The 57671-nt window shown below is 36.4% G+C and carries 52 protein-coding genes, 1 tRNA gene and 1 pseudogene (2 of these 54 cut by a window edge); 33 read left to right on the top strand and 21 right to left on the bottom strand.

The annotated features are described in order from the left end of the window. The 6 genes and pseudogenes from hflX to tsaE all read right to left on the bottom strand — a co-directional run. A protein-coding gene (gene hflX, locus ACGH47_RS05510; protein ID WP_411622916.1) for a ribosome rescue GTPase HflX crosses the window boundary here: on the bottom strand, positions 1 to 889 show its 5' portion. 407 nt of this gene lie to the left of the window's left edge; the window shows 889 of its 1296 coding nt (coding positions 1-889); its start codon is at positions 887 to 889; its stop codon lies beyond the left edge, outside the window. 21 nt (positions 890 to 910) lie between these two features. Next, a complete protein-coding gene (hfq, locus tag ACGH47_RS05505) occupies positions 911 to 1156 on the bottom strand; it encodes an RNA chaperone Hfq (protein ID WP_220216206.1) in 246 nt (81 codons plus the stop codon). Positions 1157 to 1448: 292 nt separating this feature from the next. After that, positions 1449 to 2357, bottom strand: a complete 909-nt coding sequence (gene miaA, locus ACGH47_RS05500) for a tRNA (adenosine(37)-N6)-dimethylallyltransferase MiaA (protein ID WP_411622915.1) — start codon at positions 2355 to 2357, stop codon at positions 1449 to 1451. Beyond that, positions 2354 to 4225, bottom strand: a complete 1872-nt coding sequence (gene mutL / locus ACGH47_RS05495; protein WP_411622914.1) for a DNA mismatch repair endonuclease MutL — start codon at positions 4223 to 4225, stop codon at positions 2354 to 2356. Before mutL ends, miaA begins: the two co-directional genes overlap by 4 nt. A gap of 20 nt (positions 4226 to 4245) precedes the next feature. After that, positions 4246 to 4950 (bottom strand): annotated as a pseudogene (locus ACGH47_RS05490) (N-acetylmuramoyl-L-alanine amidase); the annotation flags it as partial. A 41-nt stretch (positions 4951 to 4991) separates the two neighbouring features. Continuing rightward, on the bottom strand, positions 4992 to 5477 hold the full coding sequence (gene tsaE, locus ACGH47_RS05485) for a tRNA (adenosine(37)-N6)-threonylcarbamoyltransferase complex ATPase subunit type 1 TsaE (RefSeq protein ID WP_267360535.1): 486 nt from the start codon (positions 5475 to 5477) through the stop codon (positions 4992 to 4994). A gap of 133 nt (positions 5478 to 5610) precedes the next feature. On the opposite strand from tsaE, the gene tusB reads away from it, so the two are divergent. The 3 genes from tusB to ACGH47_RS05470 all read left to right on the top strand — a co-directional run bounded on the left by tusB (position 5611) and on the right by ACGH47_RS05470 (position 7701). Further along, the gene (tusB, locus tag ACGH47_RS05480; RefSeq protein WP_065558459.1) at positions 5611 to 5892 is read left to right on the top strand and encodes a sulfurtransferase complex subunit TusB; all 282 of its coding nucleotides are present in this window, start codon (positions 5611 to 5613) and stop codon (positions 5890 to 5892) included. 134 nt (positions 5893 to 6026) lie between these two features. After that, complete coding sequence (locus ACGH47_RS05475) at positions 6027 to 6590, top strand: Sua5/YciO/YrdC/YwlC family protein (RefSeq protein WP_411622913.1); 564 nt, start codon at positions 6027 to 6029, stop codon at positions 6588 to 6590. Between the two features lie 4 nt (positions 6591 to 6594). Beyond that, positions 6595 to 7701, top strand: a complete 1107-nt coding sequence (locus ACGH47_RS05470) for an anhydro-N-acetylmuramic acid kinase (protein ID WP_267379472.1) — start codon at positions 6595 to 6597, stop codon at positions 7699 to 7701. A 6-nt stretch (positions 7702 to 7707) separates the two neighbouring features. Here the strand turns inward: ACGH47_RS05470 and ACGH47_RS05465 are convergent, their stop codons facing one another. Together ACGH47_RS05465 and hda are read right to left on the bottom strand one after the other, a co-directional pair. Next, positions 7708 to 8487: a Cof-type HAD-IIB family hydrolase gene (locus tag ACGH47_RS05465; RefSeq protein ID WP_411622912.1), complete on the bottom strand. Its 780-nt coding sequence runs from the start codon at positions 8485 to 8487 to the stop codon at positions 7708 to 7710. A 1-nt stretch (position 8488) separates the two neighbouring features. Next, positions 8489 to 9172 carry a DnaA inactivator Hda gene (hda, locus tag ACGH47_RS05460; RefSeq protein ID WP_081299048.1) on the bottom strand — a complete coding sequence of 228 codons (684 nt, stop codon included), beginning with the start codon at positions 9170 to 9172 and terminating at the stop codon, positions 8489 to 8491. A gap of 575 nt (positions 9173 to 9747) precedes the next feature. Here hda and mnmG point away from each other — a divergent pair. Further along, entirely contained in the window at positions 9748 to 11640 is a 1893-nt protein-coding gene (gene mnmG / locus ACGH47_RS05455) for a tRNA uridine-5-carboxymethylaminomethyl(34) synthesis enzyme MnmG (protein WP_411622911.1), read from the top strand. Further along, positions 11618 to 12226 carry a 16S rRNA (guanine(527)-N(7))-methyltransferase RsmG gene (rsmG, locus tag ACGH47_RS05450; protein ID WP_267360531.1) on the top strand — a complete coding sequence of 203 codons (609 nt, stop codon included), beginning with the start codon at positions 11618 to 11620 and terminating at the stop codon, positions 12224 to 12226. The genes mnmG and rsmG overlap by 23 nt, the downstream gene beginning before the upstream one ends. Positions 12227 to 12259: 33 nt before the next feature. Here rsmG and ACGH47_RS05445 read toward each other — a convergent pair whose 3' ends face one another. Continuing rightward, positions 12260 to 13495: an N-acetylmuramoyl-L-alanine amidase gene (locus ACGH47_RS05445; protein ID WP_411599256.1), complete on the bottom strand. Its 1236-nt coding sequence runs from the start codon at positions 13493 to 13495 to the stop codon at positions 12260 to 12262. Positions 13496 to 14560: 1065 nt separating this feature from the next. On the opposite strand from ACGH47_RS05445, the gene miaB reads away from it, so the two are divergent. The 20 genes from miaB (at position 14561) to ispC (ending at position 34521) form a co-directional block, all read left to right on the top strand. Then, positions 14561 to 15988 (top strand): tRNA (N6-isopentenyl adenosine(37)-C2)-methylthiotransferase MiaB, encoded by a 1428-nt coding sequence (gene miaB / locus ACGH47_RS05440; protein ID WP_411622910.1) that lies wholly within the window; start codon positions 14561 to 14563, stop codon positions 15986 to 15988. A 63-nt stretch (positions 15989 to 16051) separates the two neighbouring features. Further along, entirely contained in the window at positions 16052 to 16531 is a 480-nt protein-coding gene (locus tag ACGH47_RS05435; RefSeq protein WP_065558468.1) for a zinc-ribbon domain-containing protein, read from the top strand. A gap of 24 nt (positions 16532 to 16555) precedes the next feature. Beyond that, on the top strand, positions 16556 to 17572 hold the full coding sequence (locus ACGH47_RS05430; RefSeq protein ID WP_411622909.1) for a PhoH family protein: 1017 nt from the start codon (positions 16556 to 16558) through the stop codon (positions 17570 to 17572). Beyond that, on the top strand, positions 17533 to 19527 hold the full coding sequence (gene mrdA / locus ACGH47_RS05425; protein WP_411589513.1) for a penicillin-binding protein 2: 1995 nt from the start codon (positions 17533 to 17535) through the stop codon (positions 19525 to 19527). Before ACGH47_RS05430 ends, mrdA begins: the two co-directional genes overlap by 40 nt. A 2-nt stretch (positions 19528 to 19529) precedes the next feature. Next, positions 19530 to 20636: a peptidoglycan glycosyltransferase MrdB gene (mrdB, locus tag ACGH47_RS05420; RefSeq protein WP_267351159.1), complete on the top strand. Its 1107-nt coding sequence runs from the start codon at positions 19530 to 19532 to the stop codon at positions 20634 to 20636. A 14-nt stretch (positions 20637 to 20650) separates the two neighbouring features. Beyond that, positions 20651 to 21832 (top strand): serine hydrolase, encoded by a 1182-nt coding sequence (locus ACGH47_RS05415; protein ID WP_411622908.1) that lies wholly within the window; start codon positions 20651 to 20653, stop codon positions 21830 to 21832. A 345-nt stretch (positions 21833 to 22177) separates the two neighbouring features. Next, positions 22178 to 22405, top strand: coding sequence for a hypothetical protein (locus ACGH47_RS05410; protein WP_411622907.1), 228 nt, complete (start codon positions 22178 to 22180; stop codon positions 22403 to 22405). A gap of 3 nt (positions 22406 to 22408) precedes the next feature. After that, positions 22409 to 24913 (top strand): type VI secretion system Vgr family protein, encoded by a 2505-nt coding sequence (locus ACGH47_RS05405; protein ID WP_411622906.1) that lies wholly within the window; start codon positions 22409 to 22411, stop codon positions 24911 to 24913. A gap of 6 nt (positions 24914 to 24919) precedes the next feature. Continuing rightward, positions 24920 to 25429, top strand: coding sequence for a DUF4123 domain-containing protein (locus ACGH47_RS05400; RefSeq protein ID WP_411622905.1), 510 nt, complete (start codon positions 24920 to 24922; stop codon positions 25427 to 25429). Further along, positions 25426 to 25767 carry a hypothetical protein gene (locus ACGH47_RS05395; protein ID WP_411622904.1) on the top strand — a complete coding sequence of 114 codons (342 nt, stop codon included), beginning with the start codon at positions 25426 to 25428 and terminating at the stop codon, positions 25765 to 25767. Before ACGH47_RS05400 ends, ACGH47_RS05395 begins: the two co-directional genes overlap by 4 nt. A 9-nt stretch (positions 25768 to 25776) precedes the next feature. Then, positions 25777 to 26610 carry a Tox-REase-5 domain-containing protein gene (locus tag ACGH47_RS05390; protein ID WP_411622903.1) on the top strand — a complete coding sequence of 278 codons (834 nt, stop codon included), beginning with the start codon at positions 25777 to 25779 and terminating at the stop codon, positions 26608 to 26610. A 9-nt stretch (positions 26611 to 26619) separates the two neighbouring features. Further along, a complete protein-coding gene (locus ACGH47_RS05385; protein WP_267341164.1) occupies positions 26620 to 27339 on the top strand; it encodes an Imm52 family immunity protein in 720 nt (239 codons plus the stop codon). A 96-nt stretch (positions 27340 to 27435) separates the two neighbouring features. Beyond that, complete coding sequence (locus tag ACGH47_RS05380; protein WP_411622902.1) at positions 27436 to 27600, top strand: hypothetical protein; 165 nt, start codon at positions 27436 to 27438, stop codon at positions 27598 to 27600. Between the two features lie 476 nt (positions 27601 to 28076). Then, positions 28077 to 28814 (top strand): 30S ribosomal protein S2, encoded by a 738-nt coding sequence (rpsB, locus tag ACGH47_RS05375; RefSeq protein ID WP_065558472.1) that lies wholly within the window; start codon positions 28077 to 28079, stop codon positions 28812 to 28814. Positions 28815 to 28902: 88 nt separating this feature from the next. Next, a complete protein-coding gene (gene tsf / locus ACGH47_RS05370) occupies positions 28903 to 29763 on the top strand; it encodes a translation elongation factor Ts (protein WP_220216239.1) in 861 nt (286 codons plus the stop codon). A gap of 120 nt (positions 29764 to 29883) precedes the next feature. After that, positions 29884 to 30618: a UMP kinase gene (gene pyrH, locus ACGH47_RS05365; protein ID WP_065633747.1), complete on the top strand. Its 735-nt coding sequence runs from the start codon at positions 29884 to 29886 to the stop codon at positions 30616 to 30618. A 29-nt stretch (positions 30619 to 30647) separates the two neighbouring features. After that, positions 30648 to 31205, top strand: coding sequence for a ribosome recycling factor (frr, locus tag ACGH47_RS05360; protein WP_065558475.1), 558 nt, complete (start codon positions 30648 to 30650; stop codon positions 31203 to 31205). A 650-nt stretch (positions 31206 to 31855) separates the two neighbouring features. Beyond that, the gene (gene deoC, locus ACGH47_RS05355; protein WP_411622901.1) at positions 31856 to 32521 is read left to right on the top strand and encodes a deoxyribose-phosphate aldolase; all 666 of its coding nucleotides are present in this window, start codon (positions 31856 to 31858) and stop codon (positions 32519 to 32521) included. Between the two features lie 54 nt (positions 32522 to 32575). Beyond that, a complete protein-coding gene (gene deoR / locus ACGH47_RS05350) occupies positions 32576 to 33337 on the top strand; it encodes a DNA-binding transcriptional repressor DeoR (protein WP_267359017.1) in 762 nt (253 codons plus the stop codon). A 2-nt stretch (positions 33338 to 33339) separates the two neighbouring features. Continuing rightward, positions 33340 to 34521, top strand: coding sequence for a 1-deoxy-D-xylulose-5-phosphate reductoisomerase (ispC, locus tag ACGH47_RS05345; RefSeq protein ID WP_411622900.1), 1182 nt, complete (start codon positions 33340 to 33342; stop codon positions 34519 to 34521). Here ispC and ACGH47_RS05340 read toward each other — a convergent pair. Both ACGH47_RS05340 and ACGH47_RS05335 read right to left on the bottom strand, forming a co-directional pair. Then, positions 34518 to 35069, bottom strand: coding sequence for a sugar O-acetyltransferase (locus tag ACGH47_RS05340; protein ID WP_411622899.1), 552 nt, complete (start codon positions 35067 to 35069; stop codon positions 34518 to 34520). The genes ispC and ACGH47_RS05340 overlap by 4 nt on opposite strands. Positions 35070 to 35073: 4 nt before the next feature. Then, complete coding sequence (locus ACGH47_RS05335; protein WP_411622898.1) at positions 35074 to 36033, bottom strand: aminoimidazole riboside kinase; 960 nt, start codon at positions 36031 to 36033, stop codon at positions 35074 to 35076. Positions 36034 to 36317: 284 nt separating this feature from the next. On the opposite strand from ACGH47_RS05335, the gene ACGH47_RS05330 reads away from it, so the two are divergent. Further along, a complete protein-coding gene (locus tag ACGH47_RS05330) occupies positions 36318 to 37790 on the top strand; it encodes a glycoside hydrolase family 32 protein (RefSeq protein ID WP_411622897.1) in 1473 nt (490 codons plus the stop codon). A 42-nt stretch (positions 37791 to 37832) separates the two neighbouring features. Here ACGH47_RS05330 and ACGH47_RS05325 read toward each other — a convergent pair whose 3' ends face one another. Further along, entirely contained in the window at positions 37833 to 38837 is a 1005-nt protein-coding gene (locus ACGH47_RS05325; protein ID WP_411622896.1) for a LacI family DNA-binding transcriptional regulator, read from the bottom strand. 200 nt (positions 38838 to 39037) lie between these two features. Between ACGH47_RS05325 and ACGH47_RS05320 the strand changes: the two genes are divergently transcribed. Next, positions 39038 to 40306, top strand: coding sequence for an oligosaccharide MFS transporter (locus tag ACGH47_RS05320; RefSeq protein ID WP_411589529.1), 1269 nt, complete (start codon positions 39038 to 39040; stop codon positions 40304 to 40306). 168 nt (positions 40307 to 40474) lie between these two features. Continuing rightward, complete coding sequence (cysE, locus tag ACGH47_RS05315) at positions 40475 to 41287, top strand: serine O-acetyltransferase (RefSeq protein WP_363317352.1); 813 nt, start codon at positions 40475 to 40477, stop codon at positions 41285 to 41287. Positions 41288 to 41303: 16 nt separating this feature from the next. Here the strand turns inward: cysE and ACGH47_RS05310 are convergent, their stop codons facing one another. The 5 genes from ACGH47_RS05310 to recN are packed head-to-tail and all read right to left on the bottom strand — an operon-like array spanning position 41304 to position 46167. Continuing rightward, entirely contained in the window at positions 41304 to 42140 is an 837-nt protein-coding gene (locus ACGH47_RS05310; RefSeq protein ID WP_267379516.1) for a mechanosensitive ion channel domain-containing protein, read from the bottom strand. Positions 42141 to 42194: 54 nt separating this feature from the next. After that, the gene (gene slmA / locus ACGH47_RS05305; RefSeq protein WP_065558483.1) at positions 42195 to 42788 is read right to left on the bottom strand and encodes a nucleoid occlusion factor SlmA; all 594 of its coding nucleotides are present in this window, start codon (positions 42786 to 42788) and stop codon (positions 42195 to 42197) included. Further along, positions 42785 to 43243, bottom strand: a complete 459-nt coding sequence (dut, locus tag ACGH47_RS05300) for a dUTP diphosphatase (protein WP_065558484.1) — start codon at positions 43241 to 43243, stop codon at positions 42785 to 42787. The genes slmA and dut overlap by 4 nt, the downstream gene beginning before the upstream one ends. After that, positions 43227 to 44453: a bifunctional phosphopantothenoylcysteine decarboxylase/phosphopantothenate--cysteine ligase CoaBC gene (coaBC, locus tag ACGH47_RS05295; RefSeq protein ID WP_267379520.1), complete on the bottom strand. Its 1227-nt coding sequence runs from the start codon at positions 44451 to 44453 to the stop codon at positions 43227 to 43229. Before coaBC ends, dut begins: the two co-directional genes overlap by 17 nt. Positions 44454 to 44505: 52 nt before the next feature. After that, positions 44506 to 46167, bottom strand: coding sequence for a DNA repair protein RecN (gene recN / locus ACGH47_RS05290; protein WP_267379523.1), 1662 nt, complete (start codon positions 46165 to 46167; stop codon positions 44506 to 44508). Between the two features lie 345 nt (positions 46168 to 46512). Between recN and ACGH47_RS05285 the strand changes: the two genes are divergently transcribed. From ACGH47_RS05285 to metF, 3 genes are all read left to right on the top strand, one after another. Continuing rightward, entirely contained in the window at positions 46513 to 47064 is a 552-nt protein-coding gene (locus ACGH47_RS05285; RefSeq protein ID WP_065558486.1) for a YagU family protein, read from the top strand. A 180-nt stretch (positions 47065 to 47244) separates the two neighbouring features. Beyond that, on the top strand, positions 47245 to 49518 hold the full coding sequence (gene metE / locus ACGH47_RS05280) for a 5-methyltetrahydropteroyltriglutamate--homocysteine S-methyltransferase (protein ID WP_267379526.1): 2274 nt from the start codon (positions 47245 to 47247) through the stop codon (positions 49516 to 49518). A gap of 111 nt (positions 49519 to 49629) precedes the next feature. Beyond that, on the top strand, positions 49630 to 50505 hold the full coding sequence (gene metF / locus ACGH47_RS05275) for a methylenetetrahydrofolate reductase [NAD(P)H] (RefSeq protein ID WP_267350199.1): 876 nt from the start codon (positions 49630 to 49632) through the stop codon (positions 50503 to 50505). Between the two features lie 37 nt (positions 50506 to 50542). Here the strand turns inward: metF and ACGH47_RS05270 are convergent. From ACGH47_RS05270 to carA, 3 genes are all read right to left on the bottom strand, one after another. Continuing rightward, a tRNA-Met gene (locus tag ACGH47_RS05270) sits at positions 50543 to 50619 on the bottom strand. Between the two features lie 390 nt (positions 50620 to 51009). Continuing rightward, complete coding sequence (gene carB, locus ACGH47_RS05265; RefSeq protein WP_411622895.1) at positions 51010 to 54225, bottom strand: carbamoyl-phosphate synthase large subunit; 3216 nt, start codon at positions 54223 to 54225, stop codon at positions 51010 to 51012. Position 54226: 1 nt separating this feature from the next. Next, positions 54227 to 55387: a glutamine-hydrolyzing carbamoyl-phosphate synthase small subunit gene (gene carA, locus ACGH47_RS05260; protein WP_411622894.1), complete on the bottom strand. Its 1161-nt coding sequence runs from the start codon at positions 55385 to 55387 to the stop codon at positions 54227 to 54229. A gap of 268 nt (positions 55388 to 55655) precedes the next feature. Here carA and argF point away from each other — a divergent pair, with 268 nt between their 5' ends. Together argF and ACGH47_RS05250 are read left to right on the top strand one after the other, a co-directional pair. Next, a complete protein-coding gene (argF, locus tag ACGH47_RS05255; protein ID WP_411622893.1) occupies positions 55656 to 56666 on the top strand; it encodes an ornithine carbamoyltransferase in 1011 nt (336 codons plus the stop codon). Positions 56667 to 56763: 97 nt separating this feature from the next. Continuing rightward, entirely contained in the window at positions 56764 to 57267 is a 504-nt protein-coding gene (locus ACGH47_RS05250) for a phosphatidylglycerophosphatase A (RefSeq protein ID WP_220216257.1), read from the top strand. Between the two features lie 109 nt (positions 57268 to 57376). Here the strand turns inward: ACGH47_RS05250 and nadK are convergent, their stop codons facing one another. Next, positions 57377 to 57671: the final stretch of an NAD(+) kinase gene (nadK, locus tag ACGH47_RS05245; RefSeq protein WP_411622892.1), read on the bottom strand. 584 nt of this gene lie beyond the right edge of the window; only the last 295 of its 879 coding nucleotides appear in the window; its start codon lies off the right edge, out of view; it ends in the stop codon at positions 57377 to 57379.

The raw sequence follows: 57671 nt of genomic DNA, 5'->3' as shown, positions 1-57671 counted from the left end.
CTTGCATGTTATCTAAAAAGTTGGGATCAGCGGCATCAACAATGTGTAATAATAAGGCTGCTTCTTGAGTTTCAAGCAAGGTTGCTTTAAATGCAGCAATAAGATCATGCGGTAAATGGCGTATAAAACCAACCGTGTCAGCCAGCACGACTTCGCCTACATCATCAACAACTATTCGGCGTAAAGTTGGATCAAGTGTTGCAAATAACTGATCTGCGGCATAGACATCCGCTTGTGTTAATGCGTTAAACAGTGTTGATTTACCGGCATTAGTATAACCCACTAAAGATACAGTCGGAATATCTGCTTTATTTCGAGATTGTCTGTTTTGATTGCGCTGTTTTTCAACTTTGGCAAGTTTAGATAAGATTAATTGAATACGATGACGAATTAATCGCCTATCGGTTTCTAATTGAGTTTCGCCTGGGCCTCTTAACCCAATTCCCCCTTTTTGTCGCTCAAGATGAGTCCAACCACGAACTAAACGTGTTGATAAATACTGTAATTGAGCTAATTCAACTTGTAATTTTCCTTCATGGGTTCTTGCACGTTGTGCAAAAATATCAAGAATCAATCCAGTTCTATCGATAACACGACATTCACACAATTTTTCGAGGTTTCGTTCTTGGGTAGGCGTTAGGGTATGATTGACTAAAATAACAGAGGCATCTAATTCTTTCACTTTTTCAGCGATTTCAATAGCTTTACCTTCGCCAATAAAATATTTGGCTTGAGGCGCCTTTCTTGAAGTTGTCACGATATCGAGAATATCTATCTGAGCTGAAGAAACTAATATTTCAAACTCTTTAAGATCCTCAATATCGCTTTCTTGGGGAAAGAACACATGCACTAATAAGGCGGATTCACCACCTTTATATCGTTCAAACAATCGAACTCTCCACTGAAATTATCAGCTTTCAGTTTCCTCTTCAGGCTGAGATACCAATCCTGAAATAGGTCTTGATGGTACGACTGTTGAAATAGCATGTTTGTAAACCATTTGGCTTACCGTATTCTTTAATAAAATAACAAATTGATCGAATGATTCAATTTGACCTTGTAATTTGATCCCATTGACTAAATAAATTGAGACAGGAATATGCTCGCGACGAAGCAAATTTAAATAAGGATCTTGTAATGACTGCCCTTTTGACATGAGTTTATCCTTTATAGATGAAATAATAATGAAGATAAAATAATTGTAAACGCAAAAAATAATATTTAATGCGACATAAGATACTTCTGTATTATCAAAATAACATAAAAAGCATCGCTATAAAACTAACGAAAAGCGATTAATGCACAAATAACTAAAATTTTAATGTATTTAAACTAAAAAATACAAAAATTATACCGAATCTTGACAATTATCCAAAAAATTTTAAGAAAATGCAATTTTCTATTTTAACTTAAAAGGTTAAAAAAGAAAATTAAAACAATTGACATCATTATATATTTTGGAAAACAGAATCCATATTATCCCCATTTAACCATGTGATTGGTTGCTTCCAGCCCCTTAGCCAGGTAATCTGTCTTTTCGCTAATTGCCGTGTGGCACAAATCCCTTTAAAGACCATTTCATCATAACTTATTTCACCACTTAAATATTCCCACATTTGACGATAACCGACACAACGTATAGAAGGTAAATTTGAATGTAAATCTCCACGTTCCATTAATCGTTTAACTTCATCTTCAAAGCCAAGTTCTAACATTTGTAAAAAACGTTGTTCAATACGTTGATGCAACTCCGCTCTATCTGGTGGCATAATGGCAAATTGCATAATATCGTAAGGTAATAGTTCACCACTATGTTGTGTCAATTCAGTTAAACTTTTTCCGGAAATTAAATAAACTTCCAAAGCACGATTAAGACGCTGTGGATCATTAGGATGAATTCTACTTGCCGAAACAGGATCGACTTTTTTTAACTCTTCGTGAATTGACTGCCAACCATATTTATTGGCTTTTTCTTCAATTTGCTGACGTATTTCACTATTCGCTGCTGGCAGAGGTGAAAGTCCCTCAATTAAAGCTTTGAAATAGAGCATTGTTCCCCCCACTAATAGTGGAATTCGACCATTATTCAAGGTGTTTTCAATTGCTGAAATCGCATCAGACCGAAAATTTGCAGCAGAATAACTTTCAGACGGATCACAGATATCAATTAATTTATGAGGGTATATTTGTAATTCCGATTGTGTTGGTTTTGCTGTGCCAATATTCATCCCACGATAAATAAGCGCAGAATCCACACTAATTATATCAATAGGATAACGATCATAAAGTGCCATAGCAAAGGCAGTTTTACCTGATGCAGTTGGCCCCATTAACGAAATAATTTTTGGTTTACTCATAATAAAATTGATTGCGTAATAGTTTGAATATCAATAGGGTATAAAAACGTTTCTTGATTTAATAGTTTAATATCTATCTGTTCTAATTGAGCAAGCAATTGAATTACGTTAGCGACACTCCAACTGACCATACTGTTATCTTCGCATTCAATAGCTAACCAACTGGCAATTTGAGTAGGATCGATAGTTGTATTTTCAGCAGATAAAAAAGAAATTAAAGCAGGTAATAACTGTTGCCAATTTGTCGTACGTAACATTTTAGGAACGTTTTGCAAATGTAATTTTGCTTTTTCAAAATAAAAATCAAAGCCTAAAAAGGTTAATTGTGCTTTATAGTGCGTAAGAACTTGCTCTTCTTTGCGATTAATTAAAATTGTTAATGGAATCAGTAATTTTTCAGATTCTTGCGATAATAATTTAATCGCATTCACTTTTTGCTTTGCAACAGGTAGCTTCATTAACATTAGTTTTTGCTCACTGTCTTCATATTTTTCCAGTAATGCAATATCAGGTTGAATAACAGTTAAAACTCGACCAAATTGGACTAATGATGAACTATCAAATTGGTGTTGTAATGATGACTGTAAAGGAGTTGTTCGTTTCGGGAATAAAGTTTCAATCACCGCTTTTTGTGGTTCTGTAATGTGATGAGCCTGTGGTAAATCAATCTGTTGTTTTTGCTCTTGATTCTGACGGTTTTGCTGAGCATCAACATTAACAAGTTGTCCGTACAGCGCATTATTTTCTTTTACATTATTGGTTATCTTTTGAGGAAATGGCTTATTCGTAGAATAAGGTAACGGGTTGGTTTGTCGATTGAAAATATTATCACCCGCCGCTTGTCTATTCGGTGTAAAAGCGATTTTAGTTTGGTTATCTTCTAAAGGTAATGTGGATTCAACTGACGACTCCAGTGCCATAACAATAGCTTGATAAACAAAATCATGAACAAGTCTAGCCTCATGAAAACGAACTTCATGTTTAGCTGGATGAACATTGACATCAACTTGCTTTGGATCAAGCTGTAAAAAAACAACATAACTTTGTTGTTCGTTCGTTCGGTTTACATAAGCTTGTCGTAAAGCATGATTGAGTAATTTATCTTTAATTACGCGCCCATTAACATAAAAATATTGTAGATCGCTAACTTCATTACTAGCAACCCATCCTTGAATCAACAAATCATCATGTTGCCAATCTAACTTTACTGCTTTTTGAATGAAAGCACGACCACACACTGATTCAACGCGCTTATCTAACTCAGATGCACGATATTGTTTAACTAATTTACCATTATGTTGCAAGTTAAATGTCACATCAGGACGCGCCAACGCAATACGTCTGATAAACTCTTCAATATGCATAAATTCCGTTTTTTCGGTTTTCAAAAAGCGACGTCTAGCAGGTGTATTATAAAATAGATCCAACACTTCAACTGTTGAACCCACTGGATGTGCTGCAGGTTTAATGGTGGGGGACATATCACGACCTTCAGCATAAACTTGCCAGGCTTCAGATTGTTCCGCAGTACGAGAAGTTAACGTTAATCGAGAAACTGAACTGATACTAGCAAGCGCTTCTCCTCTAAATCCCAGACTTACAATCGCCTCCAAATCGTCTAAAGTATTAATTTTACTTGTTGCATGACGAGCTAACGCTAAGGCTAATTCACTCTTATTAATTCCACAACCATTATCTCGAACGCGGATTAATTTACATCCACCCTGTTCCAAATCAATATCAATTTGCGTACTACCAGCATCTAAACTATTTTCAATTAATTCTTTAATAACCGATGCTGGACGCTCTACCACTTCGCCAGCTGCAATTTGATTTGCTAACTGAGGTGATAGAATATGAATAGCCATTAATGTCTTTCTCCAAATTTAGGATTTTGCTTTACATAATTTTTTATACCTAGATAAATTGCTTTGGCAATTTTATCTTGATGCGCACTACTACCAATTAATTTTTCTTCCCCCACATTTGATATAAAACCAACTTCAATTAAAATTGATGGAATATCTGGGGATCGCAATACACCTAAACTTGCATGCTCAGGTTTATTTTTATGCAATTTGATTGTACCGTTCATCGCTTTTAACACTTGGGTCGCTAACTCATAGCCTACACGTTGTGAATAAGAAAATTGCAAATCGAGTACCGCTTGACTTAAATGAGCATCATGACCATCGCTCAGTGCATCGCCTGCGCCACCTAATAATTGTGACTGTTTTTCCTCTTGCTCAATCCAACGCCCAAGTTCAGTATCAGCTCGCTTAGTTGATAATACCCACACTGAAGCACCAGTAGCACTACGATTCGGTGCTGCATCAGCATGGATTGATATAAGCAAATTAGCTTTACTATTACGCGCAATCTCTGAACGTTTGGATACCGAAATAAAATTATCACTGGTTCGAGTTAATACACCTTTAAATTTTGGATCGTTATTGAGTAAAGTTGTCAGTTTTTTAGCAATAGAAAGGGTCACGGTCTTTTCATATAATTTATTTTTACCTATCGCACCTGAATCTTTGCCACCATGTCCTGCATCAACAGCAATCACCACTTTAGCAGCATAAGCAGAACTGCAAAGCAACAATAACATCACAAAAGTAAATAATTTTTTCATCATGTATTCGCTAAGTGTAGTTGATTAATAATAGCTTGACCTTTTTCCGTTTTTGCCAATAAAGTCGCTGTGCGTTCAAGTTTTAAATAGTTTAAATGAACTTCGATATCTGCAATTGGCAAAATACCTTGTGCTTGCTGTGGCCACTCTATTAAAGAAATAGATCGCGAAGCAAAATATTCACGAATCCCCATAAACTCAAGTTCTTCTGGATCATAAAGCCTATATAAGTCGAAATGATAAACTGAAAAATCATCAAATTGATATGATTCTACTAAGGTATAAGTTGGACTTTTTACATTACCAACATGCCCTAATTGTTGTAAAAAACCACGACTAAATGTTGTTTTTCCAGCACCAAGCTCACCAATTAAATAAATGACTATTGTACTATTATTATTCAATAAATAACTTAAACAATGCTTTGCTAACTGCTTTCCAAAGAAGATGGTTTGTTGTTCGTCGGCTAAAATAATAGGTTTCATAACAGATATTTTGCTTAATAAATAGTTGTTATTATATACTAATAACCTTTAAAGATGTACTAACCAAAATTAACTCAATTTTTGAGTAAATTTTAACTTTAATATCATGTCTTGACATAATAAGTGAAAAAACATGCTACATACTATTTCAACGGATAACCAATCAATAATCGATCCACAACTTATCTGTGCCCAAGATGCGGTCTTATTTTGGCAAAATGGCGTATTTGTTGCGTTACAAAATACTCCTGTTCTTAATGCTATTTTAGAAAAAACTCAACATTGTTATATTTTAGATAATGATATAACAGCGCGTGGACTTGATCCGTTTATTGATAAAAGATTGCATATCATTAATATGCAACAGATGGTTGAATTAACTGTTCAATATTTTCCTCAAATGAATTGGCAATAATCAAGTAACCTTGTTAACTTTGATTTTTACTTCCTGTATCAACAATATTTCACAATAGACAGAGCCAATTTGCAATTCAATACACCTCGGTTTAATATGATTTTCATATCCTATAATTCTATATCCAACTGTAAATGGTAAATTTATTATCAATAAAAGAAATTGATGACTTGCTAAAAAAAGGCGAAGTTGTTGCTTATCCAACCGAATCCGTTTTTGGATTAGGATGCGATCCTGATTGTCAAACCGCAGTAATGAAACTGCTTGATTTAAAACGCCGTCCCATTGAAAAAGGTTTAATTCTCATTGCCAGCCATTATGATCAACTTATTCCTTACATCGATGAGTCAGCCTTGACCTATCAACAAAAACAGTTAGCTCTTACCAATTGGCCAGGTGCGGTTACTTGGATTTTTCCTAAGAATAAAAATACCCCACAATTTTTAACCGGACAATTTGATTCGATTGCAGTACGTGTTACTGATCATCCATTGGTATGTACATTATGCAACCTATTTGGTAAACCTTTAGTTTCAACAAGTGCGAATCTTTCAAATTATCCGCCTTGTTTTACCGCAAACGAAGTTGCATTACAATTTGGTGAACAGTTTCCTATTTTACAAGGTGAAACCGGACACAGGGCTTCACCTTCTGAAATTAGGGATATAAAAAACGGCCAAATCATACGACAAGGTTAGTATTATGCACAATTTATATATTGGTATTATGTCAGGTACCAGCATGGATGGGGTAGATATTGCTTTAGTTGATATTACCGCAGGAAAAGTTAAATCAATAGCCAGCAAATGTTATTCGCTGCCAGATGATATTAAACAACAATTACTGACCCTTTGTGAAACCAAACAGACTTCATTACAAGATTTAGGTGAACTGGATCATCAGTTAGGCTTAGTTTATGCCCATCATGTGAATCAATTTTTAACACACCATAAAATAGAACGTAATAAAATTAAAGCAATTGGATGTCATGGACAAACTATTTACCATTCACCATTAGGTGCAAACCCTTTTACGATGCAAATTGGCGATGCCAATATCATTGCCGCCCTAACAGGCATTACTACCATCGCTGATTTTAGACGAAAAGATATTGCTTATGGTGGACAAGGCGCACCTTTAGTGCCTGCTTTTCATAAATCACAACTTGAAAATCCATCAATTAATCGTGTGATATTAAATATTGGTGGAATAAGCAATATCACGGTACTTATTCCACATCAGCCCGTCATCGGTTACGATACCGGACCGGGTAATGTATTGCTTGACGGTTGGATAAAGGCTTGTCTTGGTAAAAATTATGATAACGATGCTAAATGGGCAAAAACAGGAAAAATGGATACCAAACTTCTCACTAAATTATTAAATGAAGATTATTTTCAATTACCCGCCCCTAAAAGCACAGGACGAGAACTGTTTAACCTATCTTGGTTACGTCAAAAATTGACAGGTATCACATTAAAATCTGAGGATATTCAAGCAACACTAGTTGAATTGACTGCATTATCTATCGTGCAAGAAATAATAAAATTATCCATTAATACAGAATTGCCATGTGAACTTTTAGTCTGTGGTGGAGGCGCAAAAAATCCACTTATCATGCAAAGACTATCTGCGTTATTGCCTAATTGGAACGTGTTAACTACTAGTGAAAAAGGAATAAACAGTGATGATATGGAAGCAATAGCATTCGCTTGGCTTGCCTATTGTCGACTTAATAATATTCCGTCGAATATTCCAGAAGTGACTGGTGCAAACCAAGCTGTATCTTTAGGGGTGATTTATCAGTAACAATATTTAAATCAAACCAAATTTTTTTAGGGCTTTTGCAATCCCATCATTATCATTGGAATCAGTGACAAATTCAGCTTGCTCTTTTAATTTGTCCACAGCATTAGCCATTGCTATCGGGTGATTAACGGTTGTAAACATCTCTAAATCATTCATCCCATCACCAAATGCGTAAGTTGGCACATCAGTGAATCCTTTTTTTTGCAATAACTGATTAATACCGTTACCTTTAGATCCACCATGATTAAAAACATCAACGCAATATGGCGTGTTACGTATAAACGTTAATTCCGGAAAAGCATCACGATAAACAGATTCACCTTCTTCGCACAACAATAACATCATTTGAATCGGTTCGTTTAGATAAAGCAGATCATCAACAGGGGGAATAGGTTGTTTAAGATAGTGATAAAACGTTTTTGCGGCTTGAGTACACTCAGAAATACGCATTATTTCATCATTATAAAAAGCTAAAGGAATATTCATTTGCTGTTTTGAAAACTGATACATTCTGGCGATTAAATCTTTATCGATATTATTCGTAAAAACTTTCTCGCCTTTATATAGAACAATTTGCCCATTCATACCGATAATAGAATCAATCGACAATTTTTTCATTAAATAGGTCACTTCACAAGGTGTACGACCTGTTGCAAGCATTGGAATAATATTATTTTGCTTTAGCTTTCTTATTGCCTCAACTGAACTTGCTAAAACCTCTATTTGACTATTAAATAAAGTCCCATCTAAATCAAAAAAAACGATAGCTTCAGGATTATTACTCATATTACAAATCCAAAATATTTTTAATAAAAGGAATCGTTAACTTACGTTGTTCCGCTAATGTTGCTACTTCAAACTTTTCTAACAAAGAAAACAGGGTACGCATATCACGATGGACACGCTTTAATAAAAATAATCCAACTTCAGTCGATAATTCAAAACCGCTTAATTGGGCTCGTAGTTGTAACGCCTTAAGCTTATCATCATCACTTAATTCTTTTAATTGATAAACTTGCCCCCAACTAAGTCGTGATACCAAATCAGGCAATATAAAAGAAACCTGTTTAGGGGGTGCACTGGCAGTAATCAATAATTTACTAATATTTTTTTCAGTCAGACGGTTAAATAAATCAAAAATAGCTTCTTCCCAATCCCGATTGCCTGCAATAGCATCAATATCATCTAAACAAACTAAATCATAATTATCCAACCCTTGTAAAATTTCGGGAACAAGGTGGAAATACTGTTTTAAAGGAATATAACTAGCCAGTTTATTTTGACTTGAGGCATGCAATAGATGAGTACGACCAGCAGCACTTGCCGACCACATATAAAATACATTGAAACCTTGCTTAACCAATAAAGTTTGCAATGAATCAAGTAATAATTGATTATCACCTATATAAAAACTGTCGAAAGTTTCACTATTTGGTAATGAAAAAGGCAACGGTAATTGTGAAAGAGTAATAAAGTAACCTCACACTAAAAAATTAATCTAGTTAAGTATAAATTTGCTTTTGTAAAAATAAAAGAATTTTATAAAAAAGGAACAATTTAAAAAAATAAAAAATCGTTATTCAAAAAACCCTCGATATATTTTATCAGTAAACTATTAAAAAACAGCCAACAAAAAGACCAAAAAATAAGCAATCAAAATATATTTTTGTGGATAACTCTGTGCTAAAAGAAAGTAATAAGCTGTGATAAGGCTATTAATAACCTAAATGACAAAACCAATTGTGGATAACTAAGCTAATTATCAACAAGTTTAGATCAACAAAGATCCGATCAATTAACAGTGTTACAGGATCAATAAGATCCTATAAAATAATTACTATATCCAGTTATCAACAGAAAGGATCCACTCTAATAGTAATAAAAATAAAAAGATCACATAAAAGATCTTATTTAATTTAAATAGCGATCAAATTAGATCATTTGACGTATTCAAAAAGATGAGTAAAATCGCTAACGCTAATTTAGATCAAAACAACATGTCTGAACTAACAATCATCTTCATAGAAAATAACAACGAGGCTTTATATGTTTTATCCAGATCTTTTTGATGTCATTATTGTCGGCGGCGGTCATGCTGGCACAGAAGCTGCCATGGCATCAGCAAGAATGGGCCGCAAAACACTACTTTTAACCCATAATATCAATACATTAGGACAAATGTCCTGTAATCCTGCTATAGGTGGTATTGGTAAAGGTCACTTGGTAAAAGAAATCGATGCCATGGGAGGATTAATGGCTCATGCGATTGATCTTGCAGGGATCCAATTTAGGATCCTTAATAGCAGTAAAGGTCCAGCGGTCAGAGCAACACGTGCACAAGCGGATCGATCGCTTTATCGAAAAGTGATCAGAACAACACTTGAAAACCAAGAAAACTTAATGCTCTTTCAACAATCCGTAGAAGATGTGATCATTGAAAACGATCAGATCACCGGAGTTAAAACGCAAATGGGCGTCTCTTTTAAAGCTAAAGCCGTCGTCTTAACGGCTGGCACTTTTCTAAATGGAAAAATCCATATTGGTTTAGATAATTACAGTGGAGGAAGAACAGGGGATCCTGCCTCAATTGGACTATCTAAATCATTACATCAATACCCATTTAGAATGGGAAGATTAAAAACAGGTACACCACCGCGTATTGATGCCCGAACAATTGATTTTTCTAAATTAGGTACACAATATGGAGATGATCCTGTTCCGGTATTTTCGTTTTTAGGTAATGCTAATCAGCACCCAAAACAGATTCCATGTTATATAACAAGCACAAACGAAACGACACATGAGATCATTCGTAATAGCTTAGATCGAAGTCCAATGTACACAGGGGTGATTGAAGGCGTAGGTCCAAGATATTGTCCTTCAATTGAAGACAAAATTATGCGTTTTTCAGATCGCAATTCTCATCAGATCTATTTAGAGCCAGAAGGATTAGATAGTAACGAAATATACCCAAATGGGATCTCAACCAGTTTACCATTTGATACGCAACTTGCTTTTGTACGTAGTATGAAAGGTCTTGAAAATGCTAATATCATCAGACCTGGGTATGCGATCGAATATGATTATTTTGATCCTCGTGATCTCAAACCTACACTTGAAAGTAAAGTGATCAAAGGGCTATTTTTAGCTGGACAAATTAATGGGACAACAGGGTATGAAGAGGCAGCTGCTCAAGGCATGTTAGCAGGTTTAAATGCCGCACGGTTCGTTTATGAACAAGATCAATGGTATCCAACGCGTGATCAAGCTTATTTAGGTGTACTGGTTGATGATCTTTGTACGTTAGGCACCAACGAACCTTATCGAATGTTTACTTCTCGTGCTGAATATCGTTTGATGTTACGTGAAGATAACGCTGATATTCGTTTAACTGAAATTGGTCGTAAGCTAGGCATGGTTGATGATTATCGTTGGCAAAAATTTAATGAAAAATTTGAAGCGATAGAACAAGAAAGAGCGCGTTTACGTGATATATGGGTGCATCCACATATTGAAACTATTGATGAAGTGAATGCCGTTTTAAGTGCTAATTTAACCAAAGAAGCAAATGGTGAAGAGTTACTTAAACGCCCTGAAATGAGCTATAACACATTGAAATCATTATCACTATTTGCGCCTGGATTAACTGATCCTAGTGCTGCAGAACAAGTTGAAATTCAAGTTAAATATGATGGATATATCAAACTTCAAATTGAAGAAATTGAGCGCCAAAAACGTAACGAAGAAACATTAATTCCTGAGCATATTGATTATGCTGAAATTTCTGGATTATCAAACGAAGTTGTCGCTAAATTGAAACAGCATAAACCAGTATCGATCGGTCAAGCTTCACGTATTTCAGGCATAACACCAGCGGCAATATCAATGTTATTAGTTTATTTAAAAAAGAAGAATTATGTTAAAAAAGAAACTCACTAATCTTATTGATCAAACAGATCTTTTGATCACAGATCAGCAAATTGATCTGCTTATTGAGTATGTTGAAATGCTGAATAAGTGGAATAAAGCCTATAATTTAACTGCTGTGCGTGATCCCAACGAAATGTTAGTAAAACACATTATGGATAGTTTAGTGGTATCGCCCTATTTAGTGGGCGAACATTTTATTGATGTCGGAACAGGACCTGGGTTACCTGGTATACCATTAGCGATCATCAATCCGGATAAACAATTTGATTTAGTTGACAGTTTAGGAAAACGTATTCGTTTTTTAAAACAGGTAAAATTTGAATTAAAACTGAATAATATTAATCCGGTGCAAAGCCGCATAGAAGACTATACCGAACAACAGTTTGATGGGGTCATTAGCCGAGCGTTTGCTTCATTACAAGATATGCTCACTTGGTGTCAGCATCTACCAAATCAACAGGGATCGTTTTATGCTTTAAAAGGTAGTGAACAAGATCCTATCCCTGATGGGTTTGAACTTAAACAGAATATTAAACTGACTATTCCACAATTAAATGCGGATAGATGTTTAACGATTATTACTAAAGTTAATTGACGATAATTTTAATTCTTACCTGAGAAAGAAATATTAATTTTTACGCTTTTTCAGGTAATCTTTGATACCACTAACAATCGCTTTTGATACTTGATTCTGGAAAGAAGCGGTTTTTAATTTTTTTTCTTCGTTAATATTACTAATAAAAGCGGTTTCCACCAAAACAGAAGGAATATCAGGGGCTTTTAAAACAGCAAAACCTGCTTTTTCAAGTGAAGGTTTATGTAAACTATTGACGCCTTTTAGTCGATTTAATATAGCATTACCTAATAATACACCGTTGCTAATAGTTGTTTTTTGGACTAAATCTAAAATAGTATTATCTAAATATTTATCACCACTGCGACTCACGCCACCTATTTGATCGGCATTATTTTGTGTTTGAGCCAAATAATTTGCTGCCGAACTTGTCGCCCCTCGGGTGGATAATGAAAATACAGAAGATCCTCTAACTGATCGACTGGTAAATGCATCTGCATGGATAGAAATAAAAAGATCGGCATGTAAAGATCGTGCTTTAGCTACTCGTACTTTCAATGGGATAAACACATCTTCATTACGGGTCATATAAACTTTAACATTCGGCTCTTTTTTCAATAAATTAAAAGTTCTGCGTGCAATTTGTAAAACAATATCCTTTTCTCTGGTTTTGTTATAGCCAATCGCACCCGGATCTTCACCGCCATGACCGGGATCGAGCATCACAATAATCGGGCTATTTTTCTTTTTATTAATGGGTGGTTTGATCTCAGCTTGCTGTTGGTTTAGATCACCTTTTGTATATTCTTCTAACAGTGCTAATAAAGGATCATCATCTGTTATTGAAGATTGTTTTGAAGGATAAAGATCGATGACTAAACGGTTTTTAAATTCGGCTACAGGGGGTAACGTAAAAGTATTGGGGTCTATTCCTTGCTTAGCTTCGATCATTATTCTAACCGTTTTAGCATCCAGCTGGGTAACTTGAATTGATTTGATGTAAGGATCGTGACTTAATACTTTCGATGAAATACTTTTTAAAACAGGATTTGAATTGATATTATCAATATCGATCACTAATCGATCTGGGTTAAATAATGCAGCACTTTTGTATTTAAGCTTACTATTAGATTCTAACGTAATTCGTGTGTAAGTAGAGGAAGGCCAAATACGAACAGCGACCATTTGTGCCATTGCTGAAGCAAGACCAACACGAGTGACAGACAATAAACAAGTCGCAAGAATACCTTTAACTAAAAGGCGTTTTGTTGGACTGAACGTTTTTGACATATCTAGGCACTTTCAATAATTAAATTAAGGCGGATAATAACATAAATTATTGTGAATGGTAAAAGTTACCAAGAATTATAACTGTTTCGCATCGTTGCAAAAAAAGCTTTTGCTTTAATTCGAAAACATATTCATAAAATTAAAAAAAAGAGAGTAACAGAAGTTACTCTCTCACTCAATTGGAAGAACTTTGAAAACTACCAAAAGAGTATGTTATAAACTGTATTTAGCAGTTATATCGATTCCTTTAAAAAGGAGGACTACTGATAAATAACGAGTTACTTCTCGTTAAATTTATCCCAACAAATATTAACGAGAAAATCTAGCTTAATGGCCAGTCAATTCAGTGCTAAAGTATTGTTAGTTGTAGTCCTCCAACAAATTTGCACCTACTGTTAACTAAAGTCAATCTTTAATTTAATAAAGAAAGCATTTAGTAACTGCTAAGTAGTATATCATTTAGAATAAAAATATGAAAGGTAATTTAGTGACTAAAAATTAAAAATATTTAATTGATTGATAGAGTTATTAAGAGCATCTGAAATAAATATAAAGATTATCGTTACAAAAAGACGAGTAACCTAAGTCACTCGCCCTCATTATGTCATTTAAAATCTAAATAGCAATAGCCTTAAAAACGACTACACTAGATGGATTTATTTTGTTTAAATATTTCTGAATTATTCAAATCATTTTGAAATATTTAAAATAAGTTCTGACGAGAAATTCTAACAAATGGTTAGTCATTCAAGTTGGTAGCATAACTTTGTGTAGTTCCTGCTGACAACTATGTTAATACTGAAAAATCCTATGGTAGAACCAAATGATACAAATCAGTAGTAGTAACTATAATCCAAAAAAATGAAAAATATAACAATTAATTAGTAATTTTATGTTAACTGTTTTAAGCATAAATTAAAAAGGTTAAATTGAAATTATTTTTTTTAGATAACAATTATTATTTTATTATAGACCCTACATTCACAAAGGATTACAATATGGCACGCTAAAATCGCGGATTTAAACCCGTTTTCATTTTAACAATTAAATATAGCTGAGTTATTGATGAGCAAAAAATTACATATCAAAACTTGGGGCTGCCAAATGAATGAATATGATTCAACCAAAATGGCAGATCTCCTGGAATCCACCCACGGTTTAACATTAACAGACAATGCAGAAGAAGCAGATATTTTATTATTAAATACATGCTCTATTCGGGAAAAAGCCCAAGAAAAAGTCTTTCATCAACTAGGTCGTTGGAAAAATTTAAAACAACATAATCCTGACATCATTATTGGTGTAGGTGGTTGTGTAGCATCACAAGAAGGTGCACATATTCGTAAACGAGCTCCTTTTGTTGATATTATTTTTGGACCGCAAACTTTTCATCGTCTACCGGAAATGATAGAACAAATTCGAAGCGGTAAAGGAAATCATGTTGTCGATGTTAGCTTTCCTGAAATTGAAAAATTTGACCGTTTACCCGAACCTCGCAGTGAAGGTCCAACAGCGTTTGTTTCAATTATGGAAGGATGTAATAAATATTGTACCTATTGTGTGGTACCTTATACCCGTGGTGAAGAAGTGAGCCGACCTTGTGACGATGTAATTTATGAAATAGCTCAACTGGCAGAACAAGGTGTGCGTGAAGTTAATCTGCTTGGTCAAAATGTCAATGCTTATCGAGGACCAACCTTCGATGGCGATATTTGTTCATTTGCAGAACTACTTCGGTTAGTCGCTGCCATTGATGGTATTGACCGTATTCGTTTTACAACTAGTCATCCAATTGAGTTTACTGATGATATTATCGATGTTTATCGTGATACGCCTGAATTAGTTAACTTTTTACATCTACCGGTGCAAAGTGGATCGGATCGTGTTTTAAATTTAATGAAACGTACGCATACGGCACTTGAATACAAATCAATTATCCGAAAACTACGCAAAGTCCGTCCAGACATTCAAATTAGTTCTGATTTTATTGTTGGATTCCCGGGTGAAACACAAGAAGATTTTGAACAAACCATGAAATTAATTGCTGATGTCAATTTTGACTTAAGCTATAGCTTTGTCTATTCTGCACGCCCTGGTACACCAGCGGCAGAAATGGAAGATAACGTTTCTGAAGACGAGAAAAAACAACGTCTTTATATCCTACAAGAACGTATCAATCAACAAGCAATGCAATTTAGCCGTCGTATGTTAAATACCGTGCAACGCATTTTAGTCGAAGGACCATCTAAAAAAGATCTGATGGAACTAACGGGCAGAACTGAGAATAATCGTATTGTTAACTTTGAAGGTCATCCAAATATGATTGGTAAATTTGTTGATGTTGAAATTACCGATGTTTATCCAAATTCATTAAGAGGTAAAGTTGTGCGTACCGAGGATGAAATGGATCTGCGTGTGAGTGAATCTCCTATGTCTGTAATCTCAAGAACCCGTAAAGAAAACGATTTAGGTGTCGGTATCTACCAACCATAATAAAAATAACATATTGAATTATTAAAAAATAATATTTTATCATAATGGAAAGGAAAGAAAAAAATGCTTATTATATTCGGCTCCAGAGGTCGTGAAGTAAACGAAAAAACAGGGCAATTTAATTGCCCTAGTTGTTGTACACAGCAAAACATTAAAACTGATGAAAAACAACAACAATATACGCAAGTTAAAGTGGCAAGATATTTTACATTGTTTTTTATACCAATATTCAGTTTTCAAACATTAGGAAGATACATTAGATGTAATCATTGTCATTCAGAATATAATGAAAATGTTTTAAAATATGTACCGCCTACATTAGAAGAAGAAATTGGTCAGGATGTTGAGCAAGAATTAAAAAGTGGTACACCAATCTCAATGATGATCAATAAACTAAAAACGCAAGGATTAGATGAACAACAGGCTACAAAACTGGTTGATCAGATAGTATCGGGAAATATTGTTACTTGTCATCATTGTAAAAAGGAATTTTTAAAAGGTGTTGAAAAATGTCCTTTATGTGAAGGATATCTTAGCAATTAACATGAATGATTAGAGGGCTTATCATTGAAAATTATTACACATCAAACCGTGCTTGAACCAGATGATAATCAAAGATTAAATAGTCTTTGTGGCCCTCATGATGACAACGTAAAACAACTTGAACGTCGACTTGGTATTGAAATTAATCATCGAGGTAATCTATTTTTGATTACCGGTGATCAGATTTGTGTTAACGCAGCCGATCAGATTTTAAAGTCACTTTATCAACAAACTAAAACCAAAAACAACATTATTGATATTGAACCCGAACACATTCATTTAGCGATAAAAGAATCCGGTGCGCTTGAAAAAATGAAAGAACATCTTCCTGCTTATACTGATCAGCATGGAAGTAAAATGGTGATGATTAAAACAAAACGTGGGGTAATCAAACCAAGAACGCCCAATCAGGCTCAATATATTGCGCATGTTTTAGATTATGATATCTCGTTTGGTATTGGGCCTGCGGGAACGGGTAAAACCTATTTAGCGGTGGCAGCTGCTGTTGATGCATTAGAAAAGCAACTGATTCGTCGGATAGTACTGACTCGACCCGCTGTTGAAGCGGGTGAAAAACTTGGATTCTTACCAGGTGATTTAAGCCAGAAAGTCGACCCATATTTACGTCCACTTTATGATGCGCTATTTGAAATGCTGGGTTTTGAAAAAGTCGAAAAACTGATTGAAAAAAGCGTGATTGAAGTTGCGCCACTAGCGTATATGCGTGGTCGTACCCTAAATGATGCATTTATTATTCTCGATGAAAGCCAAAACACCACAATAGAACAAATGAAGATGTTTCTAACACGCATTGGCTTTAACTCAAAAGCTGTTATAACAGGGGATATCACTCAAATTGATTTACCGCGTCACCAAAAATCCGGTTTACGTCATGCAATTGAAGTTTTAAGCCAAGTTGATGAAATTAGTTTTAACTTTTTTAATAGTGAAGATGTTGTTCGTCATCCGGTAGTTGCCAGAATTGTCAACGCTTATGAACAATGGGAACAACAAGAGCATCAATCAAAAAGCAGTATTTAAGGAGTATTATTATCCCTATTACAACAAAAAAAAAGCGAACTAATATTCGGGATCATTCAGCAGAAACAAACTTATTCCTGCGTAGAGCTTTGTTTGCTTTTGTGGTAATTATCTTTTTGATTATTATTTTATTAGTAAATTTAGCGGATCTTCAAATTGCTAATTTTAGTTATTACAGTACTAAATCAAATAATAATCGTATCGAAATTATACCTATTCCTCCTAGTCGCGGCATGATTTATGACCGTAATGGAACGCCATTAGCCAGTAATAATATCACCTATCAACTAAACATTATTCCTGATAAAACCAAAAATCTGAATGAACAATTTGAACAATTAAAAAAAGTGGTTGATTTGACAGATGAAGATATTGAAAATTTCCAAAAAGAAAGACGAAATTATCGCGCTCACAGACCCGTTCCGCTAAAAGATAACCTTAGTAAAGAACAAATTGCACGATTTGTTGTCGATCAACACAGATTTCCTTTTGCCTCAATTGTTAAAATACAACACCGCTATTACCCTTATGGTGCATCACTAACTCACATTCTGGGGTATATCTCAAAAATAAATAGCCAAGATAAAAAGCGGTTAGAAGAAGAAAATAAAACCAGTAATTATGTTGCGACGCTCAATATCGGAAAAATGGGCATTGAACGCTATTATGAAAACATATTACATGGCACAGCTGGTTATGAAAAAGTTGAAGTTAATAGTCGCGGACGTATCGTCCGACTCCTTGAACAGCATCCACCACAAGCAGGCGAAGATATCTATTTATCAATAAATCTCAAATTACAACTTTACATCGAAAAACTTCTTGCTGGGCGCAAAGCTGCTGTGGTGGCGATTGATCCCAATAACGGTGAAGTCCTAGCGATGGTATCAAGCCCTAGTTATGATTCAAATGATTTTGTTGGAGGGATATCAAGTGCAAAATATAATGAATTACTTAATGATCCGAACAAACCTTTATTTAATCGGGCTTTATTGGGGGCTTATCCACCTGCTTCAACCGTAAAACCCTTTATCTCTGTAGCTGCATTAAGTGAAGGGGTTGTAACGCCCAAAAGCGTGGTTAACGATCCTGGATGGTGGCAATTACCGGGAACTGAAAGACGTTACCGAGACTGGCTAAAATGGGGACATGGTCGGGTTGATGTACTAAAAGCGATAGAAGAATCAGTAGATACCTATTTTTATCAAGTTGCTTATGATATGGGGATTGATCGTTTAAGTTTATGGATGACTAAATTTGGCTATGGTCAACGCACTGGAATTGATATGTCACCAAGTGAAGAGACACGCGCTGTTATGCCAAGTCGAGAATGGAAAAGTAAACGTCATAAAAAATCCTGGTTACAAGGAGACACTATCCCTGTTGGCATTGGTCAAGGATACTGGACTGCAACACCAATGCAAATGGCAAAAGCATTAACTATCTTAATTAATAATGGAAAAACTTATACCCCCCATTTTTTACTGTATAAAAAGAGTGATATTTTAAATTCCAATGAAGATCAGTTTCACATTGATCCCGTTCAATTTGAACAGCCAAATAATTTAACAGAAGTTAAAACAAATTATTGGGATTTAGCGAAAGAAGGGATGTATAGAGTGATGTTTGGTTCACGAGGAACAGCACGTAAAGTGTATGCTGGCGCTCAATATCAAGCAGCAGGAAAATCAGGAACAGCACAAGTGTATGGTTTAAGAGAAAACGAAACTTATAATGCGAACAATATTCCCGAGCATTTACGTGATCATGCATTATTTATTGCTTATGCGCCTTACGATAAACCCAAAATAGCATTGGCTATTGTACTTGAAAATGGGGGGGGCGGAAGCTCAAATGGTGGTGCGGTTGCACGCAAAATTCTTGATTTTTATCTATTAGGCAATCACTCCACTGATCTCGATGACGCAGTTCAAGATACAGGATATGAAAATTAATTATGAATAACATCAAAAAATCTTTTTGGCAAAAGATACATATTGATCCCCTTTTTTTTCTATTTATAACGCTACTACTCTGTTATAGCTTATATATACTTTGGAGTGCGAGTGGGCAAAATATCGATATGATACAAAAGCGAGTGATACAAATACTCCTTGGTTTTTTTATCATGATATTTTTAGCTCAATTTTCACCTCGAACCTATGAAAAATGGGCTCCCTATCTTTATATTTTTTGTATTATCATTTTACTGTTTGTTGATATTTTTGGTTACACCAGTAAAGGCGCACAAAGATGGTTAGACTTAGGTGTATTGCGATTTCAACCATCAGAAATTGCAAAAATAGCCGTGCCATTAATGGTTGCTAAATTTATTCATCGTGATGGCTGTCCTCCACCTTTAAAAACCACATTACAAACCTTGGCTATTATTGGTGTGCCAACTTTACTTGTTGCAATGCAACCGGATTTAGGTACAGCTATATTAATTGTCATGTCAGGAATATTTATTATCTTTTTGGCTGGTATTGATTGGCGATTTATCATTGTTGCTGTCATCTTAATTGCTGCTTTTTTACCTATCATGTGGTTCTTTTTAATGCATGATTATCAACGTGAACGGGTGTTAACACTTTTTAATCCTGAGCGAGATCCAAATGGTACGGGTTATCATATTATTCAATCTAAAACCGCCATTGGTTCTGGAGGGATATGGGGTAAAGGATGGCTTGAAGGCACGCAATCACAATTAGAATTCTTACCAGAAAGACATACTGACTTTATTTTTTCTGTAATTGCAGAAGAATTTGGTTTTATTGGTACTATCGTTCTGTTAATTCTTTTTTTATGTTTAATTGTTCGTGGGTTAATTATTGCATCACAAGCACAAACGACATTTGGTCGGATATTATCTGGTGGTCTGATTTTAGTATTCTTTGTCTACGTGTTCATTAATATCGGTATGGTCAGTGGAATCTTACCGGTAGTTGGTGTACCATTACCTTTAATAAGTTACGGTGGCTCATCATTAGTCGTTTTAATGGCATGTTTTGGCATTATGATGTCTATTCACACACATCGATATATGTTATCTAAAAATATTTAACGGAATTCAAATAAATGAAAAAGAAATTTAAATTATCTTTTGCTATCTTGATGCTGTCAATTTGCACATCAGCATCTGCTGATATGCCTTTTCCTATTCCAGCTATTCCCCAATTAAATGCTGAATCTTATATTTTAATGGATGCCAAATCAGGCGAAATTTTAGCGGAATATAACGCTGAACAACAACGTGATCCAGCCAGTCTTACCAAAATGATGACCAGCTATGTAGTTGGTCAAGCTTTACACTCAGGTCGAATTAAAAATGATGATATGGTTGTAGTCAGTAAAGATGCATGGGCAACGGGTAACCCTGTATTAAAAGGATCATCATTAATGTTTTTGGAAGTGGGTAAAACCGTTTCTGTTTCGGATCTTAACAAAGGTATCATCATTCAATCAGGTAACGACGCTTGTATTGCAATGGCTGAACATATCGCAGGTAGCCAAGGTGCTTTTGTAAATTTAATGAATGACTATGCCAAAAAAATAGGTTTGGAACATACTCATTTTGAAACCGTACATGGACTTGATGCGCCTGGACAATATACCACAGCCAAAGATATGGTGTTATTAGGTCGCGCATTGATTCGTGATTTACCTGATGAATATGCGATTTATAAAGAAAAAGAATTTACTTATAATCTCTCTAAACCGCAATTAAATCGTAATGGTTTACTATGGGATACTACATTAAATGTAGACGGAATCAAAACAGGTCATACCCAAGCAGCCGGTTACAACTTAGTTGCCTCTGCTGTCGAGGGTAATACACGTTTAATATCGGCAGTATTAGGCGGACGAACCTATAAAGGTCGTGAAGAAGAAAGCAAAAAATTATTAGTTTGGGGCTTTCGATTCTTCGAAACGGCTAACCCTATAAAAGCGAATATGCCTTTATTTACTGAATCCATTTGGTATGGAGATGAAAATAAAATCCAACTAGGTTCAATAGATGGTGCTTATGTTACTGTACCAAAAGGTCGTTCAGCTGATCTACAAATAAAATATGTCGTTGATAATTATATTTATGCACCGATAATGAAAGGAAGAACGGTAGGTAAAATACAATTTTTATTAGATGGCAAAGTGATTAATGAACAACCATTAGTGGCACTGCAAAATGTTGCAGAAACTGGGTTCTTTGGCAGTATGTGGGATTGGATAGAATTACAGTTTGTAAAAATTTTTAATTAATAGGTTCCTTTTTTAGTTTTGCAAGCTTTGCTTGCAAAACGCCCTATTTATAGCCTTTCATTAATGATTTGATGAAAAATATCTACCGTTCTGGTTTCCACCTTACTCCTCAATATTTAAAAATTAAAAGCCGTCAATTCACTTTTTTAAATGCGTTTAATATCACTATATGCATTATCAATAGCAATAAAAAATTAACCTTATTAACAAAATATTTTCAATTTATTTAACAAAAGCTTGCTTAGCTTAACGAATAATCTTATCATTGTAAACTAATTAAGATTATCAAAATCGATAACATAAATAAAAGTTAATTAGGGATAGTATGGATATTAAGGAGTAGTTGTGGTTCGTTGTTTAGTGCTATCAGATAACCGATTACCTATTTACGGTCATTTCTGTCATTTTTATGATGATTTGTATCTCAATTTACAATCATTATCACATCAATTTCTTGATTCTTTTCTGATTATCGATGCCCCCCATTATTCCAACTTAAGTAACCAAAATCATCATTACCTAAATAACGTTGGAAAGCTGACTAACCAGTCCGACACATCAGCAAAGGAGTAACCCATGGCGAACAAAATAACAACCCTTATCAATCAAGTCGGTGAAAGTTTACTGAATGAATTAACGGGCGAGGTAAGCCACAACCGCTACACCTTAACGGTTGATAATCTGATTTCGCCGGTTTCTGTTTTACACGTACAAGGTGATGAACAGCTCAACCAGCCATGGCATTACACCATTGACTTTACCAGCCCGGATAAAGGCTTATCGCCCGATGATATACTCAATCAAAAAGCGTCATTTTCGTTTAATCCTGCGGTTAAAAATGTGCTGGCAACAGCGATTCGTTCCTTAAGTGACCTGCCTGTCGAGAGTGACTTACGCAAAATATATGGCGTTATTACCCGTTTTAGTTTGTTATCGGTCAGTAAAGAGCAGGCACATTATCAGATAGTGTTATCGCCTCGTTTAGCCAGATTAGCTTTAAATCGCAATAATGCGATATACCAAAACCAAAGTGTGATTAGTGTGGTAGAAGAAGTGCTACGCAGTCATGGTTTTACCGGCATCGATTACCGTCTTGAATTAAACAGCAGCTATCCTGAACGTGAGTTTATCACCCAATGGCAGGAAAGTGACTTAAGCTTTATTCAGCGTCTGCTGGCGGATATTGGTGTCTGGTTTCGATTTGAAACGCATGCTGAGCACAATTGCGATGTAATGGTGATAAGCGATTACGAACAAGGTTATGAGCAGGTCAGCGATATTGATTACCGGTTACCCAGCGGGATGCTGGATGGCGGCGCAGAAAGTATCTGGGATATTCGGTTACGCAGTCGGGTGGTGGAATCATCGGTTAAAGTGCAGGATTACAATTACAGGGATGCGAAAGCGAATTTACACGGTGATGTGAACAGCCAGCCAAAAGACAGCACCACCTATGGCACGGATTACCGTTATGGCGAGCACTACAAAGGGCTGAGAAGTAACGGACAGGCAGATAAGCTAAAAGGTGAGGCAGATAACGATAACGAAGACTCAACCGACCCGAATACTATCACAGAAAGCGGACAATGGTATGCCCGAATACGGCATGAACAGGCAATCAGTGAAAAAATCGTGATTAGTGGCAAAAGCAACCGCTATCACCTGACACCGGGGCAACGTATACAGATTAAAGGCAGTCCGTTAGTTGATATTGCTGACGGGGTGATAATATTAAGTGTGGAAGGGCAAGGCAACCGCACGGATGCTTACGAGCTACATTTTACCGCTATCCCGTATCAGGTATTCAAACCATACCGCCCTAAACCGATAGCCTGGCCGCAAATCGGGGGAACCTTACCGGCACGGGTGACCAGTCCGGACAATGACACCTACGGCTATATTGATACCCAGGGTCGGTATCGGGTGAAATTTAACTATGACCTGAAAGCGTGGAAAGCAGGCAATGAAAGTTTATGGGTAAGACTGGCAAAACCGTATGCCGGAGGCTCTTATGGCTTTCATTTTCCGCTAATTGACGGCACGGAAGTCGCCATGGCATTTATGGACGGCAATCCTGACCGCCCGTATATTGCCCATGCTCTGCATGACAGTGCTCACCCTGACCATGTCACCACAATAAACAAACACCGTAATGTGATTCGTACCCCCACCAATAACAAATTGCGCATGGATGACAAACGGGGACAAGAGCATATCAAGCTGGCGACTGAATACGGCAAAACGCAACTTAATCTGGGTCACTTAGTCAACCAAAAAAAAGAATTACGGGGTGAAGGGTTTGAACTGCGCACTGATGAATGGGGGGCGATAGCGGCTGAAAAAGGCTTATACCTGACCAGCCAGACCGAGCCAAAAGCGCAGGGTAAACAGCTGGATATGCAGGGCGCAATTAGCCAGATAGAAAACGCCTTATCGATTGCCAAATCACTACAAAATGCCGCCAGTCAAGCCGAAGCCCACGGCGCTGACACCGACAGCCAAGACCAGCTCAAGGCAAACTTAACCGAACTGGCGCAAAGTGGCATATTAGCTTATGCGCAAGAAGGCATTGCGTTAACCAGTCCTGAAAACATCCAGTTATCAACCGGTAACAGCGTAAGTGTCACCGCTGAAAACCAGACTGACATCACGGCATTAAAAAACATCACACTGGCATCGGGTGATGCGATAGGGTTATTTGCTCATAAATCGGGGATGAAGGTCTTTGCCAACCAAGGGGATATTGACATACAAGCCCAAAATGCCAACCTCAATATGGCGGCTAAACAAGATATCAAAATCGACAGTGTGGACGGCGAACTGACCATTACAGCAAGCGAAGCGCTGACATTAATGTGTGGTGGCTCTTATATCAAAATCAGCAGTGAAGGCATAGAGCTTGGCACGCCGGATAATGTGTACATGAAATGTAATGTGATGCAGAAAATGGGGGTAGCGACCATCAATGTATCGTCCCCTTCTCTGCCTAGCCCATTATCAGCCACGACAAACCGTATTTGTTTACGCTGTTTAATTCAAGCTGCTGAGAATGGTGAAATGTTTGTAGTTAGTGGGAGTTAATTAGTTATGTTAAACAACCATATTGTAAATCAAATAATATTAGAACGCCAAAAACAGTCACGATATAAATTAAACCTTTATGCTTTAATCGATGGTCTTGAATATGAGCGTTTATTTCGAAATGAAATCGTTGAAAGTGAAGGAGTGGCTCCGTTATTCATTCAACCCAATAATCAAGATTTTGCTTTTGCAGGACCTTGGATTTTGAATGTCTCGCAATTGAGTGATGATTTAAAAAGCCAAATCATTAAACTTGAACAAACGTATCCCTCTGTGTCATGGATAATGTCATCGTTATCTTTTAACTATTTATTAAATCATTTAGAAAGAAAATTGCATTTAACATTGGAAGATAATCGTTATGCGTTACTTCGTTATTACGATCCACGAGTATTAAATAAACTCCCTAGCGTACTAACACCAGAACAATTTAAACTATTTACGTTACAAATTAATGAGTGGATTTTTTATCTTAACAATCATTATTACTCATTGATGACAGGACGATTATCATGAAATTTAGTACAGAACAAATCAATAAAATTTTAGAGCAAGAAAAAGATGAATATCTTTGGGATCTCATACATAAATTTAAAAATGATAAACGTTTGAAATTACCTGATGAACAAATTGAAGATCTGTTTAAACGGTTAAAAGAAACATATGGCTATCTTATGGAATTAGGGTTTGATAAAAAGGTGCTCATAGAAACATTTTTATGTGCCGAAACAACAACGCCTGGTTTTAGAGATAATCCAAAATTCAAAGCTTGGATAGAAAAGCCGAACGGAATTCCTGAAAATCAATTTGAAGATTTATTAAGAATAGCCAGTAAAATTCAATCATGGCAATAAGGAGAAAATATGGTAGTACCTATTGTGTTTGGTATTGCGTTAGAAGAGTTGGCTTTATATATTATAGCTACTGGTGCAGCGATTATTTATGCAGATCAAACAATGAATAAAGATTCTGGTACTAGGACTAGTTCAAAGCCAACTTGGCCTAATAGTTCTGAAACGGATTCTTCAAAAAGCAGTGAAACAACACAAAGCGATTTATTTAACTACAGTGCTGACGCTTCAATAGACGAAATTATTGAACGAGAGCTGCATTCGCAATCAATTGGCCTTGAACAAGAGTACAGTCGAATTAGCTATGATGAAAAAGCACGGCTACGAGCAGAAACCTTAGCACTTATAACGACATTAGTAACCTCGCAAAATTGTGATTGCCCACCCGATACCTATAAGCGGGTTAAGTTAAAACCAATACGTCGAGGTATGAGCTTACTGTCACTCGATTATCAATCAGCGATTTGTGATGTTGAGTGGTACATTGAGGAAGGTAATAAAAAATCAAATTTAATTCCTGAGTGGGTCTATTTTCAGGGACCGGGTGATCCGCCAGTGGATTTTGATGGATGGCTTCCGCGGTTTTGTCTATTTTTAGAGGTTAAAGCGCGTTATGATTTTTTATTTCAAAAAGGGTTAGGAAAGCCTGTGTTAAATAATTGGGCTCTAGGTTATTACAATTCTTTAGTTAGTCAAGCTAAAAGGCAAAATAAGGTATGCGATTTTAATCCTCCTGCAAAATGTTGTTGGGTGTGGATGACACCAAAAGCGTATCTTTACTTTGAAAACATAAAACGTAATTTTCCACATTTGTTGTCTATTTTTGTTCCATTATCTTTCTATTAGGAAGCCATTATGAAAAAAGAATTAGCTGTTGAGATGTATTTTAAACCTGAAGCCTATTTACCACTCTCTGTGTGTATTGCGCAAATTGAACAGATATTAAAAATCCAGCATAACTATCTTCATAAAAGTGAAAATTGGTACTTATGTGGCGCCTCTAAGAAAAAATCATCCATTTATCAGATATTTGATGAAAATGGTATAACCGAAGTTGGTTTGAAAAAGCTGACTCTTGGGTATAAAAAAGAACATAATAGTTTTGATTTGGCTGTTTGGGATAAAGATACTGAAGAGGCAGCTCTAAGTTATTTTTTATATGAGAAAACTTTTGAGAAAAGATTTTTCCTTAAAATTTATTTAAGTTTTACAATAGATATAACGATTACTAAATCTCAAACAGTCACTGCGTTTATTTTAGCCTTAGTTCAGAAATTTAATAGTGCCTATATTATGGTTAATGGAAATTATTTACCCCAAAAAGCTGTTTTTCCCGACAGACTATCTGCAGGCTGGATGATATACCTACCCAAGACTCAATTAACGCACGAAATGGTGCCCGAGTCGTCGGATGTGGTAAGTGTCAAAAATGAGGATGGACTGGTAACCGGAACGCTGGTGGTAACGATGCCTCATTTTTTTGATGAAGAAAATGCAGATGATATTAAAGCGGTAAATCGAGTTGATATTCGGCTACGTGAGTTAGATCTATTGCCATTGTATACAGACATGTAAACTATTTATTCTGAGTTAGAGGGAAGAAAAATCAAATTTAATTCCTGAGTGGGTTTATTTTCAGGGGCCGGGTGATCCGCCAGTGGATTTTGATGGATGGCCATTTCCAAAATCACTGGTGATATTAAAGTTTTTATTAAAGAAAGAATGTCTCCTGCTTTCGGGTATGTGCCAGCCAATTATTTTGAAAAAGTTTATACAATTCAAGTCGTACAGGCAGAAGAACAATATTTCATCGATTATGATAGTAAATGTGATTAACATAACCAAGATTAAACAGTGTGATTTGCCGGTACGGGTCGAATTGAGCCACTTTAAAATAAAAAAACAATTCAAAAAAAATCATTTTTTAATAAAAATAGCGTAATAAAAAATGTGGATTATGCATTATTAAATTATGAAATGAAATTGATGGTATCTAAAAATTATATTTAAGGCGTTAATCGATAACTTAATCCTCATTTATTATGACTGTAAATCTTTTTTTGCCAATAAAAATCACATCGATATAAATAAAACTAGCAATATTTATCTAAATATGGTATAAAACGCGCGCTACTTTTCACATTCATTTTTCAAAAAAATCGTTGTGAAAGTCAGCACAAATTTTAAACTTTAATTAACGTTATAACACACACATATCATTACTCTTTTCCGGGGTGCCTTTTGTTTTATGCAATAAGGTCGGTTAAAGCGGATATGTGGAGGCATAACCCCAACGTCAAAATGAGGAAATCATGACTACAGTATCAATGCGCGATATGTTACAAGCAGGTGTACACTTTGGACACCAAACCCGTTATTGGAACCCAAAAATGAAACCATTTATTTTTGGTGCGCGTAACAAAGTTCACATTATCAACCTTGAAAAAACAGTACCAATGTTTAACGAAGCGTTAGCTGAATTAAACAAAGTGGCTGCACGTAAAGGTAAAATTTTATTTGTTGGTACAAAACGAGCAGCAAGCGAAGCGATTAAACAAGCCGCTGAAAGCTGTGGACAATACTATGTTAATCACCGTTGGTTAGGTGGTATGTTGACTAACTGGAAAACAGTACGTCAATCAATCAAACGTCTTAAAGATTTAGAAACACAAGCTAGTGATGGTACATTTGACAAATTAACCAAAAAAGAAGCACTAATGCGTGCTCGTGAAATGGCTAAATTAGAAAATAGCTTGGGTGGAATTAAAAATATGGGTGGCTTACCCGATGTGATTTTTGTTATTGGCGCAGACCATGAACATATCGCTATCAAAGAAGCTAACAATTTAGGTATTCCAGTCGTTGCTGTTGTTGATACCAACTCAGATCCAGATGGTATTGATTACATCGTTCCAGGTAATGATGACGCAATTCGTGCAATTCAATTATATGCAAATGCAGTTGCGGAAGCCGTTCGTGCTGGTCGTGAACAAAATCAATCTCCAGTATCTGAAGAAAGCTTTGTTGAAGAAGCTCCAGCAGCAGAGTAATAAACTCAAATATTTTCAGGGTCGATAATATAAATAATCGACCCATTCTAATGAAAATCATCACAATGGTTAAATAGAGGATTTAAAAATGGCTGAAGTTACCGCTTCTATGGTAAAAGAACTGCGTGAAAGAACTGGCGCAGGTATGATGGAATGTAAAAAAGCATTAGTTGAAGCAAATGGTGATATCGAAGTTGCTATCGACAATATGCGTAAATCAGGTCAAGCAAAAGCGGCTAAAAAAGCAGGTCGTGTAGCGGCTGAAGGTGTAATTATTTCTAAGATTTCTGCGGATAAAAAATCGGGTGTAATTTTAGAAATCAACTGCGAAACAGACTTTGTTGCTAAAGATGCAGGTTTCTTAGAGTTTAGCGAAAAAGTTGCTACTGCAGCATTGAACGATAGCATTACTGATCTTGCTGCGTTACAAGCAAAATTTGAAGAAGAACGTACAGCACTAGTTGCAAAAATCGGTGAAAACATCGGTATTCGTCGTATTCAACAAATTTCAGGTGATGTAGTTGGTAGTTACCAACATGGTGCACGTATCGGTGTATTAGTTGCTGCAAACAGTGGTTGTGATGAAGAATTAGTTAAACATATTGCAATGCACATTGCTGCAAGCAAACCAGAATATGTTAGCCCAAGCGATGTTCCAGCTGATGTTGTTGAACATGAGCGCAATATTCAAATCGAAATTGCAATGCAATCAGGTAAACCACGTGAAATCGCTGAAAAAATGGTTGAAGGCCGTATGCGTAAATTTACTGGTGAAGTTTCACTTACTGGTCAACCATTTGTTATGGATCCAAGTAAGACTGTTGGTGATTTACTGGCTGAGAAAAAAGCGACTGTTGCTTCTTTCATCCGTTTTGAAGTGGGTGAAGGCATTGAAAAAGTGGAAGTTGATTTTGCAGCCGAAGTTGCTGCGATGTCGAAACAATCTTAATTGTTTCGTAAAAAACCGCCGTCAAGGCGGTTTTGTTTATCTACAAATTTTTTTAAATTATTGCTAGCTAGCCATTTTTAGCTTGTCAGGTAATTAAATAACGAAATAGTGAGACTTCATATGGTAACCCCTTTCTATAAACGTATTCTTCTTAAACTCAGTGGTGAAGCACTACAAGGCGATGAAGGTTTTGGTATTGATCCCACCGTTCTTGACCGCATGGCGCAAGAAATTAAAGAACTTATTGAAATGAATGTTCAAGTTGCTGTTGTTATTGGGGGCGGTAATCTATTTCGTGGAGCTGGTCTTGCAAAAGCCGGTATGAATCGTGTTGTTGGCGATCATATGGGGATGCTAGCAACAGTAATGAATGGTCTTGCAATGCGTGATGCGTTGCATCGAATTGAGGTTAATGCGCGTTTAATGTCAGCTATTCCACTTAATGGAGTATGTGACGATTACCGCTGGACAGAAGCAATTAGCTTGCTTCGTCATGGTAAAGTGGTTATTCTTTCAGCAGGAACAGGTAATCCTTTTTTTACAACTGACTCAGCAGCGTGTTTACGTGGTATCGAAATTGAAGCAGATGTGGTGTTAAAAGCAACAAAAGTTGATGGTGTTTATTCGGCTGATCCTGTTAAAGATCCAAATGCAACACTTTATAAAACATTAAATTATGAAAAAGTGCTTGATGATGAATTAAAAGTAATGGATTTAGCTGCGTTTACGTTAGCACGTGATCATAACCTGCCGATTTGTGTCTTTAACATGAATAAACCAGGTGCATTACGTCGAGTGATTTTAGGTGAACCCGAAGGGACATTAATTAATAATCAGGCAACAGTAAGCTGTTAGTCTTATTTATTCAATATAAGGTTTTTATTATGCTAAATGAGATTCAAAAAGAAGCGCAAGTGCGCATGGAAAAAAGTATAGATGCGTTTCAAACTCATATTTCTAAGATTAGAACAGGACGGGCATCGCCAAACTTATTAGACGGTATTATGGTTGAATACTATGGTAGCCCAACGCCGCTTCGTCAATTAGCAAATGTGGTGGCTGAAGATGCAAGAACATTGGCTATCACCGTATTTGATAAATCATTAACACCAATGATTGAAAAAGCAATTTTATCTTCTGATTTAGGGCTCAATCCAGCGTCGGCAGGTACGGTTATTCGAGTACCATTGCCACCACTAACAGAAGAACGTCGTCGTGATTTAACGAAAATTGTTCGTAACGAAGCAGAACAAGGTCGTGTGTCAATTCGTAATATTCGTCGTGATGCGAATGATCAAGTCAAAGCATTATTAAAAGATAAGCAAATATCAGAAGATGATGAACGTAAATCACAAGATTTTATTCAAAAAGCAACTGACGCAGCCATTAAAAAATTAGATGCTGTGCTTGTTGATAAAGAAAAAGAGTTAATGGAATTTTAATTCTTTGTTTAAAAAGCTTAGTTGATTTAACTAGGCTTTTTTCATTTTATTTATATCATTAGCTTTTAAAGTTTTGATTTGCATTTAGTGAATAATGCTTAAATATTCTAAATCAATGGGTAATGTTAGAGTGCGCATTACTTACCCAGTTTCTTACCTATCCTATCAACTTATTAAAAATTAGTGTTACTACGCCTGTTAAATTTTTTAGGCAATAAAATTGCATTCATTGTATTAGACGGCAATCGGGCAGTATCCAGATTTGTATTATGAGCAATTTGTTAATTATTTTTCTGGTCAGTTTGAAAACAAAGTAATTAATGCTGATGAACTTTACTTTAAGATTATTAACCTGTTGGAAACTACTGAAGTATTAACCGCTGTATTTTAATTGCTAACAAAATATTGGAATGCATTTGAAAAAGACCTGTCAATATTGATATGGAGAAATCACGATTCATTAAAGCTGGGTCTTTATTAAATAATTTTTCTGTTAAATTGTCTGTAGTTAGCACAGAGTTTTGTTTTTAATTATCATAATTTAAGTATATAATGTTAGGATAATAACATCTATAGTCATATAATGTTATTATCCTAACATTACTAACAATATTTACTAGATATCATTAACAATAATTAAAGGACATTTTATGGGTTATGCAAAGTATATTGATCATACTTTACTCGCAATGAATGCGACTGAAGATCAAATACGTAAATTATGCGAAGAAGCTAAGCAGTACTATTTTTATTCTGTATGTGTTAATTCAGGTTATGTTCCTTTAGTCGCTAGCTTATTAAAAGGTAGTGATGTAAAGGTTTGTTCGGTTGTGGGTTTTCCGCTTGGTGCGATGTTAACATCGGCTAAAGCATTTGAAACCGAAATGGCTGTCAAATCAGGTGCTGAAGAAATCGATATGGTTATCAATGTCGGTTGGCTAAAAAGCAATGATTGGGAAGCAGTGAAAAAGGATATTGAAGCTGTTTTTAAAGCATGCGGTGCAGTTCCGTTAAAAGTCATTTTAGAAACTTGCTTGTTAACTAAAGAAGAAATTGTGAAAGTTTGTGCTATTTGCAAGGAAATTGGTGTTGCTTTTGTAAAAACATCGACTGGTTTTAGTGTATCTGGTGCGACGGTTGAAGATGTAAAATTGATGCGTGAAACAGTCGGTGATAAAATGGGTGTTAAAGCATCAGGTGGCATTAGAGATCGTCAAACGGCTGAAAAAATGGTTTATGCTGGTGCAAATCGATTAGGCGCTAGCGCGGGTATTGCGATTGTATCAGGCGATAAAACTTCCTCTAGCGGTTATTAATTCATCCTTCATAAGCTACTGATACAGTAGCTTATGGCTATAGATGGAATAGCAATGGAAACACAACCCAAAAAAAGAGTCAATGCACTTATTGAACATTTAAAAATAATCGATAAAATTCATTTAAAACAAGCAGCACAAATGCTTGGTGTTTCTGAAATGACAATTCGTCGTGATCTTAATAATCACTCCTCATGTTTGGCTGTTTTAGGCGGTTATGTGGTTAATCAGGCACGTCATACCATATCGCAATATTTTGTGTCTGATCAGCAAGATAAGCAAGTAATTGAAAAACGTTATATTGGTAAGTTGGTTAGTCAATTTGTTGATGAAAACGATACAATTTTTTTTGATTGTGGTACGACTATGCAATTTATCATTGATGAAATTAGTGATGATATTTCTTTCACTGCCATCTGCTACTCGCTCAATTCCTTTCTGGCATTACAAAAAAAGCCAAAGTGTAAAATCATTTTATGTGGTGGGCATTATCAACTTAATAATGCAATTTTCACCAGTATTTGTTCAGATAATCAGCTCGATGTTGTTTGCCCAAATAAAGCCTTTATTTCGGCAGCGGGTATCGATCTAACTCAAGGTACCACTTGTTACCATTTTGATGAGTTAAATATGAAACATAAAGCCATGAAAAAATCTAATCAAAATATATTAATTGTTGATCACACTAAGTTTAACCAAGTTAAGCCAGCTTTTATTTGTAACCTTGATGAATTTAATTTGGTAATGACAGACAAAGTACCTGATTTAGAATATGTTTCATATTTTAAAGAAAATAACATTGGTTTAATTTATTAATTATGAAAAACATCGCAATTTTAGGTTCAACAGGATCAATAGGCTGTAGCACTTTGGCGGTCATTCGGCAAAATCCAACATTATTTAACGCTTATGTGCTAGTGGGTGGCAGTAATGTAAAAAAAATGACTGAACAATGCCAAGAATTTAAACCCCATTATGTGGCAATGGCAAGTGAACAAGCTGCACAACAGCTTAAAGCAAATCTTGTTGATCTAAAATTGGATATTGAAGTATTAAGTGGTGAACAAGCTATTTGTGATTTAGCACAGTTGCCCGAAGTTCACCAAGTCATGGCTGCCATTGTGGGCGCAGCAGGATTAAAACCGACGCTTGCTGCAATTGAAAAAGGAAAACGTATTTTACTGGCTAACAAAGAGTCTTTGGTTACTTGTGGACATCTGTTTATGCAAGCCGTAAAGCGATATGGCGCTGAACTGTTACCGGTTGATAGTGAACATAATGCGATTTTTCAAAGTCTGCCTACCGCCGTTCAGCATGATCTCGGGTTTGCTAATTTGGTTGATCATGGTGTGACCAAAATCGTGTTAACCGGCTCTGGGGGGCCTTTTCGAGATTGGGCAGTCAATCAATTATCTTCGGTGTCACCTGCACAAGCGATTGCTCATCCTAATTGGTCAATGGGAAAAAAGATTTCCGTTGATTCCGCTACGATGATGAATAAAGGTTTAGAATATATTGAAGCACGTTGGTTATTTAATGCTAGTGCTGAGCAAATGGAAATCATTGTCCATCCACAATCAATTATTCATTCAATGGTTCGTTATCAAGATGGCAGTGTTATTGCTCAATTAGGTGTGCCTGATATGCGGACACCGATCGCTTATTCTATGTCTTATCCATTACGTATCACATCTGGTGTGCCTGATTTAGATTTTACTCAAATGTCATCACTGACGTTTAATATACCTGATTTTAATCGTTATCCTTGCTTAAAATTAGCCATTGAGGCTTCTTGTCGAGGGCAAGCTGCAACCACGACCCTTAATGCGGCCAACGAAGTGGCGGTTGAAGCATTTTTGCAAAATAAAATTGGTTTTATGGATATTGCCAAACACGTATCGGCAACATTAGATAAACTTGTTTTACCTGAACCAACCACTATTGAGGACGTTGTGGCTATCGATACATGGGCTAGAGCACATTCAGTTAAGGTGAATTAAAGCGTTTTATACTCTCGACAGGGTGCGCCCATGGCGACCACATTTGAAGGGATATTACGATCAACAATGCTTCCGGCTGCGATAACGGTATTATCACCGATAGTTACATTTGGCAGTATAATTACATTACCGCCAATCCAAACGTTGTGACCAATAGTAATTGGTTTTGCAAACTCAAGACCACGGCATCGTGTTTGGCTATCCAGTGGATGCCCTGAAGTGTAAAAGCCACAATTAGGTGCAACAAGCACATTATCACCAAATGTAATTTTAGCCGCATCAAGCATGATGCAATTAAAATTGGCGAAAAAGTTTTCACCAATTTCAATATTATAACCGTAATCACATTGGAATCCCGGCATTATCGTAAACTGCTCTCCTGTTTTTCCCAGTAGCGTTTGAAACAGCTGATATCGCTGTTTTTCGGCAAGGGGGGATAATTGATTGAGTTGAAAGCAGAGATCTTGAGCGTAAAGCCGATCGTTAGCCAGTAAATGGATACTAGGATCATACAATAACCCAGCTAACATTTTTTCTTTTTCAGTCATTGCATTACGCCATTTGTTTAGCGGTTAATGCGGGATTATCGCTAATAAATGATTGTAAAAATGCGCTGTCAGGCAGTGCCGTTAAAGCTCCTTTTTGAGTTGTGGCTAAAGCGCCACAGGCACTGGCAATGGTCATCATACTTTCAAGCATGAGTTTATCTTCTGGCATTCCCGATGACGCTATGCTACTTAACAAACCTGCGACAAAAGCATCGCCAGCTCCGGTTGTGTCAACACTATTCACATGGTAGGAATCAAACGAAAATATTTTACCTTGCCATACGACAATACTGCCATCTCGACCTTTGGTCACCAATTTTAGTGGAGCATTATAGTGCTGCTGAAGTTTATTTAATGCTTCATGCCAATCTTGACTTTCTGTCAACCAAAACAGCTCTTCATCAGACAGTTTAAGAATATCTGCATCGTGACAAAACTGCGTAATAATGGTGCGCATTTCGTCTTTATCTTTCCACATTTGCTCCCGTAAATTAATGTCAAAACTAATTAACCCCTGTTTAGCGGTCAGATCTTCAATAGCGGTTTTAAGTGTTTGTCGACAAGTTTGTCCAACTAATGCCAAAGAACAAAAATGTAAAATGTCTTGATTAAAATGGGGTATTGCTTGTTTTGAAAGGAATTGATCGGCTGACGGTGAGACTAAAAAAGTAAAGCTGCGTTCGCCGTTTTTACCTAAATCGACAACGACAGTACTGGTTCGATGAAGATCGTCTTTTTCAAGGCTTTGGCAGTCAACATGATATTCTTTGAATGTTTTTTCCATAAAGTGACCAAACGGATCATTACCGACACGACCGATAAACGCCGAAGGAAGACCTAACTTAGCCACGCCAATAGCAACATTTGCAGGTGCACCCCCTGCACAAGCTTGATAATTCATTTCGCCAAATGGCAATAAATCAATAACCGCATCGCCAAGAGACCAGACTTTAGTATTATTCATTTCATTACTCGATATAATATTTGGTTAATAGGGTTTAAGGTGTGTGAATAGGTTGACGATATTTCTAATTGATATCGTCTTTTGCACACAGATTAAACCAAGTTTAATAATTAGTCATTCGCCATAGACTAAATCATTTCAAAAAAAATTCATTGTTAACGTTAAAAATGTGTGACTTCCATCACATATTTTATCGCTTAATTTATCTATAGTTAACGTTAACAATTAAATTAATATACCTTATAATCAGATAAATCTGATATCGGATGAACAAAGGGGATTGTATGTCTACTGCTATTGATAAAGCAAATCAAGCTGTTTTGCAATTAGAAACGACCATGAATAAACAGTATTATCCACATTTTCATTTAGCACCACAATCGGGATGGATGAACGATCCAAATGGTTTGATTTACTTTAAAGGGCAGTATCATGCCTTTTATCAACATCATCCTTATGATGAAAACTGGGGACCGATGCATTGGGGGCACGCTGTTAGTGATGATTTAGTGACATGGCGAAGATTACCCATAGCCATTGCACCCGATCAAGAGTTTGATAAAAGTGGCTGTTTTTCCGGTTCGGCAGTCGAAAAAGATGGCGAATTATATTTAATTTATACGGGGCATATTTGGTTAAATGGTCAAGGTAACGATGAGCAAATTCGGCAAACCCAATGCCTTGCTATTAGTAAAGACGGTATTCATTTTGAAAAACAGGGAACGATTTTAACGCCAGAAGATGGCATCATGCATTTTCGCGATCCCAAGGTTTGGCAACAAGATGGGATATGGTGGATGGTTGTCGGCCAGCGAGATCGCAACGATGTGGGCAAAGTTTTACTGTATCGCTCACAAGATCTTAAAAAATGGCAATTTGATCATGTTGTGATAAGTGATATCGATCCTGATGTTTATATGCTTGAATGCCCTGATTTTTTTCCGTTAGGTGACAAATGGATTTTAATGTTTTCTCCGCAAGGTATGAAAGCTAAAGGTTACCAATATCGTAATCGGTTTCAATCAGGTTATATTGTTGGTGATTGGCAACCAGGACAAAAATTTTCTGTTATTAAACCTTTTCAAGAAATGGATTTTGGTCATGATTTTTATGCCCCTCAATCGTTTCTTGCAGCAGATGGACGCCGAATTATTTTTGCTTGGATGGATATGTGGGAATCAGTCATGCCGAGCAAAAAAGATAAATGGATGGGGGCATTTACCTTACCCCGTGAATTGATCTTAGATGCAGACAATAATGTTCGCAACAGACCGATTAAAGAACTTGAAGTATTACGTGAAAAACCTCAATCATTAACCAATATATTGTTGAGTAGTGAATTGAAAAATACGTCGATTGAATCAATTAGTTGTGAACTTAATGTCGAAATTGATCTTACTGAAAGTAATGCAGAACGTTTTGGCTTGCAACTGGCAGCAACTGAAGATGGTAAACAAGCGACATTGTTATTTATTGATTTACAATCTAATCGCATTGTACTTGATAGAAGTCTTTCTGGTTTAGAGCTTAAAGGTTACCGTAGTGTACCATTACCAAAAACCGATAAGTTAAGCTTACATATTTATGTTGATGCATCATCCGTAGAAGTTTTTGTGAATAAGGATTTATATAGCTTGTCTAGTCGTATTTACCCTAAATTACCTGCGACAAGAAAGGTGAATTTATTTGCAGAAAATGGGCAGGCTAAAATCATTAAATTAGAAAGCTGGCAATTAAAATCAATCTATCAATCATGAGTCATTAACCCACCATCTCGTCTGGTGGGTTTGTCACTGTGTCTATAAAGATTGGCGTTGTAAAAATGCTGAAGCAACTTGTGTTACTGTTTTTTGGGTTTGACCTGTGATGATATGTAAAGCTGCTTGTTCGCCTATTTCATAATGGGGAAGCTGTACTGTCGTTAAAGGGGGATAAAAAAGCTCGCCAGTACCCACCATATTATCATAGCCTAAAATAGCAACATCGTTAGGAATATGGAAACCATTACTTAGTAAATATTGATAACCAACAAAAGCGATCCGATCATTACCACAAATTAATACATCAAATTCAGGTTTTCTAGCACAGTGTTGTTTTAATATTTCAACTGTCATCATATATTCTTGCGCAAGATTACCTTGAGATGTGGATGTATGATAACTAATTAGGTCATCTAAATTTTTACCTGCATCAAGCCAAGCTTGTTCTGCTGCCTGACGTCTAATGCTACCGGCTAAAGTATGTTCGGATAAATAGATACAAAGCGGTTTTTGATAACCTTTATTAATGACTTGCTGCATTGCTTGGTATTGACCAGAGTAGTCATCAGGAATATAACAAGCTAATTGTTCGGAATCACTAATACAGTTGGCGAGCACCACATTTTTACCAAGTAATCTTTCAGGAAGCTTAACTTTTCTTAGTCCCATGGTGGTGTAAATAATGCCATTAGGGCGATAAGACAATAGCGTGTTAATGGCATGATTCGCGTCTTTATCGTCAAATAAATTGACAATAAACGTATTCCAGCCATGTTGCTGGGCTGTTCGTTCAATAGCTTGTAGCAGTTCAACTGAAAATGGTGTCGTGGCGGTTTCTAATGCTAAGACACCGATAGCATGTGGACCAGAATGATCACCACGTATTTTTCGTGCAGATAAATCGGGAACATAATTGAGTTGTTCAATTGCTTTTTTTACCCGTTTATATGTTTCTTTATTTAATTTTTCAGGATTATTGATTGCACGCGAAACAGTCATCAATGAAACCGATGCTAACTTTGCGACATCCTTAAGTGAAGCCATAGTTAAATCCTTTTGCTCAGCATTAAAAGGTTAATAATTAGTAATTACTTAATGTGATGATACCACAAATAAAAATGATAAAAAGTGTGAGGAATGTAACATTTATGATATCTGATTCTATCTATTTAGTTTCATTTATGACAATAATGTTAACATTAACATGTTAACGTTAAACTTCCATAATATAAGAGTACTAAAATATGAAAACGATAGAAACGGTAGAAAATAAAAATTATTGGTTCTCATCAGGTTATCTTATAACCTTTTATGCAGCATGGTCTCTTTGGTGGTCTTTTTACGCCATATGGCTTAAAAGTACAATTGGATTATCGGGCGAGCAGTTAGGAATTGTTTACGCAGCCAACTCTGCCGCCGCTATGTTTTTTATGATCTTTTATGGCATTATTCAAGATAAATTACAAATCGGCAAAGCAGTTATTACGTTTCAAAGTATTATGATGTTGCTGATTGGTCCATTTATGATTTATGTCTATGAACCCTTATTAAAACACGATTTTATTCTTGGTGCTTGCATTGGTGCGCCGGTATTAAGCGCTGGGTTTATCTCTGGATGTGCTTTAGTTGATTCTTTTATTGAGCGAATAAGTCGATTATTTGGTTTTGAATTTGGTCCTGCTCGTTTTTGGGGATCATTTGGTTATGCCGCAGCAACCTTTGTTGCCGGTATTTTATTTGGTATAAACCCGCATATTAACTTTTGGATGGCATCGGCTGTTGCCGCAATCTTTTTTACCATTAATATCCTATTTAAACCTAAACATTATTCGGAGTCCTCATCGGGAAATGATAAAAATCTTGTTGTTGAAAAAACATCAACTATTCCAACGATGAGTGAAATAGTGTCCTTATTTGGCATGAAAAAGTTTTGGTTATTTGTTTTCTTTATTATTGGAACCAATAGTTTTTATACCATTTACGATCAGCAATTATTTCCTAATTTCTATACCACTTTTTTTACTCAACAAGAATGGGGTTACAAAGTATATGGTTATTTGAACTCTTTCCAAGTTTTTTTAGAAGCTATCTGTATGATTTTAGCTCCATACATTATTTATAAAATTGGCGCTAAAAGAGCGTTATTAGTGGCGGCGTTAGTGATGATTTGCCGAATTGCATTATCAGCAACATTAGATAATGTGTATTTAATTTCATTAGTGAAACTTTTTCATGCTATTGAAACCCCGTTATTTATTTTAGCCGTATTTAAATATGTTGTTGCGAATTTTGATGAAAGATTGTCTTCGACATTATATTTAGTTGGCTTTAATATCTCATCAAATATTGGGGTTATTGTGCTTTCATGGTTAGTCGGAAAACTATTTGATACTACCGGATATTCAACCACATTTTATGCCCTTGCCGGTATTGTTCTATTGATTTTGGTCATTGCTATATTTACCTTGTGTGATGAAAAAAAAGCTAAGCTAGAATCTTCATTATCATCGTAAAAATCGTCAAAAATATGGAAACAGATTGTTTCCATTTTGCTATTTAAATGATGATAATAAAATACAACACTTGCTTACTTGATAAGTTTGCGAAACAATGTTGATTATTGTGATTAATATTTATAGGTCGTCATTGTGAACATTACGAAAAAAGTGGTTGAAGCAGATATGTTGTGGCATACCATTCGGCAAGAAGCTTCTCAATTAGTTGAAAGCGAGCCAATGTTAGCGAGTTATTTCCATGCAACTTTACTCAATCATAAAAACTTGGGTAGTGCATTAAGTTATATTTTAGCGAATAAACTTGTTACCCAAGTAATGCCGGCAATTGAAATTCGTGAAATTGCAAGGCAAGCTTATGAGGCAGATACCACGATTATTCAATCAGCTGTGACAGATATCTTAGCGGTTTATGTCCGCGATCCAGCAACAAACTACTATTCAACCCCGTTACTTTATTACAAAGGCTTTTTATCGTTACAGGCTTATCGAATTGCCCATTGGCTTTGGAAACAAGATCGTAAGTCGCTGGCTATTTTTTTACAAAGTCAAATCGCCATTGTTTTTGGTGTTGATATTCATCCAGCAGCCCAAATTGGCTGTGGTGTAATGTTTGACCATGCAACCGGTATTGTAATTGGTGAAACGGTCGTTATTGAAAATGATGTATCGATTTTGCAATCTGTGACCTTGGGTGGTACAGGTAAAGAAAATGGTGATCGGCATCCTAAAATTCGTGAAGGGGTAATGATAGGGGCTCACTCTACGATATTAGGCAATATTGAAATCGGAAAAGGGGCAAAAATTGGTGCTGGTTCGGTCGTGTTAGAGCCTGTTCCTGAGCATACAACGGTTGCTGGTGTGCCAGCGAAAGTGGTTGGATGTCCTGACTGTGAAAAACCAGCCTTAAATATGAATCAGGATATTTTATATGAAAAAGAGGTTGTTTCAATTTCCGTCGACGTTGATCGACGGAAGTAAAAACACAACTCACTCATTAGTGGTTGGCGGTGACATTGACATCCATTGTTGGATAAGGAATATTAATATTATTCTCAGTTAATGCGTTTTTGATATTTTCGAGTAACTCTGCTTTTAAAGCGCCATAATTTTCGTTTAGTGTCCAAACTAAAACATTAAAATTCATTGATGATGCATCAAGTACATCTAAACGAATAATTGGTTTTTTAGTGGTTAATATATTGCTGGTTTGATTAACCGCTTGATTAAGTACCTGATAAACTTTCTGGATATCGGAGTTATAACCAACATTAATCACTAGATCTAAACGTCTTTCAGGTAAACGACTATAATTAATAATATTGGCACTTACCACTTGCCCATTCGGGATGACAACCACTTCATTAGTCGGTGTGACAATTGAGGTTGAGAAAATTTGAATTGAATCAATTACTCCTCTTTGATTGTTAATCACCACTGTCTCGCCGACTTTAAACGGACGGAAAATGATCAAAATTACTCCGGCAGCGAAATTCGATAATGAACCTTGTAATGCTAAACCGACCGCTAAACCGGCAGCACCAATGACAGCAACAATTGATGCAGTTTGTACACCTAATTGCCCTAATACGGCAACTAATGTCATTATGATAATGGCGTAATAAGATAAAGCACTAACAAATTTTACAACGGTAGGATCAACTTGGCGAATGGTTAATATGCGTTTTAGCTGACGGCTAATGAACTTGGCAATAATTCGACCAATGATAAAAATGATAATAGCAAAGCAGAAATGAAGAATATAACCAATTACTACGCCGTCATATTTATCAATAAGTGTGACTATCTGCTTTAAAATATTTTCAAAATCCATATATTATCCTCAATAAAGATTATAGAGCAGTTAGTTAAAGATTATTTTATATGTTTAAATTAATTGTTTCGCTAATAACGCCCAACGTGTATCAAAATTGGTGGTTGGTAAATATTTAAAGCCGGAACGAGAATAGCGAACCATCATCCCTTCACAAAAAGCTAATAATTGGCTGGATAAAATTCGTTCATCGGTGGTAAATGCAACGCCTTCACGAATTTTTCGTTCACGTAATACTTGCTTAATTTGAGTTTCAATTCGTTCAAACAGCTGACTAATACGTTCTTGAAGTTGCTCTTGTTCAAACATTAAGGCATGCCCAGTCATGATTCTGGTTAATCCGGGATTTTTTTCAGAAAAACCCAATATTAATGCGAGAATTAACTGTAAACGGACAAAGGTATTTAGCTCATCTTGCATAATGACATTAATGCGAGAAAGTAAAATATCTTCAATGTAGACAATTAAACTTTCAAACATTTTAGTTTTACTCGGAAAATGTCGATAAAGTGCAGCTTCTGATACACCAACACTTGCTGCTAACTTTGCTGTAGTAATGCGTTGGGTACCTTCATTAGATTCAAGCATGGTGGCTAAAGCTTGCAGTATATCTTCTTTCCTATTTTTATTTTTGCTGCTCACAATCATTTTTTACCCGAATGCCCAAATCCACCTTCGCCGCGCGCTGACGCTGTAAATTCATCAACAATATTAAATTCTGCTTGTATGACAGGAACAATAATTAACTGGGCAATGCGATCACCTGCTTCAATCACAAATGGAGTTTGACTACGGTTCCATACCGGTACAAATAACTGACCTTGGTAATCTGAATCGATGAGACCCACTAAATTACCAAGTACAATCCCATTTTTAGATCCTAATCCTGATCGAGGTAAAACTAATGCCGCTAAAGTCGGATCTGCAATATGCATGGATAAACCTGTTGGCGTTAAAATGGTTTCACCGGGTTTTATCTCGGTTGTTTTATCAAACATTGCTCGTAGATCAATGCCAGCCGATCCTTCGGTTGCATAGGTTGGAAGCGGAAAATCATTACCTAAACGTTTATCTAATATTTTAATATCAATTTTTCTTTTCATCATGACTCGCTTTATATCGTGTTATAACAACTTCAAGTAACTGTGTTGCTAATTGTTGTTTACTACTTAATGGTAATGTTTGTTCACCATTTTGCCAATAAAGTGTTAATGCATTTTGCTCAGAATTAAAGCCAATTTTTTTATCAGAAACATCATTAGCGCAAATCAAATCTAGGTTTTTAGCCGTTAATTTTTTTAAGGCATAATTTTTAACATTTTCAGTTTCAGCCGCAAAACCAACCACAAAAGGGCGTTGTTCTTTTAACGCTGCAATATGCGCAATAATGTCAGGATTTTTGACTAACTTAATCATTAATTCATTACTATTATCTGCCTTTTTAATTTTATTTTCGGCGATAGTTTCAGCTCGATAGTCGGCAACGGCGGCACACCCAATAAAAATAGAGGATTGTTTAGCAAATTTTAACGCTTCGTAATACATCTCATTTGCACTTTTTACATCAATTCGATTCACATTTTTAGGCGTATCTAAATTTACCGGACCACTTATTAGGGTTACCTTTGCACCCATTTCGGCGGCTACTTTAGCAATAGCAAATCCCATCTTTCCTGAACTATAGTTACTAATATATCGAACAGGATCTAACTCTTCAATCGTTGGGCCAGCCGTGATGGTTAGCGATATGCCTGATAATGCAGATGAAGTTGAAAAACAACGTTCAATTTGATCGACAATTGCTTGAGGTTCAACCATTCGTCCTGGGCCGTAATCACCGCAAGCTTGAAAACCATCGTCGGGACCTAAAATGAATGTATTTCGGTTACTTAGTACAGATAGATTATGTTGGGTTGCTGCTGCTTTATACATCTGTTGATTCATGGCTGGTGCTAACGCAATATTTGCTGATGTTGCTAAACAAACCGTTGATAACAGGTCATCGGCAATGCCATTGGCTATTTTAGCAATAATATTCGCTGTTGCAGGGGCGATTAATACTAAATCCGCCCATTTTGCCAGTTCAATATGGCTCATAGAGAGTTCAGCAGAAGGATCAAATAAATCAGTTGAAACAGGATTACCTGAAACGGCTTGTAACGTCATTGTTGTGACAAAATGGCTAGCCGAGTCAGTGACGATTACTCTTACGTCCGCTCCCGCTTTTTTTAAATGGCGAACAAGATCAGGGCATTTATAAGCAGCTATGCCTCCTGTAATTCCTAATAAAATATGTTTACCAGAAAGATTCATGATCAAGTTTCCTTCACCTTCAAATCAAAATCACTATATTACCACAATTCATTTAGATAATAAGTAACTCTTTCGCATTGGCTAACGTTGCATCAGTAATTTTATCTCCGCCTAAAAGTCGGGCTAATTCATTTAAACGTCCATTATTGTCTAATTTTTGCATATCAGTTGATGTCTGTTTGCTGTTAGTTTGCTTACTGACAAAGTAGTGTTGATTAGCTTGTCCCGCAACTTGTGGTAAGTGAGTAACGGTAATAACTTGGGTAGATTGTCCAAGCTGTCTTAATAATTGCCCAACTTTAGAAGCTGTAGGGCCGCTAATGCCTACATCGATTTCATCAAATATCAATGCCGGTGTATCCATTTTTTGAGCCGTCAAAACCTGTATTGCTAGCGCAATACGTGATAATTCACCGCCAGATGCCACTTTGGCAAGGGGCAAGGCATGCTGTCCGACATTGGTGGTAACTAAAAAAGTAACTTGATCGGCGCCGTCTTCATTTAAACGCGTTTCATCAAAGGTTATATCAATGCTAAATTGTCCATTAGGCATAGATAATTCATGCATAATAGCCGTGACTTTTTTAGCTAATGCTTTACTGCTCGTTAAGCGTTTTTGATGTAATTTTTGGGCAATTTCAAGTGCAAATTGATGATATTTGGTAATATCTGCCTTTAGTTGTTCACTTTGTTCATCTTGTTGATTAATCTGTTTGAATTCGGTAAGCAAATTCTGATGCAATTCAGGAAGTGCCTCTGGTGCAACATGGTGTTTACGGGCAAGCGCTATTTGCTTTGATAGCCGTTGTTCAAGTTGCATGACACGCGCTGGATCAAGCTCTAAACTTTCGCTGTAATGGCGCAGTTCATAACTGGCTTCTTTGATCTGGATAGCGGCTTCTTCCAGCATGTTAAACACGTTACTTAAATTTGGATCGAGTTCGGATAACTCCTGCACACTGTTTTTAACACTACCAAGTAGATTACTGACATTGTATTCATCAGCTTCATCTAAAAGCATCACCGATTGTTGGCTAAGCTGAATTAACTGTTCACTATTCGATAAACGTTTGTATTCTTCATCAATTTGTTGGTATTCCCCTTCAATAGGTGAAAATTCATTTAGCTCTTTAAGTTGATATTGTAATAACTGAACATGTGCTTCTCGTTCTTGTCGTGATGCTTGATACTGTTCATAAGTCTGGCGTGCTACTTTCCATTGCTTATAAGCTTGTTGCATTTGATTGAGCAGTGATGGCTCATTCATATAATGATTAAGTAATAACTGCTGATATTCACCTCGTAAAAGACGTTGGGGTTCATGTTGTCCATGAATTTGGATTAACATTTGCCCTAAATCTTTGAGTTGGGATATGGGCACAGCACGACCATTAATAAAGGCTTTTGAACGTCCATCTTGATTGATAACTCGTCGTAATATACATTCATTACCTTCGTCTAGCTGATTTTCGGTTAGCCAAGAAAAGGCGGCTGGTGTGTCATCAAGCACAAAGCAGGCTGAAATATCGACACGTTCAGCACCTAAACGGATAGATGAAGCATCGGAACGATTGCCTAAACAGAGCCCTAAAGCATCGATCGCGATCGATTTCCCTGCTCCGGTTTCACCGGTTATAGCAGTCATCCCGGTTGTAAAGTCAACTAACAGGTGATCGACGATAGCAAAATTATTGATAGTAAGTTGAGTTATCATAAAAAATTAATCAGTAAGGCTAGTGATAATATGAGCAGTATAGCAACAAAAACACTGTAAATAAATACAGTTTAATGGTGTTTTGTGAGAAAACTCGTGTTTATTGATGATTTGAATATCCACTGTTATTTGTTTTTTATAAAAGTTAAATAACGAAAATTCCGTGAATTTACGATGAAATATGAAAAAATTGAATATTTTTCTTTGTAAAATGAGTTTTAGATCAAGTTTTACCAATTATTATAATAGATTTTCTTGTGAATTAATCTTATTATACCCTCTTTCAACCTAAATTATTATGCAATATAATTTGGAAAATTTTAACAATAATTAAGGACATTTAACATGTTTGGAAATAAAACAAATCGTCAAATTATTATTTGGACAACTCTGATTGGTGGATTCATTAGTGCGTTAGTTAAATGGGGCTCAGAAGTCAACATGCCTCCACGTGTACCCGGTGAAGTTTCTCCTCCTGCAGCACATATTGATGCATGGCTTGGTTGGTTAGGTATTAATTCTCACTCGCTTGATTATGCTTATCAAACGGCTATCGTTTCAGGTGCAGTGACACTTTATCACTGGCTATTTAGTTTTGCATTTGCTTTTGTCTATGTGTTTATTGCCTACTTTTGGAATAAAATCCGATTATGGTATGGTGCATTCTACGGCATTATCATTACCGTTACCATGCATGGCTTTTTAATTCCACTACTTGGTTTCCGTCATCCTGCTTATGATCCGGAGGGTACAGTAGGTTGGTTATGGAATTTAAATGGTTATGAACTTTGGAGTGAATTTTTAGGACATATCTACTGGGGTGTGTCGATTGAAATTTGTATGATTGCCGTACTTGCTTATTTTTCAAGACCTATTCGTGGTGAATGGCGTAAATAGTCAATTTTACTAAAAAATTAACTAAAATCCTTCTGACAATATAACGTTAGAGGGATTTTTTTTGATGTTTAGATATAGAAAAAAACTATATCAATCAATAAAAAACTAGAATTATTCAATAACAGTTTTTTTTGTTATCTTTTTTGCTACTTAAGAAATGTGATGAAAGGAAAACAAAAAATGAATACTGCTGTAATTGGATATCCTCGTGTTGGTAAGCTTCGTGAACTTAAATTTGCTACCGAAGCTTATTTTAAAGGCAATAAAAGCCAGACTGAATTATTAAATGACGCTAAAGCATTACGTGCTGAGCATTTGCAACAACAAGCATCACATAACATTGCTTTTATCTCCTCAAATGATTTTTCGTTTTATGATGCAGTATTAGATACCGCTTGTTTGCTCAATGTTATTCCAAAACGTTACCAAGATTTAAGTTTACCGGAATTGGATCGTTATTTTGCAATGGCACGGGGTTATCAAGGTGAAAAAGGTGATGTTCGTGCATTGGCAATGAAAAAGTGGTTTAACACCAACTATCACTACTTAGTACCTGAAATTGAAGATTCAGTACAGATTAAATTAGCTGGCACAAAGCCTTTTGATGAATATCAAGAAGCGAAAGCACTTGGTATACAAACTAAACCGGTTGTTATTGGTGCGTTAACATTTTTCAAACTTGCACAGTATTTAGGAAATAAAAAACTGGTTGATTTTAAAGCTGATATTATTAAAGCTTATCAAGACATCATTCAAAAATTTACGACACTTGGCGCACAGTGGATTCAAATTGATGAACCAATTTTGGTGACTGATTTAAATAAAGATGATATTGCTTTATTTACTGAACTTTATCAGGCGATCTTATCGGTTAAAGGGACAACTAAAGTCGTGTTACAAACCTATTTTGGTGATGTTCGTGATTGCTACAAAGAATTGGTGGCGCTACCATTTGATGGTATTGGACTGGATTTTGTTGAAGGCAAGCAATCATTAGCATTACTTGAAAATCATGGATTCCCGTCTGATAAAGTGTTATTTGCTGGTGTGGTTAATGGTAAAAATATTTGGAAAAATAATTATCAAAAAACATTGGCATTAGTGACTAAAATTAAACAAAAAGCGGGTAAAGTGGTGATCAATACGTCATGTTCTTTACTCCATGTGCCTTACACATTGCAAAATGAAACAAAGTTAACGATTCAACAACGTGCTTATTTTGCTTTTGCCCAAGAAAAACTTCAAGAACTTGCTGAACTTGGGCTTTTAGTTAACGAGTCTCAACCTGAAAATCATGCAGCGTATAAAGCTAATCAAACGTTATTTACGCGTGAACGTGAAGGCGCCAATCAAGCAGTACGTCAGAAAGTCGCTGCATTAAAAGAATCCGATTTTACCCGTTTGCCAGCGTTTTCAGTCCGTGAAGCGACGCAGAAAAAAGCCTTCAATTTGCCACTTCTACCAACAACAACGATTGGTTCATTTCCACAAACTCCTGATGTTCGTTTAAATCGAGCAAAATTTAAAAAAGGTGAAATTTGTTTGAATGAATATACCGAGTTTAATAAGCAAAAAATTGCAGAATGCATTAAGCTCCAAGAAAAGATTGGTATTGATGTGTTAGTTCATGGTGAATTTGAACGTAATGATATGGTCGAGTATTTTGGCGAAAGCTTAAATGGTTTTGTCTTTACTGAAAAAGCATGGGTGCAATCATACGGTACTCGTTGTGTTAAACCACCTATTGTTTGGGGTGATATTTCACGCTCTAAACCCATTACTGTTGAGTATTCACAATACGCACAAAGCCTCACTGATAAACCTGTTAAAGGCATGTTAACTGGCCCAGTCACGATCCTTAACTGGTCGTTCCCTCGTGAAGATATTTCACAAAAAGAATCAGTCTTCCAAATTGGTTTAGCTATCAGTGATGAAGTGTTAGATCTTGAAGCGGCGGGTATTAAAGTTATCCAAATTGATGAGGCGGCGCTAAAAGAGAAATTACCACTACGTAAAGCGGATTGGAATAGTGAATATTTAGATTGGGCTATTCCAGCATTTAGATTAGTTCACAGCAAAGTACAAGCTGATACACAAATTCATACGCATATGTGTTACAGCGAATTTGCTGACATCATCAAAGATATTGATGCAATGGATGCTGATGTGATTTCGTTTGAAGCTTCTCGTTCAAATCTGCAATTGATTGACGTACTTAAAGCTAATCATTTTAAAACAGAAGTTGGGCCAGGTGTTTATGATATCCATTCACCTCGTGTCCCACCGGTTGCCGAAATTAAAGCCACGATTGAGAAGTTACTGGCTAAAATTGAAAAGCAAAAATTATGGATTAATCCAGATTGTGGTTTAAAAACGCGTGGCGAAAAAGAAGTTGTTGAAAGCTTAGAACATTTAGTTCAAGCAACATTAGAAGTTCGAAAAACACTCAATTGATAAGCTTTTTTGACGCTAAATAACGTTGTTAAGCCTTATTATTCCGCCGCCGATTTTGAGCGGCGGAAATGTCAGTAAGGACAATCGTTGGCACACGAATGGATGAAACAAATGAAAACAAATTTACTTTTTAATAAAAAAACGGTGTTCTCTTTTGAAGTGTTTCCACCTAAAAAAACGTCGCCTTTAGAGACTATCTATAGCACATTACGTGAACTTGGCTATTTTAAGCCTGATTTTATCAGCGTAACTTATGGGGCTGGTGGCAGTTTGAATGGTCAAACCACTATTGATATTGCCCACTCGGTCAAACACACTTATGGCATTGAGAGTGTTGCCCATTTACCTGGTATTAATTTTGATAAAGCAGAAATGCAAAAAATTCTTCATGATCTTAAATGTGCTGGTATTGATAATGTGCTTGCCTTACGAGGCGATATTAATCCTAATATTGCGCCTAAAGATGATTTTCGTTATGCCAGTGAATTGGTCTCATATATTAAAGAAAATGGGGATTTTAATGTAATAGGTGCTTGTTATCCGGAAGGGCATCTTGAAACCTCAACCCTAAAACAAGATTTGATACATTTAAAAGAAAAGGTCAATGCCGGAACGGATCAACTTATATCACAGCTCTTTTTTGATAATGACTATTTTTATACTTTTTTAGATAAAGCACATGATATGGGAATTAACGTACCGATAGAAGCAGGTATTATGCCGGTGACGAATAAAAACCAAATTGAGCGCATGGTATCGATGTGTGGGGTTAATCTTCCGAAGAAGTTTAAACAGATGATGGAAAAATATGAACATCATCCTGATGCATTCCGTGATGCAGGGATTGCTTATGCTATTGATCAGATTGTTGATCTTGTTTCACAAGATGTTGATGGTATCCATTTGTATACGATGAATAATAGCTATATTGCCAGAAGAATCAGTGAGGCAGTATCAACGTTACTTGCAGTACCTAAATCGGCATAATGTGTAACTAATAGAAAAAGCTGAAATCTTGAAGAGTTGGTTGCGGGGGCTGGATTTGAACCAACGACCTTCGGGTTATGAGCCCGACGAGCTACCAAGCTGCTCCACCCCGCGTCAAAGAGGTGAGCAATATTATAGTAATAAAATAATAAAGCAATACCTTTTTGGCGTAACTGCCCCATTTTTGAACACATTATCTATAAATAGACACTTTCTTTACTAAAATGTACGCCTTTTCTTAAATTTTTTAGATAAAAATCACTTTGTTTTTTGATTAAAAGCTAGGCTGCTATTTATTTCATATTAGAGTAATTGTTATTTATTCAAGAAAGAAAGGAAAAAAATGTCTAATCAATATCATGGTTCATGTTTATGTGGAAAGATTAAATTAACGCTACCATTTAAAAATATCCTTAATACTATATTTTAATAGTATTAAGGTTCTTGTTCTCAGCACATCTGTTAGCCACTATTTATTTTACAGGCTTACTTTTTACCCAATATTTATGCGTAAAGTGTTTGCAATGAAACAACATATTGTGCTGGATCGCAGTCTAATGCAACCGTTGTGGCGTAAGCGGAGTTCATCGTTGTATCATAGTGAACTTTGTACTGTATTGCACTACGACGCAGAATTTTCGATGCTTCAATGGCTGCTCGCCCTGATGTAGTATTAAGAATATAGCTATATTCGCCATTTTTAATATGGTCATGAATATTCGGGCGTCCTTCGTTTTCTTTTTTGACTATTTGGCATGGTATGCCAGCTTGTTGTAATGCCTTAGCGGTGCCAAAAGTCGCATCAATACTAAACCCATGCGCAATGAGTCGTTTAGCGATCGCTAACAAGCGAGTTTTGTCCTGATCACGAACTGATAAAAGCGCTTTCCCCGATTTTTTCATATTCGATAAGCTACCCAGCTGTGCTTTAGCAAAAGCTTCGGCAAAGGTTTTACCGATTCCCATTACTTCACCAGTGGATCGCATTTCTGGCCCTAAAATTGGGTCAACACCACTGAATTTATTAAATGGTAAAACCACTTCTTTTACTGAGTAATAAGGTGGAATAAGCTCACTGATCATGTTTTGTTGCGCAAGTGATTGTCCTGTCATTACTCTAGCTGCGATTTTTGCTAAAGGCAAACCGGTAGCTTTCGATACAAATGGTACTGTTCGGGCTGCACGAGGATTGATTTCGATCAGATAAATATCATTATTTTTAATCGCAAATTGACCGTTCATCAAACCTTTAACATTAAGTTCTAACGCTAATTGTTTAGCTTGCTTGCGCAATTTGTCTAAAATTTCTGGACTTAATGTATAAGTGGGTAATGAACAAGCGGAATCGCCTGAGTGAATACCCGCTTGCTCAATGTGCTCCATTATGCCGCCGATCATAATTTGTTCGCCGTCGGCAATCACATCAATATCAACTTCAATTGCGTCATCTAGAAAGTGATCAAGCAATACAGGCGCATTGTTAGATTCGCTGATAGCGGTTTTAAAATATCGCCTTAAATCGGATTCATTATAAACAATCTCCATTGCCCGACCACCAAGCACGTAAGAAGGCCTGACCACTAATGGATAGCCAATCTGTTCGGCTTTAATGACGGCTTCTTCAATATCAGTCACGGTAGCATTAACCGGTTGTTTCAACCTTAGTTTTTCGACAATGGCTTGAAAGCGTTGACGATCTTCAGCCTGATCGATTGCATCAGGTGAAGTACCAATTATTGGTAATCCTGCTGCTTCCAGTGCTCGAGCCAATTTAAGCGGTGTTTGTCCACCGTATTGGACGATTACACCGTTTGGCTTTTCAACGTAGGCAATTTCTAGCACATCTTCCAATGTAACAGGCTCGAAATAGAGTCGATCTGAAATATCATAATCAGTTGATACCGTTTCAGGATTACAGTTAACCATAATGGTTTCATAACCATCTTCACGTAATGCTAGTGCTGCATGCACGCAACAGTAATCAAACTCAATACCTTGCCCAATCCGATTCGGTCCACCGCCTAATATCATAATCTTAGGGCGAATGAATTGTGGTTTGGCTTCGCACTCTTGTTCATAGGTTGAGTAAAGATAAGCCGTATCGGTTGAGAATTCTGCTGCACAAGTATCAACCCGTTTATAAACCGGATGAATATGGTATTGGTTTCGTCGATCACGAACGTCTTGCTCTTTAACATTCAGCAGTTTAGCGATTCGTAAATCTGAAAAACCTTTACGCTTAAGTTGCCATAATGATTCTGAATTAAGGCTAGCTAATGATTGCGATTTTAGTTGGTTTTCAAGGCTGATAAGTTCTTCAATCTGCACTAAAAACCAGCGATCAATATTGGTTAATGTGAAAACGTCGTCTAAACTGAAACCGGCTCGAAAAGCATCCGCAATATACCAAATTCGTTCAGCCCCAGCTTCTTGTAGTTCATAACGTATTTTGTTGAGGTTTTTTTCATCATCATAATTGTCAATTTTCGGATCAAAACCACACGCACCGACTTCAAGTCCTCGCAGTGCTTTTTGTAATGATTCTTGAAAAGTGCGCCCAATCGCCATGACTTCACCTACTGATTTCATTTGTGTGGTTAAGCGATCATTACAACCGGCAAATTTTTCAAAGTTAAAACGTGGAATCTTAGTGACGACATAGTCGATCGAAGGCTCAAATGATGCCGGTGTTCTACCGCCTGTAATATCATTGGCGAGTTCATCAAGAGTATAACCGACTGCCAGTTTGGCGGCGATTTTAGCGATAGGAAAACCAGTTGCTTTTGACGCTAATGCGGATGAGCGTGATACCCGTGGATTCATTTCAATGACAATCAAGCGTCCTGTTTTGGGATCGACCGAAAATTGAACATTTGATCCACCTGTTTCTACCCCAATTTCACGAAGTACTGCTATCGAGGCATTACGCATGATTTGATATTCTTTATCTGTCAAGGTTTGAGCTGGGGCAACAGTAATGGAATCGCCGGTATGAATGCCCATAGGGTCAACATTTTCAATTGAACAGACAATTATGCAGTTATCATTTTTATCTCGCACAACTTCCATTTCGTACTCTTTCCAACCGATCAATGACTCATCAATCAGTAGTTCTTTCGTTGGTGATAAATCTAATCCTCGAGTACAAATTTCATCAAATTCTTGAGTATTATAAGCAATTCCACCACCGGTACCGCCCATCGTAAATGAAGGGCGAATAATGCAAGGAAAGCCCACTTGTTCGAGTATAGCGTAAGCTTCTGTCAGTGAATGGGCAATACCCGAACGAGCCGTATCAAGACCAATTTTTTTCATGGCTTGATCAAAACGTTTGCGATCTTCGGCTTTATCAATGGCGTCAGCAGTGGCACCGATCATCTCAACATTAAATTGTTTTAAAATACCGCGTTTTTCAAGTTCCAGAGCGCAGTTAAGGGCAGTTTGTCCTCCCATTGTGGGTAAAATCGCATCGGGTCTTTCTTGTTCGATAATTTTGCTCACCGTTGTCCAATGAATAGGTTCAACGTAGGTTGCATCTGCCAGTTCAGGATCGGTCATAATGGTGGCAGGATTAGAATTCACTAAAATAACCTGATAGCCTTCTTCACGTAGTGCTTTGCAGGCTTGTGCGCCTGAATAATCAAATTCACATGCTTGACCAATAACAATCGGGCCTGCGCCAATAATTAAAATAGTGTTGATGTCTGTTCGCTTAGCCATATTATTGCTCCTGCTGGTAAAATTTAATTAACTCTATAAAGTGATCAAAAAGCGGGGCGGCATCATGTGGCCCAGGACTGGCTTCGGGATGTCCTTGAAAACTAAAAGCGGGTTTTTGATTATGATGAATACCTTGTAATGAGCCGTCGAATAGGGATTGATGCGTAACACGTAAGTGAGCCGGTAAACTGTGTTCATCAACGGCAAAACCATGATTTTGCGAGGTAATCATGACACGATCATGCTCAAGATCTTTAACCGGATGATTTCCACCATGGTGACCAAATTTCATTTTTATGGTTTTCGCACCACATGCCAGCGCTAACAGCTGATGTCCAAGACAGATGCCAAATATCGGAATATTGGTGGTTAAAAACTGTTTAATGGCATCTATGGCATACGTACACGGTGCTGGATCGCCAGGCCCATTAGATAAAAAGATACCATCAGGATGTAATGCTAAAACTTGTTCGGCGCTCGTTTTAGCCGGCACAATGGTTAATTTGCAACCCCGTTCAACTAACATTCGTAAAATAGTTTGTTTAACACCAAAATCATAGGCAACAACATGATAGGGTAAAGCACTTTCAGGTTTTGGTGTTGGATGTTCATTTTGTCTTGTCCAAATGCCTTGCGTCCAACAATAACTTTTAGCACACGTTACTTCTTTAGCTAAATCAAGTCCGGTTAATCCTTTAAAATTGAGTGCTATTTGTTTGGTTGCTTCTGCATTTTCGAGTAAAGTTTGTTTATCTTTGCCCGTTACAATAACGCCATGTTGTGCGCCTTTTTCACGTAAAATACGGGTTAAACGGCGAGTATCAATATCGGCAATAGCAACAACATTGTGTTGTTTTAGATAATTGGAGAGATCTTTTTCACAGCGATAATTACTGGCTAATAGTGGCAAATCACGAATAATAAGTCCTTTTGCGTAAACTTGATTTGATTCAGCATCTGCATCATTAGTGCCCACATTACCAATATGTGGATAAGTTAAAGTAACTAATTGTTCACAGTAAGAGGGATCGGTCAATATTTCTTGATAGCCAGTCATTGAGGTATTAAAAACAACTTCGCCAACAGTTTGACCTTCAGCGCCGATAGATGTACCGATAAATTGTGAACCGTCTTGTAATATAAGGAGGGCATAAGTTTGCATGATTAAAAAGACCTTTAAGAATAAAAAATCATTATATATGAATAAAAATTCATTGCTATTAATCTTGAGAAGATAATATTTAGCCATTTTATTACACTTTTTTATACAAAAAAAGCAATATTATTAAAATTAATTGAATAATAATGTCTCATTTTTGAGACTTGTAACGAATCACATAAATTATCAAAGATATTATTAGGTTTAGCTTGAAAGTGAATAATTATTCAAATAGAATGGCGTGAATAATAATCTCGATTAGGAGCTCGTCATGCACGGTTTTTATCAGCGCCACTTTTTACGTTTACTCAATTTCACCCCAAGCGAAATTAATCAATTAATCGATCTTTCTATTCAATTAAAGCACGCTAAGCAACAAGGCACTGAAAAAAAACATCTGGTGGGTAAAAATATTGCCTTAATTTTCGAAAAAGACTCAACCCGTACGCGCTGTGCTTTTGAAGTGGGCGCATTTGATCTGGGTGCCCAAGTGACCTATTTAGGTCCAAGTGGGAGCCAAATAGGCCATAAAGAATCTATTGCAGATACTGCCCGTGTATTAGGACGGATGTATGACGGTATTGAGTATCGAGGTTATGGACAAGATATTGTCGAAACTTTAGCGAAGTATGCCGGTGTCCCTGTGTGGAATGGATTAACCACCGAAGCACACCCTACACAGATTTTAGCTGACTTTATGACCATGAAAGAACATATCGGCAATCGGCCATTAAGCAGTGTCAAATTCGCCTATCTAGGTGATGCGCGTAATAATATGGGGAATTCGTTGATGGAAGGCGCAGCTTTAATGGGTATGGAGATTCGTTTAGTGGCGCCTAAAGCGTGCCAACCCGAATCGGAACTGGTCAAAAAGTGCCAAGATATAGCAAAAACGACAGGCGCTAAAATCCTTTTAACAGAAGATGTTGCTGATGGTGTTAACGGCGTTGATTTTCTCTATACCGATGTGTGGGTTTCCATGGGAGAACCTAAAGACGTTTGGGATGAACGGGTCAAACTGTTAGCGCCTTATCAAATTAATCAAAATGTGATTAATCTTACTCATAATTCCGATGTGAAATTTATGCACTGTTTGCCCGCTTTTCACGATATGAATACCACCGTCGGCAAGCAAATGGCAGCGCAATATGGTTTAACAGATGGTTTAGAAGTGACTAACGATGTATTTGAATCTCGACACAGTATTGTTTTTGATGAAGCAGAAAATCGTTTACATACCATTAAAGCCATAATGGTTGCAACGTTAACCAAAGACGAATAATATAATACTCATCAATAAAAATGCTAATTAACTATCAGCATTTTGCTATGTTTGCCGACGTTAAGTCGGCATCATTTTATCAAATTTAAAAGCAAACATGACAAAACAAGCACGTAATAAAGATTTTAAAAAACACTTAAAACTTACTAATCCGATCCATTTTTTAGCGGTGGGATTAGGAAGTGGCTTATCCCCAATTATGCCTGGCACAATGGGGTCATTAATGGCGATTCCGCTGTGGTTGTTATTTAACGAGTTACAACCGATTTTATATTGGATCTTTATTTTTGTGACATTTATGTTTGGCTGTTTTCTTTGTCAAAAGACATCAGATGATACACATACACATGACTCAGGGCATATCGTTTGGGATGAATTTGTTGGTATGTGGATAACGCTATTTTTTATCCCACAATATTCACTACTATGGATTGCGATTGCTTTTGTTGCTTTTCGAGTATTTGATATGGCAAAACCTTGGCCTATTCGTTGGTTTGATAAGCGTGTGCCCGGTGGTTTTGGTATTATGGTGGATGATGTGATTGCAGCGATTTTTTCATCCCTGACTGTTTATGTGTTGGCTTATGTGATTCCCTGCTGATTTAAAATAACAGCATTTTTACCTTCTTGGTATGCTCGCAGGTTAAAATGATTACCTGCGAGCCATAATCGATAATGATTTTCTGTCTAAAAGTGGTTAGCTAAATGATTTAATACATTTTTTGTGACCAACCCAATTTACTGGAAAGGTTATTAAAATAATCATAATCTTTAGAATGAATTAAATTAAATTCATATCCAGAACGTCGAATAATAACATCATAGCTTGGTTTGACCGGTAAAATAATTTGGCTATCGCAAGCAATATTCAAATCTAATGCAGTGGTTGGAAACTTAAGATGGATAGGGTTATCACTTTTGATGACTAATGGTCTTACCGCCAATGAGTGTGGAAACATTGGTGTAATAATGAGTGCATCTAAGTGAGGCGCTAAAATTGGTCCA

It is taken from the genome of Gilliamella sp. CG16 (assembly GCF_046635785.1).
GTDB classification, from domain to species: domain Bacteria; phylum Pseudomonadota; class Gammaproteobacteria; order Enterobacterales; family Orbaceae; genus Gilliamella; species Gilliamella apicola_I.
Note: the sequence above shows the minus strand (reverse complement) of the source record. Positions and strands in the feature narration are given on the sequence as shown.

Excerpts from the sequence above, each read along its gene's own strand:
- ispC (WP_411622900.1), top strand. The coding sequence starts at position 33,340 with ATGAAAAACATCGCAATTTTAGGTTCAACAGGATCAATAGGCTGTAGC.
- pyrH (WP_065633747.1), top strand. The coding sequence starts at position 29,884 with ATGGTAACCCCTTTCTATAAACGTATTCTTCTTAAACTCAGTGGTGAA.
- tsaE (WP_267360535.1), bottom strand. The coding sequence starts at position 5,477 with ATGAAACCTATTATTTTAGCCGACGAACAACAAACCATCTTCTTTGGA.
- ACGH47_RS05285 (WP_065558486.1), top strand. The coding sequence starts at position 46,513 with ATGTTTGGAAATAAAACAAATCGTCAAATTATTATTTGGACAACTCTG.
- ACGH47_RS05330 (WP_411622897.1), top strand. The coding sequence starts at position 36,318 with ATGTCTACTGCTATTGATAAAGCAAATCAAGCTGTTTTGCAATTAGAA.
- recN (WP_267379523.1), bottom strand. The coding sequence starts at position 46,167 with ATGATAACTCAACTTACTATCAATAATTTTGCTATCGTCGATCACCTG.
- ACGH47_RS05475 (WP_411622913.1), top strand. The coding sequence starts at position 6,027 with ATGGTAAATTTATTATCAATAAAAGAAATTGATGACTTGCTAAAAAAA.
- mnmG (WP_411622911.1), top strand. The coding sequence starts at position 9,748 with ATGTTTTATCCAGATCTTTTTGATGTCATTATTGTCGGCGGCGGTCAT.
- mrdA (WP_411589513.1), top strand. The coding sequence starts at position 17,533 with ATGGGAACAACAAGAGCATCAATCAAAAAGCAGTATTTAAGGAGTATT.
- ACGH47_RS05385 (WP_267341164.1), top strand. The coding sequence starts at position 26,620 with ATGAAAAAAGAATTAGCTGTTGAGATGTATTTTAAACCTGAAGCCTAT.
- ACGH47_RS05415 (WP_411622908.1), top strand. The coding sequence starts at position 20,651 with ATGAAAAAGAAATTTAAATTATCTTTTGCTATCTTGATGCTGTCAATT.
- ACGH47_RS05465 (WP_411622912.1), bottom strand. The coding sequence starts at position 8,487 with ATGAGTAATAATCCTGAAGCTATCGTTTTTTTTGATTTAGATGGGACT.
- miaA (WP_411622915.1), bottom strand. The coding sequence starts at position 2,357 with ATGAGTAAACCAAAAATTATTTCGTTAATGGGGCCAACTGCATCAGGT.
- ACGH47_RS05310 (WP_267379516.1), bottom strand. The coding sequence starts at position 42,140 with ATGGATTTTGAAAATATTTTAAAGCAGATAGTCACACTTATTGATAAA.
- ACGH47_RS05380 (WP_411622902.1), top strand. The coding sequence starts at position 27,436 with ATGGCCATTTCCAAAATCACTGGTGATATTAAAGTTTTTATTAAAGAA.
- metF (WP_267350199.1), top strand. The coding sequence starts at position 49,630 with ATGAAAACAAATTTACTTTTTAATAAAAAAACGGTGTTCTCTTTTGAA.
- dut (WP_065558484.1), bottom strand. The coding sequence starts at position 43,243 with ATGAAAAGAAAAATTGATATTAAAATATTAGATAAACGTTTAGGTAAT.
- ACGH47_RS05395 (WP_411622904.1), top strand. The coding sequence starts at position 25,426 with ATGAAATTTAGTACAGAACAAATCAATAAAATTTTAGAGCAAGAAAAA.
- slmA (WP_065558483.1), bottom strand. The coding sequence starts at position 42,788 with ATGATTGTGAGCAGCAAAAATAAAAATAGGAAAGAAGATATACTGCAA.
- ACGH47_RS05335 (WP_411622898.1), bottom strand. The coding sequence starts at position 36,033 with ATGAATAATACTAAAGTCTGGTCTCTTGGCGATGCGGTTATTGATTTA.
- hfq (WP_220216206.1), bottom strand. The coding sequence starts at position 1,156 with ATGTCAAAAGGGCAGTCATTACAAGATCCTTATTTAAATTTGCTTCGT.
- tusB (WP_065558459.1), top strand. The coding sequence starts at position 5,611 with ATGCTACATACTATTTCAACGGATAACCAATCAATAATCGATCCACAA.
- metE (WP_267379526.1), top strand. The coding sequence starts at position 47,245 with ATGAATACTGCTGTAATTGGATATCCTCGTGTTGGTAAGCTTCGTGAA.
- carA (WP_411622894.1), bottom strand. The coding sequence starts at position 55,387 with ATGCAAACTTATGCCCTCCTTATATTACAAGACGGTTCACAATTTATC.
- deoR (WP_267359017.1), top strand. The coding sequence starts at position 32,576 with ATGGAAACACAACCCAAAAAAAGAGTCAATGCACTTATTGAACATTTA.
- mrdB (WP_267351159.1), top strand. The coding sequence starts at position 19,530 with ATGAATAACATCAAAAAATCTTTTTGGCAAAAGATACATATTGATCCC.
- tsf (WP_220216239.1), top strand. The coding sequence starts at position 28,903 with ATGGCTGAAGTTACCGCTTCTATGGTAAAAGAACTGCGTGAAAGAACT.
- carB (WP_411622895.1), bottom strand. The coding sequence starts at position 54,225 with ATGGCTAAGCGAACAGACATCAACACTATTTTAATTATTGGCGCAGGC.
- mutL (WP_411622914.1), bottom strand. The coding sequence starts at position 4,225 with ATGGCTATTCATATTCTATCACCTCAGTTAGCAAATCAAATTGCAGCT.
- frr (WP_065558475.1), top strand. The coding sequence starts at position 30,648 with ATGCTAAATGAGATTCAAAAAGAAGCGCAAGTGCGCATGGAAAAAAGT.
- cysE (WP_363317352.1), top strand. The coding sequence starts at position 40,475 with ATGTTGTGGCATACCATTCGGCAAGAAGCTTCTCAATTAGTTGAAAGC.
- ACGH47_RS05390 (WP_411622903.1), top strand. The coding sequence starts at position 25,777 with ATGGTAGTACCTATTGTGTTTGGTATTGCGTTAGAAGAGTTGGCTTTA.
- ACGH47_RS05320 (WP_411589529.1), top strand. The coding sequence starts at position 39,038 with ATGAAAACGATAGAAACGGTAGAAAATAAAAATTATTGGTTCTCATCA.
- ACGH47_RS05435 (WP_065558468.1), top strand. The coding sequence starts at position 16,052 with ATGCTTATTATATTCGGCTCCAGAGGTCGTGAAGTAAACGAAAAAACA.
- ACGH47_RS05340 (WP_411622899.1), bottom strand. The coding sequence starts at position 35,069 with ATGACTGAAAAAGAAAAAATGTTAGCTGGGTTATTGTATGATCCTAGT.
- rpsB (WP_065558472.1), top strand. The coding sequence starts at position 28,077 with ATGACTACAGTATCAATGCGCGATATGTTACAAGCAGGTGTACACTTT.
- ACGH47_RS05250 (WP_220216257.1), top strand. The coding sequence starts at position 56,764 with ATGACAAAACAAGCACGTAATAAAGATTTTAAAAAACACTTAAAACTT.
- ACGH47_RS05325 (WP_411622896.1), bottom strand. The coding sequence starts at position 38,837 with ATGGCTTCACTTAAGGATGTCGCAAAGTTAGCATCGGTTTCATTGATG.
- ACGH47_RS05405 (WP_411622906.1), top strand. The coding sequence starts at position 22,409 with ATGGCGAACAAAATAACAACCCTTATCAATCAAGTCGGTGAAAGTTTA.
- deoC (WP_411622901.1), top strand. The coding sequence starts at position 31,856 with ATGGGTTATGCAAAGTATATTGATCATACTTTACTCGCAATGAATGCG.
- ACGH47_RS05400 (WP_411622905.1), top strand. The coding sequence starts at position 24,920 with ATGTTAAACAACCATATTGTAAATCAAATAATATTAGAACGCCAAAAA.
- coaBC (WP_267379520.1), bottom strand. The coding sequence starts at position 44,453 with ATGAATCTTTCTGGTAAACATATTTTATTAGGAATTACAGGAGGCATA.
- argF (WP_411622893.1), top strand. The coding sequence starts at position 55,656 with ATGCACGGTTTTTATCAGCGCCACTTTTTACGTTTACTCAATTTCACC.
- miaB (WP_411622910.1), top strand. The coding sequence starts at position 14,561 with ATGAGCAAAAAATTACATATCAAAACTTGGGGCTGCCAAATGAATGAA.
- ACGH47_RS05470 (WP_267379472.1), top strand. The coding sequence starts at position 6,595 with ATGCACAATTTATATATTGGTATTATGTCAGGTACCAGCATGGATGGG.
- ACGH47_RS05445 (WP_411599256.1), bottom strand. The coding sequence starts at position 13,495 with ATGTCAAAAACGTTCAGTCCAACAAAACGCCTTTTAGTTAAAGGTATT.
- rsmG (WP_267360531.1), top strand. The coding sequence starts at position 11,618 with ATGTTAAAAAAGAAACTCACTAATCTTATTGATCAAACAGATCTTTTG.